Here is a 48,742-nt window from a genome sequence, read left to right on the forward strand (position 1 = left end):
ATAATTCAAGTGAATTTGTTTGAAAGAAGAACTTTAAAAGCTTTATTTTCACCCGATAAAATACCCATAAAACAAGAGGAAGCTCAAATGAGCTTCCTCTTGTGAAAAATTGTGGGACAGCAGTGGCCAATCAGCTCCCTTTTTTAAACCTTTGATTGGGCTGTTAAGCAGTTCGAGGCACATCCTGAATACGTCGCCATGGCTGAGCTTCTTCAATTTCATATGCCAGTTCGATCAAGGTTTTTTCATCACCGACATCGGCTGAAATTTGCATACTGATCGGTAGTCCATCGTTTTGCGTTTCTCCCATAGGAATCGACATGGCTGGAGCACCAACAACATTTTGGATGGGTGTAAAAGTCACATAGTTCTGTATACGTTCAAATAACTGGTCAAACGGTAATTGAGGTGACAAATAGCCGATTTTAGGTGTGGTATGTGCAAGTACAGGTGATAGCAACACATCGTAATGCTTAAAGATTTCACGATATTGTTGCTGCATTTTTTTTAATCGATACAGAAATAACGGGGTTTTATAAAAGTTCTTTTTATACAACTTCGATAAACCAACGGTTAAGTGATCTAACTCTTTTGGATTAAAGTCAGCGCCAAAGATTTTCTTGCCAAAGGTACTCAGTAAAAAGGACAACATCCCCCAATATTCACTGAAATCTTCAACAAAGCTTAAGGAAAAAGGTAACTGAAGTTCTTCAACATGATGACCTAATTTTTCCATGAGTGCTGCGCTATGCATTAAGGTTGCAGTTGTTTCGCTATCTATTTGCCCTGTAATCGATTGCGGGACTAAGCCTATGCGTAGTCGACGTTTAGAAGGCCCATGAATCATGCCTATGCGTGGCAACTTTTTATTGTAATAACTTGACTCCATTCCTGCATAGAAATGAGCAGTATCTCGTATGCTACGGGTTAGGACACCTTCACTGATGATATTAATCGGAAGAGAGCCTGCTGCATCACTGTCATACGTACGGCTACGGCTAGGCTTTAATCCAATCAAACCGCAACATGCAGCAGGGATTCGAATCGAACCACCGCCATCATTGGCATGGGCAATTGGCACTACACCGGCTGCAACGAGAGCTGCAGAACCGCCAGAAGACGCGCCGCAGGAATAACTTAGATTCCAAGGGTTATAGGTGGCTGAGCCATCTTTATATTCGGTACTGGCATTTAGACCAAATTCAGGGAGCTTAGATTTTCCTAATACGACAAAACCTTGATCTAAGATTTGTTGGCTAATTTGAGGATTACGATCGGCTGGTTTTGAACCTATGGCCTTTGAACCATGGCGTGATGGCAATCCTTGATAATCTAGATTATCTTTAAAGAAAAAAGGGACGCCCGCAAATAGACCATGTTCAACATATTGATTTTTCTCTAAAGCACGTTGAAAACAGTCCAGTTCAATGGCATTTAGATGCGGATTGACTTGTTCCGCACGTGCAATGGCCGCTTGTGTTATTTCTTGCACGGAGGCTTCTTTAGATTTGATGAGCTGTGCAATCCCCACAGCATCCAGATCTGTGAGTACATCCGAACTAAAGGCATGTATGCGTTGACTGTGTTTTTGATCTTCCATGAACTAACCTATTTGTTTTTTGAATTTTGGTAAATATTGAATGAATTCATTGTTATCTCAACAACAAATATATGTATTTGAACAATATCTGTTTGAGCATAATAATGACAATAAAAATTGTCAAATATTCGTCTGATCTGAGGAAAGTGCAGAGATTGTACTAAGGAGGGCATCTAAAGCCTGTTGAATCTCATCCTTCCATGCAAAGGAACAATTTAAACGGATATATTGAGTTTTGGCTTCTGATACGTTAAATAAACGGCCTGGAGCAACACCGATCTGCTGTTGAATTAAGGCTTCATAGACTGCCATACTTTCAACATTCTCCGGTAATTTTAACCAAAGAAAATAACCACTTGGATGATATTGTAATTTGCATCCAGTCGGTAGGCGGCTTTCTAAATAACGGTAAAACTGTAATTTATGTTGCTGTAGACTTTTTCTTAAGACCCGTAAATGTTTTTCATAATGATAATTTGAAATAAATTCCACCAAGGCATTTTGCAATAAGGTATTGACGGAAATAGTACTCATGAGTTGTAAGTGTTGAATCGCTTGAGAGTATTTACCTGCATGCACCCAACCCACTCGAAATGCAGCACCTAACGTTTTAGAAAAAGATGAGCAGTGTAAGACCATATTATTTTGGTCAAAGTATTTCATTGAAACAGGTTTCTTGGACGCATAATGCATTTCTTCATACACATCGTCCTCAATTAAATGCACATGATATTGGTGTAAGAGCACGGCAATTTTTTGCTTGATTTCATCACTCACTGTGAAGCCCACAGGATTATGTGAATTCAGCATCAACCAACAGATCTTGACGGGATAAGTTTTTAAAATATGTTCAAACGCGGTTAAATCAAAACCGTCTTGTGGATGTTCAGGTAAGGTCACCACTTTAAGGCCTAAGCGCTCTGCAGCTTGCAAGGCGCCATAGAAAATATTTTGCTGTAACACAATATAGTCACCCGGTGAAGCTATTGCCTGTAAGGAAAGATTCAGTGCATCCATACAGCCTGAGGTAATCACAATATCCTCTGGATCTGTGGCAATGCCTTGCATGCAATAGCGCTGTGCAATTAACTTACGTAGGGCTAAATTACCAGGTGGAAGATTATCAATGGCATCGTAACTTTTGGAATTTCGGGAAATTTGCCCCATGATTTGGGTTAACTTTTTAGAAAAAACAATGTCTTGAGCTGGAAAAGCTGATCCCAAGGGAATGATTTTTTCATCTTGTATTGATTTTAAATACTTAAATACTAGTGAGTTAATTTCAACCGGTGTGTTTAAGGACACGATTTGAGTTTGTTCAGCCTCTATTTCGACTAAGCCTTGCGCCACATAGTAGCCAGATTTCTCACGTGCATAGATTAAGCCACGCGATTCTAACTCCTGATAAGCATTCATGACTGTGATTAAACTAAAGCCGGACAACTGCACTTGTTCACGCAAAGACGGGAGCTTTTCGTGCGCTTTTAAAGTGCCATTTTCAATCAGTTGACGTAGGTGCTGAGCAAGCTGTTCCGATTTATACATAGTCATCAACTAGACAAAATTCTGTTATAAATATATCAGTAAAATTAATTGTGCATTATATTTTTATAACAGATGAGTCTGTACTGTTATATGTTTTTTCAAATTCACTGTATCTAGTTTTAAGCTTGAATTTTTTATAAGGTGCATTGACCACAACACTTGTGGCGTCAAATGGTATGGAAGTTAGGGAGTTGAATATGTTTAAAGCCAGTGAATTAGAACTGTTACAACATTTACTGGTGGATGTTCCATTGACAGATTCAACGCTGCATCTGTTGCAACAACAGCATACTAATTTAGAAGCGGTACTTTTGCGCAGTCGAATTTTGCGTCAAGTACAGCAAGTGGGCTATGTCAGTATTTGTCAGGAGCATATGAATGCCAAGGCTGAAAATGCGGCTTTTTTATTTGCACCCTTTATCTTAGCGAATTTGAATCAGAAGGTGATCTACGCTGCACCGCAAAGCCCTGAAAATATTGCGATATTGAATCGTTATTATCATGCTGAGGCTAAACTTAGCGCATTTAAAGTTGATGATGTTTTATCGGGATTCAATGTCTACATTGAGCTACATAATGAACAACTATCGCCAGCAGAATACTTCTATTTTAGTTTGATCAATAGCTTATGTAATCCGAAAGTTTCCAAAATCATTTGTATTACACATCTAGATATCGACTTAGAAAAATTAAAACAGCTCGCTGAATTTTTAGATGTTGAAATCCATGTATTGGCGGATAAAGCTGAACCGATTGACTTTGATCTAAATAAAATCAATATGTTAAAGCTGCTATTTAAAGACAAAGATCAGCAATATATCGATTTATGCCAAAAATTTTCGTTTATCAATGCGAAAATTTTACAACGATTAGGTTTATATGAGTTTGACCGTGCGCAAGTCTTGGTAGAAGACATGTTTTATTCAGAACACATCTTTGAAAAAATGTCGGTCTACGGTGAATATATTCAAACGCATCTACAGCACCAAGTTAAAAAGCAAAGTCCTGCATAAGCTATTCAGATGGGAAAGTAATTTTATATCTGTGATATGATCACTTTAAAAATGCAAAAAGCTTGTAAATGTAGACTTACAAGCTTTTTTTTAAATTTAAAACCAAATTATTTGGCCTAATGATCATATTAATACTTTATGAACTGATCATGAGCGAACATGAAATGTAAGATATACATGCAATAGCGAGTTGCAATAAGCGAATAGATTATCGCTTAAGGTAGATAAGAATTATCTGCACCAACGACAAACGCTACACCAATACAGAATAAAAGCACATAGATTGAGAACCAAATAATGGCACGTTTAAAGGCCTTATCTGAAATTTCACTGTCTGCATATTTTTGCGGTTTTTTAGGCTCTTGATTGCTCATAAGATGTACTCTAAATCCCTAATGGTTATAGGTGATTATTGGGGTATATCACTTGAAAGCATAGATACAACATTCATCTAAATTTCTATAACAGTTATAGTTTAGAAGCAGCCATCCTGACTTAATCCATTAATAAACTATGATATTGGTCGGTTCTTTTTCTCAAAAAGTCCCAAACCAATTTAATGCGTGGCTCATGTTGTAAATCGACTAAGGTTAGCATCCAAAAGGTATGTACAAAACGAACATCTTGCGCCAAGACCTGTTCTAATTCGGGTTTTTCCTTGGCCAAAAACTTGGGCAATATTGCCAATCCTGCACCCGCACTCACGGCAATTTGTTGTGCCAAAATACTACTACTTCTAAAGTTTGCATTGAGCTGAATAGGTAAGCGCTCTAAACAATACAGTTCAGGGCTATAGACCAAATCATCTATATAGTTCACAAAAGTGTGTGATTTTAAATCTTCTAAGGTATGAATGGGTTGCGTGTTTTTTAAGTATTCCTTACTGCCATAAATCTTTAAACAATAGTCTGCTAGTCGAGTAATGATATAGGGCCCAGATTTCGGCCGATCAATTGAAATAACAATATCTGCTTCACGATGTGAAAGCTTGATCATTTTCGGCACTGGAATAAGGTCAATAGTCAGTAGAGGGTATTTTTTGGACAATTCTGCCAAGAGCTGTGTCAAAAATGCTGTTCCAAATCCTTCGGGTGTGCCAATTCGCACACGACCTTGCATAGGTTGGTTGGGTTTTTCGATTTGTAAAAATGCCTGTTCCATTTGTTCTACCCGAGGAACCAGTGCCAAACCTTCTAAGGTAAGCTCATAACCTGTGGCTTCACGTTTAAATAATGGCGTGCCTAAAGCCAGTTCTAGCGCATGTATACGTCGAGAAACCGTACTGTGCTCAACACCGATAATACGTGCGGTATTGGTTAGGGTTTTCGCACGAGCCAAAACCAAAAAATACTGTAAATGATCCCAATCTACTTTCATTGTTATTGTCATCCCTGTGCATATTTGCACATCAATCGTGCGTGAATCTCTATTGGTAGTCAAAATTTTCTTTGCTAGTTTGAAGTGAATTGGAAAATATAAATATAAGGCTTTTGGATATTTTCTAAGTCAGTACAAAACAATAAGTGCCTATGGAGAGGTCATGAACACAATGTCAAATATTCAGTCAGCGACGGCTAAATTATTAATTAACGGTAAATTTGTCGAGTCAAACACTACAGAGTGGCAAGACATTCTAAATCCTGCAACTCAAGAGGTTTTAGGTCGTGTACCAATGGCGACTATGGAAGAAGTGGATGCAGCGATTGCTTCAGCGCAAGAGGCGTTTAAAACTTGGCGCTTAACACCCGTTCAAGCACGTATGCGCATTATGCTGAAACTACAAGATCTGATCCGTAGCAATATGAAAGACATTGCCCGTGTACTGACGGCTGAGCAAGGAAAGACGCTAGCAGATGCCGAGGGTGATATTCAACGTGGTTTAGAAGTCGTTGAGCATGCGTGTTCGGTTGGCACACTTCAAATGGGCGAATATATAGAAGGTGTTGCACGTGGTGTGGATACCTATACCTTGCAACAACCTTTGGGTGTATGTGCAGGAATTACGCCATTTAACTTTCCTGCGATGATTCCACTGTGGATGTTCCCAATGGCCATTGTCAGTGGAAATACCTTTGTTTTAAAGCCATCTGAACAAGATCCATTATCGACTATGATGCTTGTTGAACTTGCGATTGAAGCCGGTATTCCAGCAGGCGTATTGAATGTAGTGCATGGTGGTAAGGACGTTGTTGATCGTTTATGTACACATCAAGCTATTAAGGCCATTTCATTTGTAGGCTCTACAGCCGTTGGTACACATGTATATAACCTTGCAGGACAGCATGGAAAACGTGTGCAGTCGATGATGGGGGCTAAAAACCATGTGGTGGTGATGCCAGATGCCAATAAAGAACAAACTTTAAATGCTCTCGTTGGTGCAGCATTTGGTGCGGCGGGTCAGCGTTGTATGGCTTTGTCGGTTGCTGTCATGGTTGGTGAAAGTAAAGAATGGGTCAATGAACTGATTGAAAAAGCCAAAACGCTGAAGGTCAATGCAGGGCATGAGCCGAATACCGATATTGGCCCAGTCATTTCACCTCGCGCAAAAGCACGTGTATTGGATTTAATTCAAAGCGGTGTAGAACAAGGCGCAGAACTGTTGCTGGATGGTCGTGATGTTCAAGTCATTGGCTATGAGCAAGGAAACTTTGTCGGAGCGACGATTTTTAATCAAGTTTCAACCGATATGCGCATCTATACCGAAGAGATCTTTGGACCCGTGTTAGCCATTATTCATGTCGATACTCTAGAGCAGGCGATTGAATTGATTAATGCCAATCCATTTGGCAACGGTGTTGGACTGTTTACACAAAGTGGTGCAGTCGCTCGTAAATTCCAAGGCGATATCGATATTGGTCAAGTGGGTATCAATATTCCAATTCCTGTACCTGTTCCTTTCTTTAGCTTTACAGGATCGCGTGGTTCAAAACTGGGGGACTTAGGTCCATATGGTAAGCAAGCAGTTCAGTTCTATACACAAACCAAAACCATCACCAGTCGTTGGTTTGAGGATACACAAGAAAAAGGTGAAGTGAATACCACCATTAACCTACGTTAATTTAGGAGTTCAAGGATGAATATTGCCTTTATCGGTTTAGGAAACATGGGCGGAAAAATGGCCCAAAACCTACTCAAAGCAGGTTTTACGGTTTACGGTTTCGACTTAAGCGAAATTGCGATTCAGCATTTTACTGAAGCAGGTGGCATCGTTTGCCAAAGTCCAGAAGATGCAGCGAAACAAGCAGATGTTGTGATTAGCATGTTGCCTGCTGCCAAGCATGTCAAAGAGGTGTACTTGGGAGAAAATGGTGTATTGGCGGTAATGAAAGCAGGAAGCTTATGTATCGATAGCAGTACCATTGATCCGCAAACCATTAAGGATATAGCCGAGGCGGGTGCTGCACATCAGATAAAAATCTGTGATGCACCTGTTTCAGGCGGAACTATTGGTGCTCAGGCAGGTACATTAACCTTTATGGTCGGTTCGGATGATCAAACCTTTGAAAAAACCAAAGCGGTATTGGGCCACATGGGTAAAAACATTGTGCATTGTGGTGATGTGGGTGCAGGTCAAATTGCGAAAATTTGCAATAACTTGATTCTTGGTATTTCCATGGCAGCCGTTGCTGAAGGTATGGCACTCGGTGCGCGTCTGGGAATTGATCCTCAAGCCTTAGCGGGTGTGGTGAATAGTTCGAGTGGACGTTGCTGGAGTTCGGATGTATGTAATCCATGGCCGGGTATCTCAGCAAATGCACCTGCGGGACGTGGCTATACTGATGGTTTTGCAACGCAGTTGATGTTGAAAGATTTAGGGCTGGCTGTAGAAGCCGCAGGACAAGTCAAACAGCCGATTATTTTAGGCGGACTGGTTCAGCAAATGTATCAACAGCTGTGTTTACAAGGTAATGCTCACTTAGATTTTTCAAGCATCGTGCAGCAATATTTACCTAAGGATGCTGAATAATCGCATTGAACACCAATCAGGCCTAGGGATGGCTAACAATACAAACACTCGTGTCGGAATAACAATAAATTGAGACTGAGGTAGAGAAGATGTCGAATTATCAAGATGTTTCAAAGGCATTTGACTTAAATTATGCTGCCAAAGAAATGTTATCAGGCTCTTTAGAGCAATTAAATGCATGTTATGAATGCTGCGACCGTCATGCGATTGATCAAAATAAGGTTGCACTATATTGGCAAGGCAAAGATGGGCGGAAAGAACAATATACCTTTGCAGAGCTGCAACAGTGGTCAAGCCAATTTGCCAATTTTTTAAAGTCACAGGGTGTGCAAAAAGGTGATCGTGTATCGGGTTTATTACCCCGTACAGTTGAATTACTTGTGGTGATTTTAGGGTCTTGGCGAATAGGTGCTGTATATCAACCGCTATTTACCGCCTTTGGCCCCAAAGCCATTGAACATCGTTTACACCTTGCACAAAGCAAATTGGTGATTAGCGATGTGGGTAATCGTAGTAAATTAGATGAAGTTGCACATTGTCCCCAAATCGTTACTGTTGCAGATCGATCTGGTCAAGGGATTCAACAGGGAGATTTAAACTTTTGGGATGAAGTAAACGCACAGTCTACAGCGTGCGACTTCGTCCTACAGAGCATCAATGATCCATTTCTTCTAATGTTTACTTCAGGTACTACAGGTCCTGCAAAGCCCTTAGAAGTCCCGCTTAAAGCTTTGATCGCTTTTGGTCAATATATGAAAAATGCGGTAGGGCTACGTGAAGATGATTCGTTTTGGAATATTGCCGATCCGGGTTGGGCTTATGGTTTGTATTACGGAATTACTGGGCCACTTTTACTTGGACATGCAACACTCTTTTACGAAGGTGGTTTTAGCATTGATAGTTTGTGTCAGATCGTAGATGACTACAAAGTGACGAACCTTGCAGGCGCACCGACAGCGTATCGGATGATGATGGCAGCTGATCCTGAACAAATGGCAAAACTCAAAGGTAAATTTAGAGTCGTGAGTAGTGCTGGAGAGCCGCTTAATCCTGAAGTGTTCCGCTGGTTTAAACAAGTCCTAGATGCACCGATCTTTGACCATTATGGTCAGACTGAAGTTGGTATGGTGGTGTGTAATCACCATGGTTTACAACATGATATTCGCGCAGGTGTCGCAGGTTATGCCAGTCCGGGATATCGCGTGGCGGTTGTTGATGAACAAGGGCAAGAGCTAGATGCAGGAACGCCAGGAGTACTGGCTGTTGATATCAGTCAATCACCGATGATGTGGTTTGGTGGCTATAAAGAAAGTCGTAAGTCACCCTTTGTAAAGCATTATTACCTCACGGGTGATACCGCAGAATTACACGCAGATGGCAGTATGAGCTTCGTTGGTCGTAATGATGATGTGATTACCACATCAGGTTATCGTATCGGGCCATTCGATGTTGAAAGCGCTTTACTTGAGCATGATGCAGTGATTGAAGCTGCGGTCATTGGTGTACCTGATCCGGATCGGACAGAAATTGTAAAAGCTTTTGTGATTTTAGCTGAGCATGTCACAGCGTCAGAAGAGTTAGCAGAGCAACTAGGGCAATTTGTGAAAAAGCGCTTATCTGCACATGCTTATCCACGATTGGTGGAGTTTGTTCAAGAACTGCCGAAAACCCCAAGTGGAAAAATTCAGCGTTTCTTATTAAGAAATCAAGAGATTGCGAAACAATCCACGCAGCATGCAAGTTAAATGACGTAACGATTAACCCTAAATGAATGCCGAACAATCAGGATCAAAATCAAGCTTTCATTCAGTTCTAGTCATTTTCAAACTGGATGAAAGCAATTGATTGATGTACAGGAAGATAAGATGCAATTTACCGAAGAACAATTATTAATTCAGGACATGGCACGCAGTTTCGCACAGGAACAAATTAAACCTCAAGCGGCTGAATGGGATAAAAACGGTACCTTTCCCAAAGCGGCATTAGCGCAGATGGGAGAACTGGGTTTATTGGGTATGTTGGTATCAGATGAATGGGGTGGTTCAGATACAGGTAATCTTGCCTATGTTATGGCTTTAGAAGAGATTGCCGCGGCCGATGGGGCAACCTCAACCATTATGAGTGTACATAACTCGGTAGGCTGTGTTCCTATTGCTAAATTTGGCACAGAAGAACAAAAGCAGAAATATTTAGTGCCTTTAGCACAAGGCAAAATGATCGGTGCATTTGCATTAACTGAGCCACATACGGGTTCAGATGCTGCTGCCATTAAAACTCGTGCAGTAAAAGATGGCAATGAATGGGTGATTAATGGTGCTAAGCAGTTTATTACCTCGGGACATAATGCAGGGGTCATTATTGTCTTTGCTGTGACTGACCCAAGTGCAGGGAAAAAAGGCATGAGTGCTTTTATTGTCCCAAGAGAAACACCTGGTTATGAAGTGATTCGTACTGAAGAAAAGCTTGGATTACATGCCTCAGATACCTGCCAAATTGCACTCACAGACGTGCGAGTGCATGAAAGCCTGATGTTAGGAAAAGAAGGTGAAGGTTTGAAAATCGCCTTATCAAATCTAGAAGGCGGTCGTATTGGTATAGCGGCGCAAGCGGTTGGTCTTGCACGAGCAGCATTAGAAGAAGCAACCCGATATGCCAAAGAGCGTATTACTTTTGGAAAGCCGATCTTTGAACATCAGGCAGTTGCGTTCCGATTGGCAAGTATGGCAACAGAAATAGAAGCTGCACGCCAATTGGTCTATCACGCGGCACGTTTAAAAGAAGCAGGACAACCTTGTTTAAATGAAGCGTCTATGGCCAAGCTTTTTTCGTCTGAAATGGCTGAACGTGTTTGCTCCGCAGCATTACAAGTCTTTGGTGGTTATGGTTATCTCAAAGATTTCCCGATAGAGCGTATATATCGTGATGCACGTATTTGCCAAATCTATGAAGGCACGAGTGATATCCAACGTTTAGTGATTGCCCGAAGCTTATAACGTTGTCTTTAAGACATTTAAAACGACAAGGCTTCAGACGAAGCCTACTTATAAATATTGAACAAATATAGGGATATTACATGCAATTTGAAACGATTCTACTCGAAAAGAACAATGGTGTTGGACTTATTACTTTAAATCGTCCTCAGGCCTTAAATGCGTTGAATAGCACATTAATTAAAGACCTTAATTTAGCCTTAGATGATTTAGATCGAGACCCTGCCATCGGCTGTATGGTTATTACAGGTTCAGAAAAAGCCTTCGCCGCTGGTGCAGATATTAAAGAAATGGCTGAACTGAGTTTTCCAAATATTTATTTGGATGATTTTTTTCATCTGGCAGATCGAATTGCTCAGCGCCGTAAACCTCTAATCGCAGCTGTCAGTGGTTATGCGTTAGGTGGAGGCTGTGAGTTAGCGCTCATGTGTGACTTTATTTACTGTGCCGACAATGCAAAATTCGGTTTACCAGAAGTGACATTGGGAGTAATCCCAGGGATAGGTGGGACACAGCGCTTAACGCTTGCTATAGGTAAGGCCAAAGCCATGGAAATGTGTCTGACTGCGAGACAAATGGGCGCAGTAGAAGCAGAGCAGAGTGGTTTAGTTGCTCAAGTCTTCCCTAAAGAGGAGTTGGTCGAAAAGACCTTAAAAGCTGCTGAAAAAATAGCCGAAAAATCTGTAGTCGCAACCATGATGATCAAAGAGTCAATTAACCGTGCATTTGAAGTCAGTTTGCAAGAAGGTTTACGTTTTGAACGTAGAACATTCCATTCGATTTTTGCCACTCAAGACCAAAAAGAAGGCATGCAAGCATTTGTTGAAAAGCGCCAAGCCAATTTTAAAGACAATTAAAAATAAAAAAGGATGATATGGATATGAGTACAAATAACTTAATGATTGAAGAACATGGACATTTAGGCCAAATCAGTTTAGATCGCGTGGCAAGTTTAAATGCCTTGTCTTTGGAAATGATTCAGGGAATTCAACAGCAATTAGCACTATGGGCTGATCAAACCAATATTCATGCCGTACTTATTCGCTCAAATAGTCCCAAAGCATTTTGTGCAGGTGGAGATATTCGCTATCTCTATGATAGTTACATGAATGGTAAAGAAGATCATCAAGCTTATTTTCAAGCTGAATATGAAATGCTGAATACCATTCGTGCGTATGAAAAACCCATTATAGTCATACTCGATGGCTATGTACTTGGCGGTGGATTTGGCTTAGCCCAAGCATGTCATGTGCTTGTGAGTAGCGAAAAATCTAGATTTGCCATGCCTGAAACTGCCATTGGATTTTTCCCAGATGTGGCTGCGACACACTTTTTATCACGTTTGGATGATATTGGTGTGTACATGGCAACTACGGGCGATCAAATCAGTGCAAGCGATGCGTTATATCTAGATTTGATTGACTACCATGTTCCGAGTGAGCAACTTGTTCAATTAGAAGAAGAATTAAGAAATTCCAAGCAACTAAGCAAGGAAAATATTGAACAATTGATTGCGAAATATATTACTCGACCAGCGGAAAGTGAACTTAGTCAAAATGCAGATTTAATTCGTAAGCATTTTGGTTTTGAGAGCATTGATGCCATTGAAAATAGTCTTGAAAATAGTCTTGAAAATGAACAGCATAATGATGCTCAAGTGTGGGCGCTAAAAATACGCAATACCTTGGAACAACGATCTCCAATCGCGAAAAGAATCAGTTTACAACTCCAGCATTTAGGTCGTGGTCTTTCACTGAAGCAATGCATGCAAATTGAACGACATTTACAAGACGTTTGGTTTCAACATGGCGATATTGTCGAAGGTGTGCGCGCATTAATTGTGGATAAAGACAAACAGCCAAAGTGGCAACAGTCTAGTCCGACCTTAGATAAAATAATGGAGGAAATATCTATTTAATCAGTAATTTAAAAACATTCACGGTTCAAACACTTGGGTAATATTCATATTTAATTTGTTATTCGATATGAACAAGTGACTCAGCGTAAATTAAACATATATAAGATCTAAAAATATTGATTTTCATGAAGAAAATCATCACACAAATCAAGCATCGTGAAAATGCAACATAGAAATATCTTGCAGAATAAGGAAGATAACAATGCAAAATGTACAGGGAAACACAGCTCCACCAGCTAAGTCCTCGCATCGTTTAGCGGGTATTTCCAGCATGGTGGGTACAACCATCGAATGGTATGACTTTTTTATCTATGGTGCTGCCGCAGCACTCATTTTCAATCGACTTTTCTTTCCAAATCTTGACCCATTAACTGGCGTGTTGGCAGCATTTGCCACTTATGCTGTAGGCTTTATTGGTCGACCACTTGGTGGAATCGTCTTTGGTCATTTTGGCGATAAAATCGGTCGTAAATCAATGTTATTGGTCACATTAATGTTGATGGGTATTCCAACGGTGATGATTGGGTTGTTACCGGCATTTGAAACCATTGGTTATTGGGCAACGGTCTGTTTAATTATTTTAAGATTTATACAGGGCATGGCCATGGGTGGAGAATGGGGCGGAGCAGTCCTCATGGCGGTAGAGCATGCGCCAGCGGGTAAAAAAGGCTTTTGGGGAAGTTTACCGCAAGCCAGTACAGGTGGTGGTTTATTGCTCGCTTCGGTAGCTTTAGGCTTAGTCTCAATGTTGCCTGAAGAAGCACTATTTAGCTGGGGTTGGCGTCTGCCATTTTTAGCCAGCATTATTTTACTGGCTGTAGGTTGGTATATTCGAGTGAAAGTGCCTGAGTCACCAGACTTTGAAAAAGTTAAAGCTCAAACCGAAACAATTAAAGTTCCAGCAAAACAAGTGTTTAAAAATCATCCTAAGCAGTTGATTACGATTATTTTATCTCGAGCTGCTGAAAATGCTTGGTTCTATTTAGCATCGACATTTGCTTTAGCCTATACAACCACACAGCTAAATATTCCTAGACAAGACATTTTGTTTGCAACGATTTGTGGTGCTGCGGTCATCATGGTCATTACGCCAATTTTTGGGCATTTGTCTGATAAAGTTGGGCAAAAAAACATGTTCAGATTTGGTTTATGCGTACTGGCTTTATACAGCTATCCTTTTTTTGCAATGTTAAATACCAAGGATCCTGTATTGGTTTGGACGGCCATTGTGATTGGTATTGGCGTAGTTTTTCCTTTGATGTATGCGCCGCAGTCACAGTTATTTTCACGCCAATTTCCAGCAGAAATACGTTATAGCGGTATTTCAATCTCAGTTCAATTTGCAGGCGTGCTAGGTGGTGGTTTAGCTCCATTAATCGCGACGAAATTGTTGAGTATTGGTGATGGAAGCCCCAATTTAATTATTGCCTATATTTCAGGCTTTGCAGTGATTGCGATTATTGCGTCGTCATTTTTAAAGCCGGATCAAATAGAGCAAAAAACAAAAGCATTTAGCAGTAAAGAAATTAAATCTTCATAAATCAAAAATCAGGTAAACAGTAGGCTGATTTAAATATAGAAATTAATGTGAATTAGCCATAGCAATCGTTGTTATGGCTTTTTTCTTGTCTGAGGATTGTAGCAGGACAAATAATATTGTCAGTATTGCGTAGGATCTTGGCGGCACAAAATATGTTTGATGTGTAAGAGCAACAAATCAAGTTTGTTACACAGATGAAAGATTTAAGCACCAATAAATTAAAAAATATTAAATATCAAAGTCTTAATTATACTATTTCGTATAATATATATTATGTTAAATAGAATATCCAAGACTGTGGCCTACACAACGCATCCGTTGCCACAGCTCGACATCGTGAATCTGTAAAATTATCATTCACGATGCCGAGTACGCTAATGAACATAATATACGTTATGCCGAAATCAGAATCTTATCAATTGGCGAATCTGACGTTCCTGATGTTTAAATTCAAACCCTATCATTTTTTCAACTCGCTCAGGTTATAATAATGGTCTCCCAAAATATGATTGATCTAATATGAGCACCTCCAATGACCCTTTACACGGCAAAAAACTTGCTGACATCTTGGATGAATTATTGGATTACTACGGTGGTTTTGAAGGCTTAAGCCGCAAAATTGAAATTAGATGTTTTTGCATAGATCCAAGCGTTAAATCATCACTACGATTCTTACGTACTACACCTTGGGCACATGAAAAAGTAGAAAGCTTATATTTGTATGTCTTACGCCAAAAAGCCAAACAGAAATCGTAGCTATCAAAACCCTAACCTCAACATAATATTTTATATCAAATACTAAACTACACTTATTGAATAGCCAATGATTTTGTAGACACCTTTTAATTAGTGGTGGACTGCCACCACTCTCCTGGCAAAATTTAGTCTATACACCTATGGTTTATTTAAAAACTTATTTTCTATCTTTACTAGGTTGTATGATCAAAATCATACTGGCACTCAACACTGTAAATTTGAGAATGAATCTGTACGTACAGACTCATTCTCTATCAATAAAGATATTAGAAATAGCTACATAGAGTTTATTTCTAGCTTATTCAAATTAGGCGTTACTACGGATGAACAATAATTTTTACAGCAGACTCATTATTATGAATCAATGTTTCAAAGCCTTTAGAAACAAGATCATCTAATGCAATCCGTTGGGTAATAAAAGGTTCTAGATTAATCTTACCTTGCTCAACCAAACGAATAGTTTCCTGATGGTCATTGACGTAAGCTATCGTGCCACGAATGTCTAGTTCTTTCATCACTACACTATGTACATTAATCGTGGCAGGATGGCTCCAAATAGAAACAATTACAACGACACCAGTTGGTTTCATCGCTGCGACGAGTGTATCCATAACTTTATTCACACTACTACACTCAAAAGCAACATCTACACCGCGGTCTTGAGTAATTTTCATTACTTCATTTACCACATCAACCTGAGATGGATCCAATACATAATCGGCAACACCAGCCTCTATCGCTTTTTCTTTACGTTTTGCACTCAGTTCAGTGATGATAACCGTAAGACCTTTGGCCTTTAAAATGGCTGATAAAAGTAGGCCTATTGGGCCTGCTCCACCAACCAGTGCGATATCACCAGCTTTTGCACCACTTCTGACATAGGCATGATGACCGACAGATAAAGGTTCTATCAATGCTGCTTGGTCTAAAGGAATATCATTTGAAATAGGATGTACCCAACGCCGCTGAACTGCAATTTTTTCAGAAAGACCACCACCGCGTCCGCCTAAACCAATAAAGTTCATATTTTTTGATAAATGATACTTATCATTGGGGCCAGTCGGGACATCATCCGCAATAATATAGGGTTCAACTACGACATGTTGTCCAATTTGGATATCGTCTACACCCTCACCAACTGCATAAACTACGCCTGAAAATTCATGTCCCATTGTTACAGGTGCAGATTCTCCCGAAATTGGGTGTGGGTGACCACAAGGTGGAATAAAAATAGGACCTTCCATGAATTCATGTAAATCTGTACCGCAAATACCACACCATGCAACTTGAATTCCAACTGTGCCTGGAAGTACTTTCGGTTCAGGGATATCTTCAATTCGAATATCCCCTCGGTCATAAAAACGAGCTGCTTTCATTGTGTATTCCTTATGTTGATATTAACGGTAAACCATTCCACCATCTGTCAAAATAGACTGACCTGTAATATAGTTTGCATCCTCGCTGGCTAAAAATGCAACTAATGCAGCCACGTCATCTGGTGTTTCAGCACGTCCTAAAGCAATACCATCTACATATTTTTTATACGTTTGACCAATTGGTGCACCTGTAATTTCAGAGAACCGCTGATCTATTTCGACCCACATGTCTGTACCAACAACACCCGGACAATAACTATTTACAGTAATTTCAACACTAGCATATTCTTTAGCCGCAGCTTGCGTCAATGCACGAACTGCAAATTTCGTTGCCGAATAAACACCGAGTAAAGCAAAGCCTTCATGACCTGCTATTGAGCATGCATTAATAATTTTTCCAGCCTGTTGGCGTTGTTTAAATTTATTTGCTGCGGCTTGAATCCCCCAAAGTACACCACCGACATTGATGTTCATAATTTGGTTAAATTCACTCGGCGTTACTTCTGCCAAAGCTTTGACTTGTGCAATACCTGCATTATTAATCATGATATCAAAGCCATTAAGTGTCGATTCTGCATGATTAATAGCGTCACTGATTTGTATTGGATCTGAAATATCCGCAATAAATGTGGTGGCTTTTACGCCAAAGGCTTCAACCTCTTGTTGAACAGTATTTAACTTTTCTTGATGAAGATCGACCAAGGCAATATGTACACCTTCTTGTGCTAAACGTAAGGCAATACCACGTCCAATGCCTTGTGCCGCACCCGTAATTAAAGCAACTTTGTTGTTTAAACCTCTAGGCATGTTGCGACTCCTTAAATATGGATTGCACGTTGCATCGCCGACAAGACCGACTCATGCATCGCCTCAGACAAAGTAGGATGAGGGAAAATGACCTGCGCTAAGCTTTCATCTGTAGCTTCTAGGTATTTCGCGATGGCAAACCCTTGAATGTGTTCGGTGACTTCATGTCCAACCATGTGAGCACCCAACAATTCACCTGTTTCCTGACTAAAAATGGTTTTAACAAATCCTGCGCTATCGCCCAAAGCCAATGCTTTACCATTCGCTTGTAAAGGAAACTTACCCACATTGATATTCAAGCCCGCAGCTTTCGCTTTCTGTTCTGTCAAACCAATACTGGCCACTTGCGGATGGGTAAAGATACAGCCCGGAATTTGTGTACGATCTAAAGCATGTACATGACTTAGGCCTGCAATTTTCTCCACACAAAGAATGGCTTCGTGACTGGCTTTGTGTGCCAAACACGGCGCGCCTGCAACATCGCCAATTGCATAAACGCCCACAACATTGGTTTTACACCATGAATCGACTTTGATAAAACCATTCTCAAGTTCAATGCCCAAAGCTTCTAGGCCAAGATTTTCAGCATTCGGTTTCACGCCAATTGCTGAAAGTACCTTTTCAACGCTAATGATTTGCACACCTGTGGCAGTTTCAATATGACAATGTACTTGAGCCTGATCAGTTTCTATTTTTTTTACGGTCGCTTCGGTTAAAACCCGTATACCCTGCTGTTCAAATTGCTTTTGCACATACTTGGCAACTTCAATGTCTTCGCTAGGGAGAATCTGCTTGGCAATATCAACCAAGGTGACTTGGCAGCCTAAGTCTTGGTATAGGCTTGCAAACTCACTGCCTATAGCACCCGAACCAATGACCAGTAAAGATTTTGGTAATTGTTCTGGAACTAAAGCCTCTTTATAACTCCAGACCTGATGGCCATCTACAGGAATATGAGGCAAATTGGCCGCACGTGCACCTGTTGCGACAATAATATGCGGTGCAGAAATCTGCTGTTTTTGACCATTCGCATCTGTCAGCTCTAATTGCTCTTTGGCAATAAACTGGGCTGCCGCGTTAAAAACAGTGATTTGATTTTTTTTCAATAATTGACCGATACCTTGCACGAGTTGCTCAGAAACCTGTCTGCTATGATGGACCAGTTTTTGAATATCAAAATCAATCGCGTTAAGCGTAAAGCCAAACTGCCCTGCATGTTTGAACTGCTGCGCAAGCACAGCCCCGCTCAATAATGCCTTGGTTGGAATGCATCCCCAATTAAGACATACTCCGCCTAAGTGTTGTTTTTCAACGATTGCCGTTTTTAATCCCAGTTGCGCTGCGCGAATCGCAGCGACATATCCTCCAGGACCAGCACCAATAACCACAAGATCAAATTGTGTATCTGACATGACTATTCCTCCTACACCAAAATTAATGCAGGATTTTCGACAAACTGCTTAAATGCCGATAAGAATTGAGCACCCAACGCACCATCAATGACACGATGATCACAAGACAATGTTGCGGTCACCATTTCACGAACAACAATCTCATCATTTTCAACGACAGCACGTTTCTCTGCTGCACCTAAGGCTAGAATTGCACCTTGAGGCGGGTTAATAATGGCATCAAACTGTTGAATACCAAGCATGCCTAAATTGGAAATACTGAAACTGCCCCCTTGAAACTCATCAGGTGCCAATTTTCCAGTTTTGGCACGTGTCGCCAGATCACGCATATCATTGGAAATTTGCGCCAAAGATTTACGGTTCGCTGCTTTAATAATTGGCGTGATCAGTCCATTTTCGATGGCTACAGCAACCGAAATATCAGCCTGTTCAAACTGTAAAATCTGCTGATTCTCTTCATCAAACTGAACATTAACTTGTGGAACTTTAATCAGTGCAGCAGCAGCAGCTTTAATCAGCATATCGTTAATGGACAGTTTGACTTGCGGTACAGTACTGTTAATTTGCTGACGCAAAACCTGAACCGACTCAACATTTAAGTCTATCGTTAAGCGAAAATGTGGTGCATTGCGTTTTGCCGCTTGTAGCCGTGCAGCGATTGCTTTACGCATACCATTCATAGCTACGGTGGTGAATTTTGCAGACTCTGTTGGATGCGCATACTCAGTATGTTGAGCTTGTACAGGATTTTCCCGTTGATATACAGCTTCAACATCTTCCTTACAGACTCGTCCACGTGAACCTGATGCGCGACAATCATGCAAATTAATGCCCCATTGTTTTGCCAAACGGCGGGCAACAGGTGTCGCTAGAACATAACTGTCATCTGCTTTAGATTTCGCGGCTTTCGTGCTGGCTTGATGACGTACATCTGGCCAAGAACCACCAGCAGCTTGAACTGCGGCCTGAATATCTTGAACACTGATACGGCCTTCACGTCCAGAACCCGTAATCTGAGCCAAGTTTACATTATGCTTTTCAGCCAATTTCAAGGCATGTGGCGTTGCAAAAATATCATCGCTTTGTTGGTAGCCTTGTAACGCAGCAGGAATAGAATATCCGCCCTGAGTCACCGCTTTTGATCCATTACCAACACTGTTCTGTTTAGGAGCAGCTTGTACTTTGGTTTCAACTTGAGCCACATCGACTTTTTCAGGAACCGCTGCTACCGCTTTATTTTCAGTTACAGCAGGTGTTCCCCCTAAAGACTGTGCAAATGCTTCAACTTCTGCATCGGAAACTTGAGCGTCTGCACAAATTGCAATGATTCCACCTACGACAAGGGTATCACCATCTTTAGCAATAATTTTTCGTAGCAAGCCATCGAAAGGCGCTTCTAGAACATTGACGATTTTTGTGGTTTCAATTTCACAAATTTCCTGTCCTTTACTAAATTGCGTACCTTCCTGAATCAGCCATTGGGCAATCGTGCCCTCTTCCATGGACAAACCCCATTTTGGGATTTCTAAGGTTTTAATTTCGCTCATCCTAAGCCTCCAACGTCTTACGTACAGCCTGTTCGATGCGTTCTACACTGGGTAGCCATTCTTTTTCTAATACTGGCGAAAATGGTACGGGTGAGTGTGGTGGAGTGACTAACTCGATTGGTGCTTTAAGATAATGAAAGCCTTTCTGGGCAATAAGCGCAGCCACATCATGTCCGAAACCACAACGTGCTGCTGATTCATCTACAATCACCACACGGCCTGTTGAAGCTACTGACTCTAAAATGCCATCTTCATCTAATGGTGAAATGGTTCTAGGGTCAACCACTTCAACCGAAATGCCTTCTTTTGCGAGCTTATCAGCGACTTCATTGGCACGATGCACCATCAAACTTAAGGCAATAATGGTGATATCTGTGCCTTCACGGGTGTAATTTGCGACACCAAAAGGAATAGTGTAGGACTCATCTGGCACTTCTCTCTTAATGTCGTACAACAACTTGTGTTCACAAAAGACTACTGGGTCGTCATCTCGAATGGCTTGAATCAACAACCCTTTTACATCATAGGCACTTGAAGGCACCACCACTTTTAAGCCTGGCACTGAGGCAAACACGTTATATGGCGACTGAGAATGCTGCGCTGCTGCGGAAAAACCTGCACCGATCATGCCTCGTACAACGAGTGGCGCTTTGGCTTTGCCACCAAACATGTAGCGGAATTTCGCCGCTTGGTTATACAACATGTCATAACACACACCATAAAAATCCATAAACATTAAATCTGCCACAGGTCTTAAACCTGTAGCAGCAGCACCTGCCGCCATACCAATAATCGCAGATTCTGTAATTGGCGTATCAATGACTCGTTCAGAGCCAAATTCAGTCCATAGGCCTTTGGTTACACCAAGTACTCCGCCAAAACCTTCCAGCTTATTATCATCGGTATTTTTGCCACCATGCCCACCACGAACATCTTCACCAACCACAATAACACTTGGGTCTCGGCGCATTTCTAATTCAATTGCTTCTTTAATCGCATTTCGATAACTTTTATTTGGCATTTTTCTACTATTCCTTTAGTAAGAGACGTAAACATCAGTAAGTAACTGAGAGACTTCTGGGTACTTAGCTGCGCGTGCTTTTCCAACGGCATCGTCTACATTGGCTTTAGACTGAGCGTCAATCGCATCCAGTTTGGCTTCGTCAATTTTGCCTTTGACTTTTTCACGAAATATCTTCAATGGATCTTTATGTTCTTTGACATAATCCAGTTCTTCTTTGGAACGAATAAGTCCCGGATCACCTTCAAAATGTCCATAAAAACGGTTGGTTACTGTTTCAATCACACTCGGGCCTTCACCACGGCGGGCACGTTCAATGGCTTTTTGTGCAACTTCATACACAGCAAAAAAGTCTGTTCCATCTACTTTTTCAGCGGGTAAGCCAAAACCTGCTGCTCGGCCTGCAATGTCTTTACTGCCTACGGCATAATCATGTGCAGTACCTTCACCAAAGCCGTTATTTTCAAAAACAAAAATCACAGGGAGCTTTAACACAACAGCCATATTAATGGCTTCAAAAGTTAAGCCCTGATTTGAACCGCCATCACCGGTAAAAGATAGACCAATCCCACCATTTTTGAGTGTTTTAGCACTTAAAGCTGCCCCAATAGCCAAAGGTGGACCACCACCTACAATACCGTTTGCACCGAGCATGCCTTTATCTAAATCCGCAATGTGCATTGAGCCGCCTTTACCACGACACAAACCATCATCTTTACCAAAAATTTCTAGCATCATGGCGTGAATGTCACAGCCCTTAGCAATACAATGTCCATGCCCACGGTGTGTTGATGTAATGAAGTCCTTATCTGTTAAATTTTCGCAAATCCCTACTGCAACAGCTTCTTCACCGCTATAGAGATGGATGAAACCTGGGATATCACCTGTATTGTTTTCATCGTGAAGTCGATCCTCAAATTCACGAATGTCGCGCATTCTTTTGTATGCTGCTAGCAATTGCTCTTCCGTTAATTGCATATATTTGTTCCTTATTCACTACGCTTAAAAGAAAATCCAAAATTGAATAATTGGATTTTTAAATCGTATATTTATATAAGAATATTTTTATTTAATTTCATATTAGACTAAAAAAATATAATGCATAAAAAGATGAGATAAATATTAAAAACAGAAGGTTATGAAATTAAAAATTTTTGTAAAATTTTACAATAGTTCAATCACATACAAAAACAAACCTTTAACCAACCTTTGTTTTATATGATAAGTTTTTTGCCCTGTTTTAATATTATTAATCCATTTAAATCAGTTTATTTAATATCAGGGTATATATTAATTATTTTAAATGATGGAGTGTTTGTAATGGATTTAAATAACACAGTATTAACTGGAAAGAAGCTACGTGGCGCTGAAAAAATGGCGCGTATTCCAATTAAAGTTGTTCCAACGGAAACGACACCGAAAAAGCCAGAATGGATTCGGACTAAAATTAGTCAACCTGAGGAAGTTCAAATCATTAAGGATTTATTACGACAACAGGAACTACATACGGTTTGTGAAGAAGCGGCCTGCCCCAATTTGCCGCAATGCTTTAGCGGAGGGACTGCAACGTTTATGATCATGGGAGATATTTGTACTCGCCGCTGTCCATTCTGTGATGTCGCACATGGTCGTCCTAATATCCTAGATCCTTATGAGCCAAAGCATCTGGCTGAAACAGTCAAGAATCTAAACTTAAAGTATGTCGTGATTACTTCTGTTGATCGAGACGACTTAAAAGATGGTGGTGCACAGCATTTTGCAGATTGCATTCGAGAAATTCGTCAAACTAGTCCAGACACTTTGATTGAAGTTTTGGTTCCTGATTTTCGTGGTCGCGCAGATATTGCACTTAAAATTCTGAGCCAAAACCCACCCGATGTCTTTAATCACAATATTGAAACCGTGCCACGCCTGTATAAAGCCATGCGACCAGGCGCTGACTATCAGCATTCATTGAATTTACTTAAGAAATTTAAACACTACTGCCCTGATATCCCAACGAAATGTGGTTTGATGGTTGGTTTAGGAGAGATTGAAGCTGAGGTTATTGCGTTATTAAATGATTTGAAAGATTATCAAATTGATTATGTCACAATCGGCCAATACCTACAGCCATCCAAATCACATGCGCCAATTCATCGTTTTGTTACATTGCAAGAGTTTAAACATTATCAAACTCATGGAGAGCGCTTAGCGTTTAAAAATATTTGGAGTGCGCCATTAGTACGATCAAGTTATTTTGCAGACCGTCAGCATCATGGTGAAGCTGTGCCTAGCCCTTACATGAGCGAATGAATTTTCATCCTATTTACGTTTATTAACATTTCAGATGGAAATAGCCATTTTCAGCTCATAAGAACACTTTTAAAGTAGCTCAAGGACTGGTAAAGCCAAAAGATCTAATTTAACCAAGCAAAGAAAAAAGCATTTAAAATCGAAGCAAGAAGAAATGACGTAAATGACCATAAATTTTGAAGCTCATTTCTAAAGTTTAAAAATATTACAGTCTCATCATAAAGGAATATGATATGAACCTGTTCAATACCGCATCTGCAAAACAGCTGCAAACGACGCATTTAATTAATCAAACTACTGTACATGCTGCCCCTGTTTTAGCATTGCCTCAAGAAGATCAAACGTCTTTATTCCGCCGCTCTATTCAGCATAATTATGCTGACTTACTCAAAATAGCGGAAGATTCAGATATGGCGATTGGTCTTACAGATCATCACGGGACTCTCTTATGGACATGGAGTAGTTCTGCAATGCTTTCTTCTGCCGAACAGGTTCATTTTATTGAGGGTGGGCATTGGTCTACACAGGCAGTTGGAACCAATGCGATTGGTATGGCGTTAAACAGCCAAATATCAAGTTGCGTCTATTCTCATGAAAACCAAATGGACAGCGTTCGTGATTGGGTCTGTTATGCAGCACCTATCTGGGATCCGACTTCAGGTCAATTTCATGGCATTATCAATCTTTCCACAAAATATAAAAAACATACCCCTCTAGGCATTCTTGCTGTGGAACGCTGTGCAGACTTAATACAGCGTGCCATAAAATTTGAACAGAAAAATTTTTTATACATTAAAGCGCTAGGTTCGCCTTGGGTTCAATTTAATGGGCAAACTTTAAACTTGAGTCACCGTCAAATTGAAATACTTTGCATTTTAGCTTTGCATCCCCATGGAATTGGCTTAGAAGAGTTACACTATGCCCTTTATGGTGAGCGTAGTGTCAGCCTAAAAACCCTAAAGGCTGAGCTTTCACAACTTCGTAGCCTATTACCTCATTCAATTGAGGCTCGCATTTATAGGCTTAGTTGTGAAGTCCAATGTGATTTTTTATGTGCTGAACAATCATTAAATGCAAATCTTATTTCCAGTACATTCTCACTATATAAAGGTAGCTTTCTCTCTAAATCAGAAAGCCCTTTACTCAGCACTTGGAGACATTGTTTTGATGCCCGTTTGAGCCAGTTGATCTATCAAATAAAGGATATCGATCAATTATTAAGAATTATTGGACAAACACATGACCGAATTGATGCGGTACAGCGTTTATTAGAGTTATTACCACAGGACAGTATCCACCGTAATTATTTTTCAAATATGATTTAGATTTGATCTGTTGCTTCAACTCTAAAGTTTTATTGTGAAACAGATTGAAAAGGAAGCTTGATTTTCATACTTCCTTTAATAAAATTTAAAATTGAGAACTAACTACAGTGAAGTCTAGTAATTCACTTACCTAGCTTTAACACCCAGTTTGTCGCTGGATGGTGTACCCATGCCATTACTACAGCTTTAATAGTTAAAGCCACCAAATCTTCTAAGTCTAAGTTATGTAAGTGTGACTTACCATAAGCGCACGTCTATGCCGTGATGGTGACGATAAATATTTAAGAATGCTGACAAGCTTCATCCACCGTTGGTGATATAGAGGATCGGCATCCCCTTTCTTAAAGGGGTTTCAATGAGGTGTGAATAGCCCCCACTCTTCTAGACAAATTTAGTCTATTCTTAAGACCTTTTTAGTAGGAAAATATCTATTCATAGCTAGGTTCATGAACCAAATATTTTACAAGTTATAACTTTAGTACTCTAAGTAATTAAATTTGTTGTTTATTAAAGATAAATTTAATTGTGAACTATATTATAGGTGAACATAAGTTAATTAGCATATCCAAGACTGTGGCCTACACAACGCATCCGTTGCCACAGCTCGACATCGTGAATCTGTAAAATTATCATTCACGATGCCGAGTACGCTAATGAACATAATATACGTTATGCCGAAATCAGAATCTTATCAATTGGCGAATCTGACGTTCCTGATGTTTAAATTCAAACCCTCTCATTTTTTCAACTCGCTCAGGTTATAATAATGGTCTCCCAAAATATGATTGATCTAATATGAGCACCTCCAATGACCCTTTACACGGCAAAAAACTTGCTGACATCTTGGATGAATTATTGGATTACTACGGTGGTTTTGAAAGCTTAAGCCGCAAAATTGAAATTAGATGTTTTTGCATAGATCCAAGCGTTAAATCATCACTACGATTCTTACGTACTACACCTTGGGCACGTGAAAAAGTAGAAAGCTTATATTTGTATGTCTTACGCCAAAAAGCCAAACAGAAAGCGTAACGATGAATGCCTATGCTCGAATAATTTTGTATAGCAGTTTGTGTTTTAAGATAAAATGAAACTGCTTAATCCTTCTAGCACTTCCTTGTACGCAGTATCTTCGCCTCAGATTTAAATTGATCCCTATTATGAGCAATACTTTTTCCCAGCATCCTCAAATTGGTGTAGTCACTACATTTTCTGAATTGATTCATCGTCATTTCGAAGGTCAAATGAATGCGCTTTGCTGGCAACGCAGCATACAAGGCGACTTTAAAGAAATAGTCGAAAAACTCGAACTGATTGAAAATATAACCGAAATTTCTATAGATGATCTGATGAAGTTAACACTTTCATCGCAAGGCCATTTAGCCAGAGAAGTTATTTTAAATGATCTGCAACAATTAACAGAATTTGGTGCATCACCTTCGTTGAACTTGCTCAAATGTTATGAACGAGATGATGAATTCGATTTCATCTCAACCGATGTTTATTCCTTTCATGTCGATCGATCACCTATCGCTACCGATACCTTTTTATGTACATATTATGGTGCTTCCAGTGATATTGTGCCAAATGATCAAGTGACACAAAGAATCTTAATTCCTAAAATACGAGAACAACTTAAAGATTTGTACGATGGCCCTACCTCAGAATTTGATGATTTTTTAGCGGAATATTTTTTTGATTTACATTATCAGCTCAAAGAAAGTGCTGTCCCTGTAAATCTAGGAAATGGTCATCTATGGCGTTTAGCGGTGGATCATCCTACACAGCACGTTTTGCCTTGTGTGCACCGCGCACCTGTTGAAAATTCAGGTGAGTATCGGCTTATGCTGATTTGCTGATTTGCTGATTTGCTGATTTGCTGATTTGCTGATTTGCTGATTTGCTGATTTGCTGATTTGCTGATTTGCTGATTTGCTGATTTGCTGATTTGCTGATTTTAAATATTGATGGATCCTGAGTCCATACGATCCATTCTGTCTAATGAATGAACCGTATGGGTTAATGCAATATCGTTTTGACCTAGATTGATTAGTCTAGGTTATTTAGATCGAGCTGTATTAAGCCAGCGGTAGAGCACGGGCAATAGCACCAAGGTCAGCAAGGTAGAAGAAAGAATACCGCCAATCACCACAGTCGCTAAAGGCCGTTGTACTTCTGCACCTGTACCTGTTGCCAAAGCCATTGGTACAAAACCTAAAGAGGCAACACAGGCGGTCATCAGTACTGGGCGTAATCGAAGTACAGCGCCCTGCCATACAGCTTCATGTAATGGATATTTGTCCCTTAGCTCTTTAATAAAGGTCAGCATGACTAGACCATTCAGCACAGCAACGCCTGAGAGCGCAATAAAACCTATACCCGCCGACATCGAAAGTGGAATATCCCTAAACCAAAGAAACAGTACACCGCCCGTTAAGGCAAATGGTACGCCAGTAAAGACCAGCAGACTTTCTTTCACATTATGAAATACTGCCATTAATAAAATAAAGATGGTCAGTAGTGCTAAAGGAATGACAATTTGCATTCTTGCTTTGGCAGATGCAAGGTTTTCAAATTGACCGCCATATTCAATCCAATAACCGCTTGGTAATGCATATTGTTTCAGCTGAGTCTGCATATCCGCCACAAAAGAACCTAAATCACGGCCTTCAACATTGGCAGTCACTACAATACGGCGTTTACCATTCTCACGGCTGACTTGATTGATCCCATCTACATTAGAGACTATGGCAACATTTGAGAGTACAATACTGCCACCATTTGGCAACTTTAACGGTAGTTGTGAAATCGTACTTACATTACGATCTTGATCATTTAAACGAATAACAAAATCAAAACGGCGATCACCTTCTAAAATCTCTCCTACACTTTGTCCACTGACACTGGCTGCCACAGTATCCTGTATAGATTTAACGCTTAAACCATATTGCGCAGCCAAAGCCTTATCTATTTCAATATTTAATAAAGGTAAACCTGAAGTTTGTTCAACTTTTACGGCGCTGCTCCCCGCAACTTGCTGCATAATTTTGGCGATTTTAGTGGCTTCTGTGTTGAGCACTTGCATATCATCGCCAAATATTTTAATGCCCACATCACTACGCACACCTGAGATCAACTCATTAAAGCGCAGTTCAATCGGTTGAGAAAACTCACTGTTATTGCCAGGAATCGTAGCCACATAAGCCACCATACGGCCACGCAGTTCATCCACACTTTCTTTAGGGTTCGGCCATTCATTACGTGGTTTGAGCATAATATAACCATCGGAAATGTTCGGAGGCATTACATCGGTTGCCACTTCTGCTGTACCTGTACGAGCAAATACAGCCTGAATCTCTGGAAATTTTTTCAGCAGCAATTTCTCAGCGTTCTCCTGCATTTTTAATGATTCTTCTAGGCCTGTGCTTGGTGAGCGCATCAACTGAACTGCAAAATCACCCTCACTCAGCTGTGGTGCAAACTCACTGCCAATTTTGGTGCTTAAAAGCCCAGTAATGAGCAGTAAACACAGTGCAAAAGTCATCACTACAGCCTTGTAATGAAAGGCTTTATTTAAAATTTGAAGATACTGCTTTTTCAGCCAATTCATCCAACGGCTTTCTGTTTCTTTAATTTCACCTTTCACCCAAAGCGCTACAGCAGCAGGTACAAATGTAATAGACAGAATGATCGCCGCCACAAGTGCCAATACCACAGTTAATGCCATCGGATGGAACATTTTTGCTTCTACACCACTTAAAGCAAAAATTGGCAAATAAACCACTAAAATAATTAACTGACCGAATATCAGCGGACGGCGCGCCTGACGTGCAGCCAAAAAGACTTCTTTAAAACGTTCATTTTGCGTTAATGGACGCTTTAATGTTTGCTGTGCATGCGCCAAGCGGCGGATACAGTTTTCAACAATGACCACAGCACCATCAACAATAATCCCGAAATCCAGCGCACCTAAGCTCATCAAATTCGCGCTGATATTCTTTTGTGCCATGCCGGTTAAGGTAAACAGCATTGACAGCGGAATAACACAGGCCGTAATGAGTGCTGCACGGATATTGCCTAAAAAGATAAATAAAATGATGATGACTAGAATTGCGCCTTCAACCAAGTTCTTTTGAACGGTTTTAATCGCTTTCTCCACCAATGTGGTACGGTCATACACTGTTTCAATTTTTACCCCTTTGGGTAAGCTGGCTTGAATGTCTTTAATTTTGGAATCTACAGCTTTCGAGACAGTTCGGCTATTTTGTCCCATAGCCATCATGGCAATACCTAAAACCGTTTCTTCTCCGTTATAGGTTGCACCACCTGTGCGCAAATCATGCCCTATCGAGACTTGCGCAATATCACCCACCCGAATTGGACTGCCATTTGGGCTGTCAATCATGGTGTTTTCAATATCTGAAATGGTGTTTAAGGTTCCCGGCACTCGAACTGTTAACTGCTGACCATTTTCCTCAATAAATCCTGCACCACGGTTTTCATTATTTTCTGTAAGCGCTTGCTGTAATTGTTCTAATGACAGGTTCAGCTGTTGCATGCGGTTTAAATCAGGTGAAACCACGTAGGTTTTATTAAAACCACCAATACTGTTGACCTCGGCAACACCTTGTACACGCTGTAATTGCGGACGCACAATCCAGTCCTGAATTTCACGCAAATCCATCGCGCTATATGCCGTACCATCTGCTTTTTTTGCATTGGGTTCTGCTTTCAGCACCCATTGATAAATCTCGCCCAAACCTGTCGAAACGGGCGACATCGTCGGAGAAACCTGAGCTGGCAATGACGACTGAACTTCCTGTACCCGCTGATTAATTTGCTGACGTGCCCAGTAAATATCCGTACCGTCTTTAAAGACAATCGTGACTTGTGACAGGCCATAACGGGAAATAGAACGGGTCAACTCCAAATCTGGAATACCTGCCATCGCATTTTCAATCGGATAAGTAATCCGCTGTTCAACTTCTAACGCTGTAAAGCCATTGGCCTGCGTATTAATTTGCACTTGGGTGTTGGTAATATCAGGTACTGCATCAATCGGCAGTTTTTGATAACTGTAAATCCCGACGGCAATCCATGTGCAGACAAACAGCATCACCCAAATTGCATTTTGAATTGAAAACTGAATAATGCGTTCGAATAGACCTGCTGGCTTTGGTAAATTTGTGTTCGGATTCTCTGAATTAGTGTTCATGGCCAGCCTCGTCTTTTTCCAGTTCCGATTTCAGTAAAAAACTGCCTTGGGAAATATACTTTTGCCCTGCCTCAAGACCCGAAATCACTTCTAGCCATTGCCCATCACTGGATGCTTGTCCAAGTTTTAGCGCTTGCGCTTTTAAATGCACTTGACCTTTTTGTTCAGATTCAACAATAAAAATACTGTCTTTACCCTCTATGCTTTGCACGGCGGACTTTTGCACCCGTAATACATTTTTAGTACCTGAATCTGCCAATAGCACGTTGACCATCACATTCGGGCGAAGCTCAGCAGATTGTTGTTTTAATTTGGCACGTACCACCAAGCGTCCCGTTTGCACATCTGCCTTTGACGTCAGGCTTTGTACCTCTGCGCTATAGAGCTGATCTGAACTATTGATTTTGAAAGAGACGATTTGACCCGTTTGTAATTGTGCGGAATATTGATGAGCTAAGTTAAATTCCAGCCACAAATCTTTAAGCTGTTCGATGGTGAACAATTGGTCTGCCAATTGCACATTTTCACCCACCACAATATCTTTTTGACTGATTACACCTGCAATAGGCGCACGAATGATAAATCGTCCGTTTTGACCGCTATTCGCGCCCAAAGCTTGTAAGCGCGATTGTGCTGACTGTACGCTAATTTGAGCCTGACGATAGGCATTTTCAGCACGCTGGAAGTCCTGTTTGGCAGAAATTCCTTGAGACCATAGCTTTTGCTCACGCTGATAATCTTGACGGGCTAAATCTAAATTGGCTTCTGCCATACGTAAATTGGCTTGCTGATCAATCAATTCAGGTACTGACAGCACAGCTAAAGTTTGACCTTTTTGTACAGTTTGACCGAGTGCTACACTGACTTGTTCGACATGACCGCTGAAGTTTGGGGAAATATGTGCCTGCTGATCTGTATTGACCGCCAATTTACCCGGCAATTGAATAATATTTTCGACCAGACCATTTTCTACAGTCGCAATTTTAATTCCTTGTTCCACCATTTGTTGAGTGGTGAGTTGCAGTTCACCTTCTTCCGCATGTTCTGCTTCAGTATCACTCTTTTTGGCTTCGCTATTTTCACCTTCCGACTCAGTTTTATCCGCATCGGATTTATTTGTACTTAACCAAATAGCAGTACACAGCATCAGCGTTAGGCCAACCAAAACTGCAATCATCAAAGGCTGTGAAATTTTTCCATCTTGTTTAATTTTCATGTGATTAACTGCCTTATTGTGCTGATGCGCTGTTGATGAGATTTTGGGATGCCTCAATGGCTTTCTTATTGAGTTGGCTATAAGCATCTGAACGGCTGATTTCTTCATAACTGGTTCCAATACTTAAGGCTTCAGCACTGAGTGCGCTTTGCCAAGCCTGCGCCAAAATTTGCATTTGGCTAAGTCGAAGGTCTTGGAGTTGTTTTGTGGTTTGCTGTACGTCTGTAATAGCAAATTTACCTGCCTGAAAACCTTGCAAAGTTCGGTTTTGAACCTTTTCAGCCAAACCAATCTGATTGCCTGTGGCATCAAACTGCATACGCAGACCTTTAAGCTGGTGAATGCTATTGGCAATATCTAAAACTTGCTGTTTTAACTCGCGCTGTTGCTGATGATTTAATAAAATTTGCTGTTTTTGCGCCATTGGAATGGCATATTGCTGGCGGTTAAAAATATTGAGCGGAATATCCACACCAAGTACCAAGGCCGTATCATTGGCGTCAGTTGGAGATTTGGTACGTGACATGCCCATATTTAGGGTTGGGTTTGGGCGTGCCTGTACTTTTAAATGTTCAATTTGCTGATTTGCCTGCTGAATATTCAAGGCATACAATTTTTGTAACCAACCTTCCGATAAATTACATTCAACTAAACTTTGGCTCTGTTCAGGCCAAGGCGTAACGCTGTTATTCAACGCGATTTGCGACGTGGATTCACCCCATAAATTAGAAAGCTGACGTGCCGCAGTTTGCTGTTTTAAAACTGCCTGTTGGTATAAACGCTGTATTTCCAATGCTTCAATTTGAGCGCGCTCCACATCCACCAAAGCGATACTGCCTGCTTGATAGCGTTTTTGCGCACTGTCCAAATTAGATTTACTGAGTTTGAGCTGTGTAGCGTAAATCGATTGCTCATTTTGAGCGATGGCTAGCTGTGACCATGCAAACTTCACAATCAGCTGACTTTGCGCATTCCAAATCTGCTGTTGCAACTGAATTTGCTGTGCAGAGGTACTCGCGAGTGCTTGATTGATTTTACGCTGACCGAATACATCCAATGGCTGGCTAATTCCGATACTGAGCTCTTGATCTTGATTTTTACCAAAACCATTTTGTTCAATCGATAGACTTGGGTTCTGCCAGAGCTTGCTTTGACGCACATTAAAATCAGAGATTTGCTGTTGTTGTTGCCAAATATCAGTTTGGGCTTGGTAGTTTTGTACTTTGGCAAATGCAGATTCAAAACTACTGACATTTTCGGCAAACGTACTTTGTAAGGCCGTCGAAATACCGACAGCTAAGCCTAGACGTATAAACGCCGTAAAATATAAAGACATGATTTTTCCCACTCATTTATTAAAAAAAGTGGCAGGAATGTTTTAGGCTACCCCGCCATTAGCGGGGCATAAACAGGAGGAGGTGTTTGCAGTAATAAATCAGGGGCTTGATAAAGATTCTTCCAAACAAATTTTGGCGAATATTCAAAGCTCTGATGTGCAATAAAAAGAATCGATTGTTGGTTTTGTACAATCAAATGCGTCATAGACGGTAAATGGTCTTGATGATCTTCACCGAGTTGCAGATCGTTAGCGATATTTTTGACTGGTTTGCTACTGGATTCATCAGATGCTTGATGCAACGAATGCTGTGGATCGGTTTCATTGCTAACGCATAAGATATTTTGATGATGACCAAAATGATAGCTTTGAACAACTTGAGTTTGCTCTTCATGCACACAGAAAGCGGCTGCCACGTTCCAAAGGCTTTGGAACATGAACAATCCAACTAAGACTGTTATCCATGTCGCAGAACGCATATTGCATCAATCAAGAAAATTTTAACGATTATAAAGCTTGGAGTCGGTCGAAGGTCAAGTGAATCTTTGAATTTGTCTTAAAAATGGATTGCCATAGAGATATAACGTAAGGCATTCGCTTTAATCCCCTGACACGGCACATGCTAAAGACAATCCATTGGTTCATGATTACGATTTTTATCGGCGAAACCTTTATTTTTAATTCAGTTCGGAATCATTCTTTACTCTAGATTTTCTTGTCACAACTAAGCCGCAGATAACCACCAATGTCGTAACACCTAAAGATAATGAAGTTTCATAACTGTAGGCTGGAGATAAAAACATATAGATCAGCACACTTAAGATCACCAAAATGACTGCCCATGTGAGCCATGGAAATAGCCACATTTTAAACGCAACCTCAGTTCCATTTTTTTCGATTTGTGTTCTCAATTTAAGCTGTGAAAATGCAATCACTAAATAAACCAATAAGGCAATTGAACCTGTTGTAGACAGTAAAAATCCAAATACTTGGCCTGGAAATAAATAATTGACTGCACAGCAAATTAAGCCCACTACAGACGATGCAAATACTGCAATTGCAGGTACACCAGAGGCATTAATGGATGTGACCCATTGAGGTGCTTCTTTACGTGTCCCCAATGAAAATAACATCCTTGAAGAACTATAAAGTGCGGCATTCATACAACTTGCAACCGCAATAAAGACCACACTATCAATAATCAATTTTGATTGTGGGATATTTAAGCTGACCAAGACATACTGGAAGGTGCCTAATTGTTGTAATTGTGGTGAACGCCAATCTACCAGTGCAACCGTTATAAAAATTGAAACCACAAAAAATAAGATGACCCGATACAGTACTAAATTGGTTGCACGTTTAATTTTTTGTTCAGGATCTTTTGATTCTGCTGCAGCGATAGACAGTATTTCTACACCAAAGAATGAAAATGCTGAAATCAATATTGCTGAAAGTACACCACCCAGGCCATTTGGCATAAATCCATCATTTTTAAACAGATTTTCTACACCACTCACGTCAGGTGCTAAGGGCCAAAACCCCAATATGGCGGTGAGTCCAATGCCGATAAAAATTACAATAGCCAAGACTTTTATCAGAGAAAACCAAAATTCAAACTCACCAAAACTCCGAGTACTAAAAAAGTTCGCTAAACTGAGAAGCACAATAAAGAATGTCGCAAAGACAGCGCTGGATATTGATGGAAACCATGCATGCAGAATTTCTGCACCAGCGATTGCTTCAATTGGAATAACTAAAACCCAAAACCACCAATATAACCATCCGATGGTAAAGCCCGCCCAAGGCCCAATGGCTTTTCTTGCATAGGTTGAAAATGAGCCGGTGTCAGGTTGAGCTACAGCCATTTCTCCCAACATTCGCATGATTAAAAAAACCAAAATACTGGTAGTAATATAAGCAAGAACGGCGGCAGGCCCTGCTTTTGCAATCGCAGCAGATGATCCAACAAACAGTCCAGCACCAATTACACCACCGATACTGATCATCGTGATATGCCGATTAGATAGCCCTGCACCCAGTTTTGCAGTTGAATTATGTGTGGCTAAGCTATCATCATGCATCGATTAGATTCCCTGTCTGCACGTTCAGTCGTACAAATCATTATTTCCAAGATCATTAGGAATAAAAAAGGGAAAACGCTGTGTTCTCCCTTGTTTTGTAACAATTTAATCTAGAAAATGAGTTTTTCATAGTTCTAATCAAAACTTTAAGATGCAGCTTAATGCCATTTTTTCATCTAATTTACTGTTATTACTTATATAATTTATATTTATTTAAAAACTTATTTGACCATTTTCTAGATGCAAAATATGGGCTTTTAAATAATCTAACTCATCACTATGATGCGTGACATATATCATCGGCAGCGCCGACTGTTCTTTCACCGTGTTTAAAAATGGCAATATTTGATCTTTCAGCCTGCGGTCAAGTCCTGTCAGCGGTTCATCTAACAGCAGCAGATCAGGCTGTGACAGCAATGCCCGGCCTATGGAAACACGCTGCGCCTCTCCGCCAGATAGTTCATGTGCCCGCCGTTTGAGCAGTGGCTTCAACTCAAGCAGATGCGCTACTTGCTGAAACTGAAATTGTGCATTTTCCTGAGCAGCTAAGTTCTCTGCATATTGCAAATTTTGCTGCACATCCATATGCGGAAAAAGCCATGCTTTTTGGAAAATTAACGCAATACGGCGTTTATGCATCGGCACATTAATCTTCTGCGCTATGTTGAACACTTCACGCTGATTCAGCGATATATAACCTTGCTGGGGCTGCAGCAGACCGGCCAAACTTTTCAGCAGCGTAGATTTGCCGCTGCCTGATGGCCCCATAATGCCCAGCAGCTGATCCTGCATCTGCAGCCGAGCCTGCAATTGAAAATCTGCATATTGAAACTGAAAATCACACTGAAGCATGGCCGGCTCCGAGTTTTCGCTGATAGCGCTGTAAAATATAATAATTGGCAATCAATGCGCCAAAAGCCGCCAGCAATGAAAGGATCACTAAACGCATTGCGGCCTCTTCACCATTTGGCTGCTGTATCAGCGAATAAATGGCGATAGGAATGGTTCGGGTTTCATCTGGAATATTGCCCACAAAAGTAATGGTCGCGCCAAATTCACCTAAGCTGCGGCTAAAACCCAAAATACTGCCAATTAAAATCCCTGGTAAAGCCAGCGGCAAGCTAATCGAAGCAAATACCCGTAATGGATGTGCGCCTAGTGAACCTGCAACCTGTTCCAGCTGTTGATTGATCATTTGGAAAGACAAGCGGATCGGCTGCACTATCAGCGGAAAAGCTACAATCATGGAAGCCAGTACTGCACCTTTCCAATTAAATGCCAACTGTATTCCCCATGCATTTAACATCTGTCCAATCCAGCCATTTGAACCAAATAAAATCAACAACAGATAACCCAAAACGACTGGCGGCAATACCATGGGCATTTGCAGTAAAGCTTCAACTATAAACTTCAAATGAAAATCATAACGTGCTAAAACCCATGCCAGTGCAATTGCAAATGGCAAGCAAAATAAAGTCGCACAAATGGAAACTTTGGCTGAAAGATACAGCGCACTCCACTCTTCTGGGCTAAGCATACTTTAGCCTTTCACGCCAAAACCATAATGCTTAAAAAGCATTTTGCTTTGCGCATGGTCTTTAAGATAACGGTAAAACTTCACGGCCTCAGGTTTAGCTGCGCCTTGATGTGTTAAAGCCAATGGATAAATGATCGGTTGATGAGTATGATTTGGAAAAATCCCGGCTATTTTAACTTTAGAACTGATCAGCGCATCGGTACGGTAAACAATCCCCGCTTGGCACTCACCGCGTTCAACAAAAGCCAAAGCCGATCGTACATCATCTGTCCCGACAATCCTTCCATTCAAACTTGATAGCCAGCCCAACTTGGTTAGGCTTTGTTTGGCATATTTTCCAGCAGGTACAGACTCCATTTGCCCTGTACATAAGTGACCTTTGAATGCCTTGGCAAAATTAAACTGCGGCACGGCTTTAAATTGCATATTCACCGCTTTAGGCGTAATCAGCACCAAATCATTGCTTAGCATGTTGAATACTTGCTTTGCAGGTATTTTCTGTTTTTGCACCAAATAATTCATCCAGTCCACATCTGCTGAAAAATACAAATCACTTGGTGCACCGGCTTCAATTTGCTTGGCTAAAGCAGAAGATGCACCAAATACCGGTACAATTTTGATGTCTGGATTCTGTGCCTGATATTGCATTGCAATATCGGCAATAGCATTGCTTAAACTGGCTGCAGCATAAATTTTTACCGTTTCCGCCTGTGATGCGCCAGCAATGAAGCTTAGTCCTGCTGCTAAGATGTATTTGAAATGCATAGCAAACTCCTAATCCTGAATAAATAAGCCTTGAAGGACTTGTCCTGCTTGCACTGGTCGCCCTGCAGGAATCCGAACAATGCAATTAGCTTGCATTAAATTGCTTAGCATATGTGACTGCTGCTTAGACAGGCTGGTTAGTTGAAGTTTGCCTTGCTTATCAAAGTGCGCCGACATTCTTAAAAACCGCTCACGTGCATCTGCTTTTAGGTCATGTGTCATGACTGCGCTGAACCAGTCCAGCGCAGGTGTTTGACCTTGTAGGGCTTTCAATAATCTATCTGTATAAATTTGCATGCCGACATAGACTGCAGCGGGGTTGCCCGGCAGTCCAAGTAAATAACAGGAACTGCTGTCAGGACGTCGATATTGTGCAAACAGCATCGGTTTGCCGGGTTTTTGTTTCACTTTCCAGAAAATTTGCTGAAAACCGATGTCCAAGGCTGCCGGCCGAACAAAATCATAATCACCGACAGATACGCCGCCAGTCGTTAAAATTAAATCAAAGCTGTCTTTTAAACGGTTGAATAAATCTAAAACCGCCTGTTTTTCATCTGCAATATGAATCACTTCAACTTTGACGTGCTGCGACTGAAACCATGCTGCAATCAGCGGCGCATTGGCATCAAATATTTTACCTGCACGGTAATCTTCTATATTTTGCGCAACTTCATCACCTGTTATTACGACAGCAATTTTTGGATAGGCAAAAACTTCGCAGTATGAAATACCAGCCATACTGAGTGCTGCAATTGATCCAACGGTAAGCTTTTGACCACGTACTGCTAAACATTGTCCAACTGAAATTTCCTCACCTGCATCTCGAATATCTGCATGCGGGCTTAAGGCTGCAGTCAGTTCAATCTGCTGTCTATCCGCCTTCACTATTTCTTGCCGCGCCACAGTTACCGTGCCTTCAGGAATCGGCGCGCCGGTAAATATCCGGACAGCTTGGCCTGCTTTTAAGCTTATTTCAGCCGTTTGCCCTGCGCGGATTTCTCCAATGAGCTCAAATTGAGTGCCTGCTTTAATTTCACCCACTGCGCAAATGGCATAGCCATCAACAGCACTTTGTGCAAATAAAGGCAGCTGAATTTGTGAATGCACATCTGACGCCAAATAACGGCCTAAAGCGTGCTGAAGCGCCAAAGTTTCATGCGCTAAACTTTGCGTATGTGTCTGAATCAGCGCAAGCGCATCGTCCACTGAAATCAGTCCAGCCTCAGCAACGCAGCCTGTATGCAATACAGCTTGGTTCATTGGTAGCCTCCAGCATGCGGTATATTTTTTTGTACATCAAAGAGATGAATGAGCGCTGGTAAAATTGCAGTTAGAGATTCTTTTGCACCCTGTCTGCTGCCCGGTAATGTAATCACAAGGCTGTTATCTATATAGCCCGCAACACCGCGGCTAAGTGCAGCATAAGGCGTGCGTTTTTGACCAAAACTGCGTGAAGCTTCCATCAAACCCGGAATTTCCCGTTTTAACAGTGGCTGAATGGTTTCAACGGTTAAATCTTTAGGGCCAAGACCTGTACCGCCGACAGTCAAAATCAGCGGATATTGCGCCTTATGCTGTTCAACAAGAGCCAAAAGCTGTTCAGGACTGTCTGGTATCACTTGATAGCTGATGTTGCTGAAGTTTGCTTCTTCTAAAATTTCGAGGACATTTTGCCCCGCAGTATCTGGTTTTTTACCGGCAGCAACTGTATCTGAAAGCACAATAATCGAAGCCGATAAGCTTTCTTTTAATACACGGGTAAAATGTGATTTACCGCCTTTTTTCTTTTGCAGTTTCACTTGATCTAAGCATAAATCTTCAGGTTCACAATGCGGTTTCAGCATGTCATACAGCGTTAAACCGGCAAGACTGACCGCAGTCAAAGCTTCCATTTCCACACCTGTTGGGCCAATGGTTTCAACCACTGCACTAATTTCGACATGCGCCTCAAATAATTCATATTCCACATCTGCACGGTAGATCGGCAGCGGATGACAGAGCGGAATAAGTTCATCTGTACGTTTAGCGCCCAAAATACCTGCAATACGTGCGGTTTTCAGCGCGTCGCCTTTTTCTGTATTGCCATTACGCAGCAGTTCAATGCAATGTGGCGGTGCATGCAATATTCCAGTTGCAATGGCTGCACGGTAACTTTCCGCTTTCATGCCCACATTTTTCATTGCTTTGTCCTTATCTTATTCATTTGCATGTGCAATATTAAATTTGAGGTTTTATAGATGCCATTGATAAATATTGGCATTCAAATGCATAGTCTGATGGGTGTTTTGATGTGCATGTTCACATGACTCGCCATGGATATGTGTATGCTTCGTTTCGTGATCTGCCACTTCAGGCGCGTGATCCTTACGAATACAGCAGCCCTCTACATATTGACTGCTGCCATCCATATAAAACTCTTCTTTCCACACCGGTACTTCATGCTTAACCCGTTCAACCGCTTCTTCACAGGCTGCAAAAGCCTCACGGCGGTGCGGCGCATAGGCCATTGCGATAATGGCCGTATCACCGACCTGCAGCGCACCAATACGGTGTACAACCCGTACATATGACACGCCGTATTTGGCTTGAATTTCCCGCTCAATTTGACGGATCATTTTTTCAGCCACAGGCGCATAAGCTGTATATTTCAAAACTTTTACCGCTTTGCCTTCATGGTGATTACGCACCGCGCCAATAAATACACCTATACCGCCACATTCAGGAAATGCCTCAATGCTGTCAAAATCAGCTTGGCTAAATACCGTATCTTGTATGCGTGAAATATGCTTGAGCTCCATATTCAGCCTCCCGCCACAGGTGACAGCAGCACAACGGTGCTGTCCTGCACCAATGCGGTTTGCCTTGGCACAATATCTTCCCCAATGGCACAGGCGCAGCGTTCAAGCATGCTGAATGACTCCGGAAATTGATCTGTAACTTGCTGCAAAACCTCTGCAATCGACTGCTGTGCCAAGCAAGTCAGACTTAAATTCGCTGGCAGCAGGCGTTCAATAGCGCCAAAAGATTCTATTTTGATGGTGATCTGACTCATCATTAGCCTCCAATCATATGCATGCTGATTTTTCTAGATGGACTGGATTGAGCTGTTATGGCATGAAAGCCTTGCTCCTTCTGCCAAATATAACTGCCTAATTTTTGCTGCAAAGCCATTGCATCGAGCGGCATTAACTCTGTTGTTTTACTGCTTTTCAGCTGCTGAATTTCATGACTGAGATTTAAACCTTTTCGGGCAAACAGGCAGTTAAAAAACTCGCCTTGCGCATTCAGTCTTAGACGGTCGCAGCTGCCGCAAAAAGAATTGCTGATGGTTGAAATAATACCTATAGGCAAGCCGTTGATTAAGTAAGATCTGGCTGGTGACGCACCTTGACCGTGCAATGTTTGCACGTCAAAAACAGTCTTGAGTTTATCCAGTATGTCTTGTTCGGTAACGACCGCAGCTTTAGACCAGTTTTGATCACCATCCAGCGGCATAAACTCGATAAACCGCAGTTCGAAACCTTGTTGCAGCGCCCATTTTGTTAATGCAATGATTTGCTGTTCATTTAGACCTCTAATCAAAACTGTATTAATCTTAATGTCAAAGCCCGCTTGCTTAGCCGCTTCAATCCCTTCTAATACTGGCTGTAATTGTTTTTGCGTCAGCTGAAAAAATTGCGCTTCATCCAAACTGTCTAAACTGATATTTATGCCATCTAAGCCAGCTTGTTTTAGGGCCTGTGCATATTGTTTCAGATAATGTCCATTGGTGGTCATGGATATACGTTTAAGGCCTAGCTTTCTCAGCTGTTGCAGCTGTTCAATAAAATGCACAACGCCTTGACGTATGAGAGGTTCGCCGCCCGTGATCCGGATCTGATCAATCCCGCGCAGCACCATAAACTCACAAAAATTGTAAAGTGATTCAAAACTGAGAAGATTATGCTTTTTCATCCATTCAGGGTGTTCAGGCATACAATAGACACATTTAAAATTACAGCGGTCTGTCACTGAAATGCGCAACTTGCGTTTTTCACGGCCAAACTGATCCTTAAAAATGGTCGCTGGCTGTAATTGTGTCATGCTGTTCATGTTTATCTTCCATGGCGTTGTCATTTGCCCTGACTTTGCACAGTACAAATTTTGCGCCCTCTTTTCTTGCAGTAAAAATTGCAATAAGTGTTCCAACTTTGCGCTTTTTTGAATATTTATTTTAGAGGATTTGGTTTGTTTTTTTGACACACAAAATCAATAACTTATAAGTAACTAATAGCAATTAAAAATATAAATTGCCGTTAAGCCCATTATCTAAGGTATAAAAGCAGTCTGTTTTATCGCTAGATATCATGCTCAAAAGCTTCATATTGGCTGTAGATTTTCTCTCTGGGTTCAAAAACAGCACATTAGGCTCATTATTTGAAATGAAAGCTCTGCAAAAGGTACAGCTTTTAGAGAAAATTCAGCTGACGGTGCTGCTGCAGCTCATCTAGAGAGTTAATGCTGTGAAAAAAGAGTGCATTATTTTGAAAACGTGCAACTTGCATGTGCATTTTACTAAAACACCCCTTCAAACTGCGCTGTTTTTGATCAAGATGCACCTGCAGCATTGTGAGACTGCTTCGTTTCAGCAAACAAAATGGATACAGCGCTTTGCCATTAATTTCCACTACAGCTACTTCACACAAGGGATCCCGCTGCATGGCCTGATGCAATCTCGAAAGCACTTTCTTCGGGATATAGGTCACATCGCACGGGACAAACAAAACATAATCAGACTCAACATGTGACCACGCGCTTTTCATCCCCATCAATGGCCCTAAAAATCCGGCTTCATCATCTTGATAAAAGCGGATCGAGGGAATGAGCCGTTTATAAATCGAATGATCGCGATGGCTGTTGATCCAGACATTTTCAGCCCGTGATTTCAACTGCTGATGGATCTTAATCAGCTGAATTTCATTATCAAATTTTTGCAGCACTTTATTCATGCCGTTCATTCTGCGGGCCTGACCGCCCGCCAAAATAACCAAGTCTGTTTCTGGATAGCCTACTGATTTGGTGATTTTCTTCATCATTCTGCGTACTCCGTCTGACAGGCTTTAATTAAGCCTCGAATTTCTGATAAGCACGAACCGCAATTGCCGCCGGCCTTTAAACATGCAGTAACTTGTTTTTCATGGCTAATATTCTTTTCTTTAATGGTTTCGATAATGGTATTTTTACCGACTTTAAAGCAGCTGCACACCAGCGGACCTGCACTGTTGGTCATGTTCATCGGCTGACCTGCAAGCAGCGCTTTGCGGTGCAGTGCGCTTAGTCGTTCACGCTTAAACATGCCAGCAATCCAATCACGGTCTGGCAGCATAGAGCGTTGCGCAATATATAGACTGGCAATTAAATGCCCATCTTGCAGCACCACGGTATGACTCAAATCGGCAGTTTGATCTTCCAAATTCAGCCATTCAAAGCTTTCATCGGTAAATGGCAGTAATGTTTTCAGCTGCTGAACCGTGTTTCTAAATTTTTTACGATCTGCCAACTCAAAACGTGTCGCTTTCGCTGTTTTAATTTTGGTCCACCACACCGTGTTTTGAATGGTGTTTTGCACCATTTGCTCAAAGCCGTCACGTACATACAGTACACCTTGCCACTGTGTATAAAACGGCTGTACAAATACAGGTGTATGTTTAAATTCAGGCTCACCAGATAGTGCATCGACCACAGGATTCACCACTTTGCCTATACGCGCATCCGATGCGACTTGGTCATTCCAATGAATTGGCGCAAAGATTTGACCGCGTCGAATTTGACTGCTGACCTGTGCACGTAAAATACATAAGCCCCAGTTAGATTTCACCTCAACCAGTTCACCATCTTTAACACCAAACTTCAGTGCATCTTGCGGGTGTATTTCACAAAATGGTTCGGCGATATGTGTACTCAAGTTTGCAGATAAACCCGTACGGCTCATGGTGTGCCATTGGTCACGGATACGGCCAGTATTTAAAACCAGCGGATATTCGCCGCAAATCTTGTTCAAAGGGTCAATAGCGGTTGTTGCGACAAACTTAGCTTTGGCATCGGCATGGCTGAATTGGCCTGCTGCAAACAAACGGCTGACTGCATCAGCGCTCTGATCTAACTGCCAAACTGGCCATTGCACGGGCTTTAATTCAGCATAATCTTGTGCAGATAACTTACTTAAACCCTGCAAGTTAAAGTAGCGAAAAGACTCTGTTGTATCGCGTTGATCTAAAGGTGCATTTTGATAAGCAGATAATTTGGTATGCTCAATAAATATGTCATAGCTGCTGCTGTAGTCAAAACCGCTATAACCCATCTTTTTCGCAACTTGTGCAATAGCCCACCAGTCTGCTTTGGCTTCACCCGGCGCATCTAAAAATGCAGTTTGACGTGAAATACGGCGTTCAGAGTTGGTAACGGTTCCGTCTTTTTCACCCCAGCCCAATGCAGGTAAAAGCACATCTGCATATATTGCTGTGTCAGTGTCCTTGCAAATATCCGACATCACTACAAATTCGCATTGCTCTAAAGCGCGTTTGACTTGATCTGCATCTGGCAAGCTCACAACAGGATTGGTGGCCATAATCCAAATGGCTTTGATTTTCCCGCTTTCTACAGCCTGAAACAGATCAACTGCTTTTAATCCCGCTTTATTGGCAATAAATGGACTTTGCCAAAACGCTTGTACTAATGCCTGATGCGCCGAGTTATCGACATCTAAGTGCGCTGCCAGCATATTGGCTAAACCGCCAACTTCACGCCCACCCATTGCATTGGGCTGACCTGTCATTGAAAACGGCGCCGCGCCTAATTTGCCAATTTTTCCAGTCAGCAAATGACAATTGATAATGCTATTGGCTTTATCCACGCCACGTGAAGACTGATTGACACCCATAGAAAATAGCGACATAACTTTGTCAGTTTGCGCAAATTTTTCAAAAAATAGCTGTAATTTTTCTAAAGAAATACCTGTGCGCTCAGCAACTGCTGTCATAGAAGCTTCTGTTTTACTTTGCTCCAGCGCTTGCGCTAAACCTTGAGTATGTTTGGCGATAAAATCTACATCACTATGATTATTTTGTACTAAATACTGCAGCAAACCATTGAACAGTGCGACATCTTGCCCCGGTAAAATCGGCAAATGCAAATCTGCAGCCTCACAGGTACTGGTAAAGCGCGGATCAATGACCACCACGAACAAATCACGTTCTTCTTTGGCTTTCATAATGCGTTGATACAGCACGGGATGGCACCACGCCGTATTTGAACCGACCAACACCACCATATCTGTATGTTCAAAGTCTTCATAGCTAGCTGGTACAAGGTCTTCACCAAATGCACGCTTATGTGCCGCCACAGCCGATGACATGCAAAGCCGTGAATTGGTGTCAATATTTGCCGTACCTAAATAGCCTTTGACAAATTTGTTAACTGCATAGTAATCCTCCGTCAGCAGTTGGCCCGACACATAAAAAGCGATGCTTTCACGTCCGTAAAGATCTATACATTGCTGAAATTTTTCGGCAATCAGTGCTGTTGCTGTGTTCCAATCTGTAGCCTGACGAGTATGAAATGGTGATGTTTGACGCCCAAGCATCGGCTGTAAAACACGTGTTTCTAATCCCATCGTATCGGCTAAGTTACTGCCTTTAATGCACAGCTTGCCATAGTTTGATGGATGGTTCGCATCGCCAGTTACGCTCACTTTTTGCCCTAAAGCTGTCTGTTCAACTGTTGCGCTCACGCCGCAGCCGACACCGCAATATGGACAAGTGGTTTGAGTTGTTTTAATTTTATTTTCTGTGGAGCTATGCAGTTCCACGATCGGGATGCTATTCACTTCTGCCGGCTCCTTTTTCCAAACTCAATTAATTGAGTGTTACGACCAATTTCAAAAGATGACTAAATTATTTAAATTTAAGTTAAAACTAACTATCGTGTGGTGGCATGGATGCCACCGTTGGGCGGGGTATAGGATGTACCCTTCGCCCAACAAAGGATTTTTGTCACTTTTGATCCTTCAAAAGTGAGGCAACACCTACGCAAATACAAATTTCTTAAAAATGAAATTGCGCGGTCGTGACTATATTCTTTGATTAATAATGAATCACCCTGCTTTCTTTAATGCAAAATCCTTACCAAACAGCAATTTGTTTCGGATGCTTGAAATTGGAGTTTGATCTGAAATCAATTCTGCATACCATGCACCGTCTTCAGTATCGCCAAACAGCACAGCGCCAATCACTCTATCTTTTTGAATAATAATGCGTTTATAAATCTGACGCTTTTCATCATTCAAAATAATGTCTTCAAAATCATCCTGCGGTTCAAAGTTGCCAGCTGAAAATACATCACAGCCGCTGACTTTTAACTGCGTCGGAACCGTGGGCGCTTTGAAGGTTAAGCTGCCATGTTCAGCCAAATGTGATGCACAAATGAAAGCCTGTCCCCAAAGCGGTTCAACCAGACCAAAGGTTTGACTGCGGTGTTCAATACATTCCCCAACGGCATATATACTTGGGTCAAAGGTTTGCATGGTGTCATTCACCATCACACCGCGTCCGCATCGAAGCTCTGCACTTTGTGCCAATGCAATATTTGGACGAATACCAACTGCAAACACGACAAGATCTGCAGCTAATACCGTGCCATCCTGCAAACGTAATTGCGTCACATGACTATCTTGCCCAATTAACTCTTGGGTATTCGCTGCAGTCAAAATCCGAATGCCTTTTTGCTCAATCGCTGATTTCAGCATCAGGCTGGCTTTTTCATCCAGCTGACGGTCCATAATACGATCCATCAAATGCAATACCGTAACATTCATGCCACGCTGTTTCAGACCATAAGCTGCTTCTAGCCCTAATAAACCGCCGCCAATCACCACTGCATTTTTCTTCGTTTTGCAGTAGTCCAGCATTTTGTTGACATCATAAATATCACGGAAGCTTAAAACGCCTTTGAAGTCAGTTCCCGGTATTGGTGGAATAAACGGCTTAGAACCTGTTGCTAAAATCAGACGGTCATAATCGATGACCAAGCCTTTTTCTGTGTATACCTGCTTGCGCGGACGGTCTATGCGTACCGCCGCATCACCTGCTACAAAACGGATATTTTTGTCTTTATACCAAGCATGTGAATGCAGCATGATATCTTCAATGGTTTTATCACCTGAAAGCACAGGTGAAAGCATAATTCGGTTGTAATTACCCCAAGGTTCTTCACCAATGACCGTAATTTCATAACGCTCTGGGGCCATATCCAGCAGATCTTCTAAGCAACGCATACCTGCTAAGCCATTGCCGACCAAAACAAGTTTCATCAACTCAGACGATGGCGCGTTATTGGTAATATAGGTTTTTTGAGCAGTTGGACTAATCAGCACACGGCCATTTTCAATTTTGCTTGGAAAAACCAAGAGTTTTTGGTCTTTATCTTCTAAGCAGCGTCCAGTAGCAAGGCTGAAATGCTGTTTATAAATGGGTGATGCCACAACACGCTCACCCTGCAAGTCACCAATAATACCGCGGGACATAACATAGGCTTGACTAAACGGATCTTGATTGCTCAGTGCATAAACCCGCTTTTCTTCACCGACACGGAATATCGCAATTTGCTGATTTTCAATCAGTGCGCCCACACCTGTATTTGGCGTAATATCATCTAATGCACAAACATCAAACCAGTCTAAATCATTCATTTCTTTTAAAATTGTCATATTCTTGATCCTTTTTAAACTTCTTTTAGATCACTATCTTTTCATTTTCGCCTTAGCGAGAAACCGAATAAGGATGTAAATCAAATAAAAGAAGTTTTAAATTCGTTATTCTCTTAAGCTTCAACCACTGGAATGCGTGTCGTATCGCGTTCAGCTTCTGTTTTGGGTCTGATTTGACCGCGAACGGATGCAAACTGAATATGCGGATCATTTTGCTGTTCTGCTTTTGCATTCACGAAAGTCACAAAGCGTTTACGTACTTCAGGATCTTCTACAGCAGTACGCCATTCATCTTGATATGTACCCACAACATGGCTCATACGGCGTTCAAGTTCAGCCGCTACGCCAAGCGAATCATTCACAACGACATCTTTCAGGTAATCTAAACCGCCTTCCATGTTGTCGCGCCATACAGAAGTACGCTGCAAACGGTCTGCTGTTTGAATGTAGAACATAAAGAAACGGTCAATGTATTTGATCAATGTTTGCGTATCTAAGTCTGATGCCAAAAGCTCTGCGTGACGCGGCTTCATGCCGCCGTTGCCGCATACATAAAGGTTCCAGCCTTTTTCAGTCGCAATCACGCCAACATCTTTACTTTGCGCTTCAGCACATTCACGGGTACAGCCTGATACTGCCATTTTCAATTTATGCGGTGAACGCAGGCCTTTGTAGCGGTTTTCTAGGAAAATCGCCAAACCCACAGAGTCGTCTACGCCATAGCGGCACCAAGTACTGCCGACACATGATTTCACTGTACGCAATGATTTACCGTATGCATGACCAGACTCAAAACCTGCAGCAATCAATTTTTCCCAAATTTCAGGCAACTGATGCACTTGTGCACCAAACATATCGACACGCTGACCACCTGTCAGTTTGGTATATAGACCATATTCTTTCGCAATTTGACCTACGGCAATTAATCCATCCGGAGTAACTTCACCGCCTGCCATACGTGGCACGACTGAATAAGAGCCGTCTTTTTGTATGTTGCCTAGGTAGTAGTCATTACTGTCTTGCAAGCCTGCATGGCTTGGTTTAAGTACAAAGTCATTCCAGCATGACGCTAGGATATTGGCTGCCGTCGGTTTACAGATGTCACAGCCTAAACCATGGCCATGCTGTTGAATCAGGTCATCAAAGGTTTTGATTTCGTTCACACGTACCAAGTGATAGAGCTCTTGGCGTGAATAAGCAAAGTGTTCACATAAATGGTTATTTACAGTGACACTTTGACGCTGAAGCTCAGATTTGAGGACTTGAGTGACTAATGGTGCACAGCCGCCGCAAGCTGTTGCAGCTTTGGTGCATTTTTTCAATGCGCCTAAAGAGGTCGATCCGTCAGCAATGGCTGAACAAATGTCTGCTTTAGAGACGTTGTTACATGAACAAATCGTTGCGCTGTCTGGCAACAGATCGACACCGCTTCCGCCCGATTTACCTGCAGATTGTGCATAGCCAGGCATGATTAGGCTTTCTGGGCTTTCAGGAACGTCTAAGCCATTCAGCATCATTTGCAGCAGGTCATTGTATTCTTTAGCACAGCCCACCAATACTGCACCAAGTAGCTTGGTTTTATCAGCATTCACGACAATTTTTTTATAGACCTGAGATACCGTCTTGGTAGTCAATCAGGTTTTGAGATTATTCGACCAATAAATAATCTCTTTGATAGGCAGTCTGATGTTTTAAAACGCCATAACACAGATGTATAAGCTTGCGCATTGCAGCACCT

39 protein-coding genes and 1 pseudogene are annotated in these 48,742 nt (G+C 41.4%); 13 read left to right on the forward strand and 27 right to left on the reverse strand.

Annotated elements, in window-relative coordinates; all coding sequences use genetic code 11:
* Positions 1-163: 163 nt before the first annotated feature.
* Together FTV03_RS08095 and FTV03_RS08100 are read right to left on the reverse strand one after the other, a co-directional pair.
* Positions 164-1,600 (reverse strand): amidase, encoded by a 1,437-nt coding sequence (locus FTV03_RS08095; protein ID WP_180040932.1) that lies wholly within the window; start codon positions 1,598-1,600, stop codon positions 164-166.
* 120 nt (positions 1,601-1,720) lie between these two features.
* Positions 1,721-3,145, reverse strand: coding sequence for a PLP-dependent aminotransferase family protein (locus FTV03_RS08100; protein ID WP_180040972.1), 1,425 nt, complete (start codon positions 3,143-3,145; stop codon positions 1,721-1,723).
* A 197-nt stretch (positions 3,146-3,342) separates the two neighbouring features.
* Between FTV03_RS08100 and FTV03_RS08105 the strand changes: the two genes are divergently transcribed.
* Positions 3,343-4,158 (forward strand): hypothetical protein, encoded by an 816-nt coding sequence (locus FTV03_RS08105; protein ID WP_180040934.1) that lies wholly within the window; start codon positions 3,343-3,345, stop codon positions 4,156-4,158.
* A gap of 215 nt (positions 4,159-4,373) precedes the next feature.
* On the opposite strand, the gene FTV03_RS08110 is transcribed toward FTV03_RS08105, so the two are convergent.
* Both FTV03_RS08110 and FTV03_RS08115 read right to left on the reverse strand, forming a co-directional pair.
* Entirely contained in the window at positions 4,374-4,532 is a 159-nt protein-coding gene (locus tag FTV03_RS08110; RefSeq protein WP_168379604.1) for a hypothetical protein, read from the reverse strand.
* Positions 4,533-4,653: 121 nt separating this feature from the next.
* On the reverse strand, positions 4,654-5,535 hold the full coding sequence (locus FTV03_RS08115; protein WP_218950636.1) for a LysR family transcriptional regulator: 882 nt from the start codon (positions 5,533-5,535) through the stop codon (positions 4,654-4,656).
* Positions 5,536-5,698: 163 nt separating this feature from the next.
* Here FTV03_RS08115 and FTV03_RS08120 point away from each other — a divergent pair, with 163 nt between their 5' ends.
* The 8 genes from FTV03_RS08120 to FTV03_RS08155 all read left to right on the forward strand — a co-directional run bounded on the left by FTV03_RS08120 (position 5,699) and on the right by FTV03_RS08155 (position 15,329).
* Positions 5,699-7,216, forward strand: a complete 1,518-nt coding sequence (locus FTV03_RS08120; protein WP_180040937.1) for a CoA-acylating methylmalonate-semialdehyde dehydrogenase — start codon at positions 5,699-5,701, stop codon at positions 7,214-7,216.
* A gap of 15 nt (positions 7,217-7,231) precedes the next feature.
* Complete coding sequence (gene mmsB, locus FTV03_RS08125) at positions 7,232-8,125, forward strand: 3-hydroxyisobutyrate dehydrogenase (RefSeq protein WP_180040939.1); 894 nt, start codon at positions 7,232-7,234, stop codon at positions 8,123-8,125.
* A gap of 89 nt (positions 8,126-8,214) precedes the next feature.
* Complete coding sequence (locus tag FTV03_RS08130) at positions 8,215-9,870, forward strand: AMP-binding protein (protein ID WP_180040941.1); 1,656 nt, start codon at positions 8,215-8,217, stop codon at positions 9,868-9,870.
* Positions 9,871-9,990: 120 nt separating this feature from the next.
* Positions 9,991-11,118 (forward strand): acyl-CoA dehydrogenase family protein, encoded by a 1,128-nt coding sequence (locus FTV03_RS08135; protein WP_180040943.1) that lies wholly within the window; start codon positions 9,991-9,993, stop codon positions 11,116-11,118.
* An 80-nt stretch (positions 11,119-11,198) separates the two neighbouring features.
* Positions 11,199-11,972 (forward strand): enoyl-CoA hydratase, encoded by a 774-nt coding sequence (locus FTV03_RS08140; RefSeq protein WP_180040945.1) that lies wholly within the window; start codon positions 11,199-11,201, stop codon positions 11,970-11,972.
* A gap of 23 nt (positions 11,973-11,995) precedes the next feature.
* On the forward strand, positions 11,996-13,033 hold the full coding sequence (locus FTV03_RS08145; RefSeq protein ID WP_180040947.1) for an enoyl-CoA hydratase/isomerase family protein: 1,038 nt from the start codon (positions 11,996-11,998) through the stop codon (positions 13,031-13,033).
* 202 nt (positions 13,034-13,235) lie between these two features.
* Positions 13,236-14,573, forward strand: coding sequence for an MFS transporter (locus tag FTV03_RS08150; protein ID WP_180040950.1), 1,338 nt, complete (start codon positions 13,236-13,238; stop codon positions 14,571-14,573).
* Between the two features lie 519 nt (positions 14,574-15,092).
* Positions 15,093-15,329, forward strand: coding sequence for a VF530 family DNA-binding protein (locus tag FTV03_RS08155; protein ID WP_180040952.1), 237 nt, complete (start codon positions 15,093-15,095; stop codon positions 15,327-15,329).
* Positions 15,330-15,646: 317 nt separating this feature from the next.
* Here FTV03_RS08155 and FTV03_RS08160 read toward each other — a convergent pair whose 3' ends face one another.
* The 6 genes from FTV03_RS08160 to FTV03_RS08185 are packed head-to-tail and all read right to left on the reverse strand — an operon-like array spanning position 15,647 to position 22,470.
* Complete coding sequence (locus tag FTV03_RS08160; protein WP_005105897.1) at positions 15,647-16,705, reverse strand: 2,3-butanediol dehydrogenase; 1,059 nt, start codon at positions 16,703-16,705, stop codon at positions 15,647-15,649.
* A 21-nt stretch (positions 16,706-16,726) separates the two neighbouring features.
* Positions 16,727-17,512 (reverse strand): acetoin reductase, encoded by a 786-nt coding sequence (locus FTV03_RS08165; protein WP_108619593.1) that lies wholly within the window; start codon positions 17,510-17,512, stop codon positions 16,727-16,729.
* A gap of 11 nt (positions 17,513-17,523) precedes the next feature.
* Positions 17,524-18,924 (reverse strand): dihydrolipoyl dehydrogenase, encoded by a 1,401-nt coding sequence (gene lpdA, locus FTV03_RS08170; protein WP_104851956.1) that lies wholly within the window; start codon positions 18,922-18,924, stop codon positions 17,524-17,526.
* Between the two features lie 11 nt (positions 18,925-18,935).
* Complete coding sequence (locus FTV03_RS08175) at positions 18,936-20,471, reverse strand: 2-oxo acid dehydrogenase subunit E2 (protein ID WP_180040954.1); 1,536 nt, start codon at positions 20,469-20,471, stop codon at positions 18,936-18,938.
* A gap of 1 nt (position 20,472) precedes the next feature.
* Complete coding sequence (locus tag FTV03_RS08180; RefSeq protein ID WP_180040956.1) at positions 20,473-21,492, reverse strand: alpha-ketoacid dehydrogenase subunit beta; 1,020 nt, start codon at positions 21,490-21,492, stop codon at positions 20,473-20,475.
* A gap of 15 nt (positions 21,493-21,507) precedes the next feature.
* Entirely contained in the window at positions 21,508-22,470 is a 963-nt protein-coding gene (locus tag FTV03_RS08185; RefSeq protein ID WP_180040958.1) for a thiamine pyrophosphate-dependent dehydrogenase E1 component subunit alpha, read from the reverse strand.
* A gap of 342 nt (positions 22,471-22,812) precedes the next feature.
* On the opposite strand from FTV03_RS08185, the gene lipA reads away from it, so the two are divergent.
* The 4 genes from lipA (at position 22,813) to FTV03_RS08205 (ending at position 26,971) form a co-directional block, all read left to right on the forward strand.
* Positions 22,813-23,787 (forward strand): lipoyl synthase, encoded by a 975-nt coding sequence (lipA, locus tag FTV03_RS08190; RefSeq protein ID WP_180040960.1) that lies wholly within the window; start codon positions 22,813-22,815, stop codon positions 23,785-23,787.
* 233 nt (positions 23,788-24,020) lie between these two features.
* Positions 24,021-25,112, forward strand: coding sequence for a transcriptional regulator (locus tag FTV03_RS08195; RefSeq protein ID WP_180040962.1), 1,092 nt, complete (start codon positions 24,021-24,023; stop codon positions 25,110-25,112).
* Between the two features lie 795 nt (positions 25,113-25,907).
* Positions 25,908-26,144, forward strand: coding sequence for a VF530 family DNA-binding protein (locus FTV03_RS08200; RefSeq protein WP_180004441.1), 237 nt, complete (start codon positions 25,908-25,910; stop codon positions 26,142-26,144).
* A gap of 128 nt (positions 26,145-26,272) precedes the next feature.
* Positions 26,273-26,971 (forward strand): DUF1826 domain-containing protein, encoded by a 699-nt coding sequence (locus FTV03_RS08205; RefSeq protein ID WP_180040964.1) that lies wholly within the window; start codon positions 26,273-26,275, stop codon positions 26,969-26,971.
* A gap of 200 nt (positions 26,972-27,171) precedes the next feature.
* On the opposite strand, the gene FTV03_RS08210 is transcribed toward FTV03_RS08205, so the two are convergent.
* The 17 genes and pseudogenes from FTV03_RS08210 to nirB form a co-directional block, all read right to left on the reverse strand.
* Positions 27,172-30,327, reverse strand: coding sequence for an efflux RND transporter permease subunit (locus FTV03_RS08210; protein ID WP_180040966.1), 3,156 nt, complete (start codon positions 30,325-30,327; stop codon positions 27,172-27,174).
* Positions 30,317-31,543 carry an efflux RND transporter periplasmic adaptor subunit gene (locus FTV03_RS08215; protein ID WP_180021867.1) on the reverse strand — a complete coding sequence of 409 codons (1,227 nt, stop codon included), beginning with the start codon at positions 31,541-31,543 and terminating at the stop codon, positions 30,317-30,319. Before FTV03_RS08215 ends, FTV03_RS08210 begins: the two co-directional genes overlap by 11 nt.
* A gap of 13 nt (positions 31,544-31,556) precedes the next feature.
* A complete protein-coding gene (locus FTV03_RS08220) occupies positions 31,557-32,879 on the reverse strand; it encodes a TolC family protein (RefSeq protein ID WP_180021865.1) in 1,323 nt (440 codons plus the stop codon).
* Positions 32,880-32,926: 47 nt separating this feature from the next.
* Positions 32,927-33,358, reverse strand: coding sequence for a cation efflux protein, CzcI-like (locus FTV03_RS08225; RefSeq protein WP_218949694.1), 432 nt, complete (start codon positions 33,356-33,358; stop codon positions 32,927-32,929).
* 198 nt (positions 33,359-33,556) lie between these two features.
* Positions 33,557-34,960, reverse strand: a complete 1,404-nt coding sequence (locus FTV03_RS08230; protein ID WP_180021863.1) for an amino acid permease — start codon at positions 34,958-34,960, stop codon at positions 33,557-33,559.
* A gap of 213 nt (positions 34,961-35,173) precedes the next feature.
* Positions 35,174-35,812: an ATP-binding cassette domain-containing protein gene (locus FTV03_RS08235; protein WP_180021861.1), complete on the reverse strand. Its 639-nt coding sequence runs from the start codon at positions 35,810-35,812 to the stop codon at positions 35,174-35,176.
* Entirely contained in the window at positions 35,799-36,497 is a 699-nt protein-coding gene (modB, locus tag FTV03_RS08240) for a molybdate ABC transporter permease subunit (protein ID WP_180021859.1), read from the reverse strand. Before modB ends, FTV03_RS08235 begins: the two co-directional genes overlap by 14 nt.
* A 3-nt stretch (positions 36,498-36,500) precedes the next feature.
* Positions 36,501-37,262 (reverse strand): molybdate ABC transporter substrate-binding protein, encoded by a 762-nt coding sequence (modA, locus tag FTV03_RS08245; RefSeq protein ID WP_180021857.1) that lies wholly within the window; start codon positions 37,260-37,262, stop codon positions 36,501-36,503.
* Between the two features lie 9 nt (positions 37,263-37,271).
* The gene (locus FTV03_RS08250) at positions 37,272-38,522 is read right to left on the reverse strand and encodes a molybdopterin molybdotransferase MoeA (RefSeq protein ID WP_180021855.1); all 1,251 of its coding nucleotides are present in this window, start codon (positions 38,520-38,522) and stop codon (positions 37,272-37,274) included.
* Positions 38,519-39,442: a bifunctional molybdenum cofactor biosynthesis protein MoaC/MoaB gene (gene moaCB / locus FTV03_RS08255; RefSeq protein WP_180021853.1), complete on the reverse strand. Its 924-nt coding sequence runs from the start codon at positions 39,440-39,442 to the stop codon at positions 38,519-38,521. Before moaCB ends, FTV03_RS08250 begins: the two co-directional genes overlap by 4 nt.
* A gap of 51 nt (positions 39,443-39,493) precedes the next feature.
* Complete coding sequence (locus tag FTV03_RS08260; protein WP_180021851.1) at positions 39,494-40,060, reverse strand: molybdenum cofactor biosynthesis protein MoaE; 567 nt, start codon at positions 40,058-40,060, stop codon at positions 39,494-39,496.
* A gap of 2 nt (positions 40,061-40,062) precedes the next feature.
* A complete protein-coding gene (locus tag FTV03_RS08265; protein ID WP_180021849.1) occupies positions 40,063-40,314 on the reverse strand; it encodes a MoaD/ThiS family protein in 252 nt (83 codons plus the stop codon).
* A 2-nt stretch (positions 40,315-40,316) separates the two neighbouring features.
* Positions 40,317-41,354: a GTP 3',8-cyclase MoaA gene (moaA, locus tag FTV03_RS08270; protein WP_180021847.1), complete on the reverse strand. Its 1,038-nt coding sequence runs from the start codon at positions 41,352-41,354 to the stop codon at positions 40,317-40,319.
* Between the two features lie 356 nt (positions 41,355-41,710).
* The gene (locus FTV03_RS08275; RefSeq protein WP_373423882.1) at positions 41,711-42,334 is read right to left on the reverse strand and encodes a molybdenum cofactor guanylyltransferase; all 624 of its coding nucleotides are present in this window, start codon (positions 42,332-42,334) and stop codon (positions 41,711-41,713) included.
* Positions 42,334-45,126, reverse strand: a complete 2,793-nt coding sequence (locus FTV03_RS08280; protein WP_180040968.1) for a nitrate reductase — start codon at positions 45,124-45,126, stop codon at positions 42,334-42,336. The genes FTV03_RS08275 and FTV03_RS08280 overlap by 1 nt, the downstream gene beginning before the upstream one ends.
* Before the next feature lie 267 nt (positions 45,127-45,393).
* Positions 45,394-47,004 (reverse strand): nitrite reductase small subunit NirD, encoded by a 1,611-nt coding sequence (nirD, locus tag FTV03_RS08285; RefSeq protein ID WP_180040970.1) that lies wholly within the window; start codon positions 47,002-47,004, stop codon positions 45,394-45,396.
* A 113-nt stretch (positions 47,005-47,117) separates the two neighbouring features.
* Positions 47,118-48,614 (reverse strand): annotated as a pseudogene (gene nirB / locus FTV03_RS08290) (nitrite reductase large subunit NirB); the annotation flags it as partial.
* Between the last annotated feature and the right edge of the window lie 128 nt (positions 48,615-48,742).

The sequence above is a fragment of the Acinetobacter sp. YH12218 genome, assembly GCF_013417925.1.
GTDB lineage: Bacteria > Pseudomonadota > Gammaproteobacteria > Pseudomonadales > Moraxellaceae > Acinetobacter > Acinetobacter amyesii.

Excerpts from the sequence above, each read along its gene's own strand:
- FTV03_RS08110 (WP_168379604.1), bottom strand. The coding sequence starts at position 4,532 with ATGAGCAATCAAGAGCCTAAAAAACCGCAAAAATATGCAGACAGTGAA.
- FTV03_RS08220 (WP_180021865.1), bottom strand. The coding sequence starts at position 32,879 with ATGTCTTTATATTTTACGGCGTTTATACGTCTAGGCTTAGCTGTCGGT.
- FTV03_RS08215 (WP_180021867.1), bottom strand. The coding sequence starts at position 31,543 with ATGAAAATTAAACAAGATGGAAAAATTTCACAGCCTTTGATGATTGCA.
- modA (WP_180021857.1), bottom strand. The coding sequence starts at position 37,262 with ATGCATTTCAAATACATCTTAGCAGCAGGACTAAGCTTCATTGCTGGC.
- FTV03_RS08130 (WP_180040941.1), top strand. The coding sequence starts at position 8,215 with ATGTCGAATTATCAAGATGTTTCAAAGGCATTTGACTTAAATTATGCT.
- FTV03_RS08105 (WP_180040934.1), top strand. The coding sequence starts at position 3,343 with ATGTTTAAAGCCAGTGAATTAGAACTGTTACAACATTTACTGGTGGAT.
- FTV03_RS08165 (WP_108619593.1), bottom strand. The coding sequence starts at position 17,512 with ATGCCTAGAGGTTTAAACAACAAAGTTGCTTTAATTACGGGTGCGGCA.
- FTV03_RS08230 (WP_180021863.1), bottom strand. The coding sequence starts at position 34,960 with ATGCATGATGATAGCTTAGCCACACATAATTCAACTGCAAAACTGGGT.
- FTV03_RS08200 (WP_180004441.1), top strand. The coding sequence starts at position 25,908 with ATGAGCACCTCCAATGACCCTTTACACGGCAAAAAACTTGCTGACATC.
- FTV03_RS08265 (WP_180021849.1), bottom strand. The coding sequence starts at position 40,314 with ATGAGTCAGATCACCATCAAAATAGAATCTTTTGGCGCTATTGAACGC.
- FTV03_RS08095 (WP_180040932.1), bottom strand. The coding sequence starts at position 1,600 with ATGGAAGATCAAAAACACAGTCAACGCATACATGCCTTTAGTTCGGAT.
- FTV03_RS08150 (WP_180040950.1), top strand. The coding sequence starts at position 13,236 with ATGCAAAATGTACAGGGAAACACAGCTCCACCAGCTAAGTCCTCGCAT.
- modB (WP_180021859.1), bottom strand. The coding sequence starts at position 36,497 with ATGCTTAGCCCAGAAGAGTGGAGTGCGCTGTATCTTTCAGCCAAAGTT.
- FTV03_RS08115 (WP_218950636.1), bottom strand. The coding sequence starts at position 5,535 with ATGAAAGTAGATTGGGATCATTTACAGTATTTTTTGGTTTTGGCTCGT.
- FTV03_RS08235 (WP_180021861.1), bottom strand. The coding sequence starts at position 35,812 with ATGCTTCAGTGTGATTTTCAGTTTCAATATGCAGATTTTCAATTGCAG.
- FTV03_RS08185 (WP_180040958.1), bottom strand. The coding sequence starts at position 22,470 with ATGCAATTAACGGAAGAGCAATTGCTAGCAGCATACAAAAGAATGCGC.
- FTV03_RS08210 (WP_180040966.1), bottom strand. The coding sequence starts at position 30,327 with ATGAACACTAATTCAGAGAATCCGAACACAAATTTACCAAAGCCAGCA.
- FTV03_RS08120 (WP_180040937.1), top strand. The coding sequence starts at position 5,699 with ATGAACACAATGTCAAATATTCAGTCAGCGACGGCTAAATTATTAATT.
- FTV03_RS08205 (WP_180040964.1), top strand. The coding sequence starts at position 26,273 with ATGAGCAATACTTTTTCCCAGCATCCTCAAATTGGTGTAGTCACTACA.
- FTV03_RS08175 (WP_180040954.1), bottom strand. The coding sequence starts at position 20,471 with ATGAGCGAAATTAAAACCTTAGAAATCCCAAAATGGGGTTTGTCCATG.
- mmsB (WP_180040939.1), top strand. The coding sequence starts at position 7,232 with ATGAATATTGCCTTTATCGGTTTAGGAAACATGGGCGGAAAAATGGCC.
- nirD (WP_180040970.1), bottom strand. The coding sequence starts at position 47,004 with ATGACAATTTTAAAAGAAATGAATGATTTAGACTGGTTTGATGTTTGT.
- FTV03_RS08135 (WP_180040943.1), top strand. The coding sequence starts at position 9,991 with ATGCAATTTACCGAAGAACAATTATTAATTCAGGACATGGCACGCAGT.
- FTV03_RS08100 (WP_180040972.1), bottom strand. The coding sequence starts at position 3,145 with ATGTATAAATCGGAACAGCTTGCTCAGCACCTACGTCAACTGATTGAA.
- FTV03_RS08160 (WP_005105897.1), bottom strand. The coding sequence starts at position 16,705 with ATGAAAGCAGCTCGTTTTTATGACCGAGGGGATATTCGAATTGAAGAT.
- FTV03_RS08195 (WP_180040962.1), top strand. The coding sequence starts at position 24,021 with ATGAACCTGTTCAATACCGCATCTGCAAAACAGCTGCAAACGACGCAT.
- moaCB (WP_180021853.1), bottom strand. The coding sequence starts at position 39,442 with ATGAAAAATGTGGGCATGAAAGCGGAAAGTTACCGTGCAGCCATTGCA.
- FTV03_RS08140 (WP_180040945.1), top strand. The coding sequence starts at position 11,199 with ATGCAATTTGAAACGATTCTACTCGAAAAGAACAATGGTGTTGGACTT.
- lipA (WP_180040960.1), top strand. The coding sequence starts at position 22,813 with ATGGATTTAAATAACACAGTATTAACTGGAAAGAAGCTACGTGGCGCT.
- FTV03_RS08250 (WP_180021855.1), bottom strand. The coding sequence starts at position 38,522 with ATGAACCAAGCTGTATTGCATACAGGCTGCGTTGCTGAGGCTGGACTG.
- FTV03_RS08225 (WP_218949694.1), bottom strand. The coding sequence starts at position 33,358 with ATGCGTTCTGCGACATGGATAACAGTCTTAGTTGGATTGTTCATGTTC.
- FTV03_RS08155 (WP_180040952.1), top strand. The coding sequence starts at position 15,093 with ATGAGCACCTCCAATGACCCTTTACACGGCAAAAAACTTGCTGACATC.
- moaA (WP_180021847.1), bottom strand. The coding sequence starts at position 41,354 with ATGAACAGCATGACACAATTACAGCCAGCGACCATTTTTAAGGATCAG.
- FTV03_RS08145 (WP_180040947.1), top strand. The coding sequence starts at position 11,996 with ATGAGTACAAATAACTTAATGATTGAAGAACATGGACATTTAGGCCAA.
- FTV03_RS08260 (WP_180021851.1), bottom strand. The coding sequence starts at position 40,060 with ATGGAGCTCAAGCATATTTCACGCATACAAGATACGGTATTTAGCCAA.
- FTV03_RS08180 (WP_180040956.1), bottom strand. The coding sequence starts at position 21,492 with ATGCCAAATAAAAGTTATCGAAATGCGATTAAAGAAGCAATTGAATTA.
- lpdA (WP_104851956.1), bottom strand. The coding sequence starts at position 18,924 with ATGTCAGATACACAATTTGATCTTGTGGTTATTGGTGCTGGTCCTGGA.
- FTV03_RS08275 (WP_373423882.1), bottom strand. The coding sequence starts at position 42,334 with ATGAAGAAAATCACCAAATCAGTAGGCTATCCAGAAACAGACTTGGTT.